This window comes from Micromonospora sp. NPDC003816 (assembly GCF_042874705.1).
Lineage (GTDB): Bacteria > Actinomycetota > Actinomycetes > Mycobacteriales > Micromonosporaceae > Micromonospora.
On record NZ_JBIANP010000002.1, the window covers coordinates 285,615 to 341,109 of the forward strand.

Genomic DNA, 55,495 nt, shown 5'->3' on the forward strand with positions numbered 1-55,495 from the left:
GGTGCAGGGTGTACGGCAGGTGCTCGGCGGCGACCCGGTCGAGGTGCCCCTCCACCGCGGCCAGCGCGGACACCGGGATCTCGGTCGGCCCGAGCAGGGTGACGTGGGCCGGGACCGTGTTCGGGTCGCCGGAGGCCAGTCGGCGCCGGGTCAGCTCGCCGCCCCACGGCTCGGGGATGTCGACGGCGATGCCGATCTGGACGATGTCGTCGGTCGACGGGACACCGCTGCCCTGATCCACGCTCCGCGTCACCTCTCCGGCCACCGACTGCTCGCCCTCGCGCGGGCGACTACTCGCCGCGTACCGGCGGGAAGAAACCCACCCGCTCGTACGCGGTGCGCAGCGTGGGCGCCGCCACCGCCCGGGCCTTCTCCGCACCGCCCGCGAGGAGCTTGTCGAGCTGGGCCGGGTCGTCGAGGTACGCGCGGGTGCGCTGCTGGATCGGCGTGACGAACTCCCGCACCACCTCGCCGAGGTCCTTCTTGAGGTCGCCGTAGCCCTTGCCGGCGTACGCGGCGACCAGGTCGTCGATGCCGCGCCCGCTCAACGCGGAGAAGATGGTGAGCAGGTTGGAGACGCCCGGCTTGGTCTCGGCGTCGAAGACGATGTCCCGACCGGTATCGGTGACCGCCGAGCGGATCTTCTTGGCCGAGCGGGCCGGGTCCTCCAGCAGGTCCACGATGCCGCCCGGGGAGGACGACGACTTCGACATCTTGGCCGTCGGGTCCTGCAGGTCGGTGATCTTGGCGGTCTCCTTCACGATGTGCGGCGCGGGCACCGTGAAGGTCTTGCCGAACAGCGAGTTGAACCGCTGCGCCAGGTCCCGGGAGAGCTCCAGGTGCTGCCGCTGGTCCTCGCCGACCGGCACGGCGTGGGCCTGGTAGAGCAGGATGTCCGCGGCCTGCAGGATCGGGTACGTGAACAGCCCGACGCTGGCGCGCTCGTTGCCCTGCTTCTGCGACTTGTCCTTGAACTGGGTCATCCGGCTCGCCTCGCCGAAACCGGTGATGCAGCCCAGCACCCAGGCAAGCTGCGCGTGCTCGGGCACCTGCGACTGCACGAACAGGGTGCAGCGTTCCGGGTCCAGCCCGACGGCGAGCAGCTGCGCGGCGGCCGTCCGCGACCGCTGGAGCAACACCTTCGGTTCGTGTCCCGCCGTGATCGCGTGCTGGTCGACCACGCAGTAGAAGGCGTCGTGCGACTCCTGCAACGCCACCCAGTGCCGGACCGCGCCCAGGTAGTTGCCGAGGTGGAACGAGTCGGCCGTCGGCTGGATGCCGGAGAAGACGCGCGGGCGGGCGGGAACGTCGGACATGCCGCCGATTCTGTCAGCAACACCCGGCGTCCGTCATGACGGGCCGGCAGGTCGCGCCCGCTCGGCGACGCCGCCCGGATCGCGACGCTGTTCGGGCAGGCGGGCGACGGTGACCGCGAGCCGGGCCACCCGGCGTCCCTCCAGGGTGAGCACCCGCAGCAGCCAGCCGCCGGACGCGGCGGGATCGTCGCCCGCCCCGGGCACCGGGATCTCGTCGCCCGCTGCGGGCAACCGACCCAGCGCCGCCATCACGAAGCCGCCCACCGTCTCGTAGGGCCCGTGCGGCAGGTGCACGCCGGTGCGCTCGGCGAAGTCGGTCAGGTTGAGCCGTCCGTCGACCACCGTGGGCAGCCCGGCGAGAGCCGGTTCGGGCGAGTCGGCGTACTCGTCGTGGATCTCGCCGACCAGCTCCTCGACCAGGTCCTCACAGGTGACGATGCCGGCGGTGCCGCCGTACTCGTCGATCACCACGGCCAGGTGGTGCCCCTCCCGCCGCATCTCGGTCAACGCGGCGAGCACCCGCTTGCTGGCCGGAAGGCGCTTGATCTCCCGGGCCAGCTCGCCGACGGTGGTGCCCGGGTCGCGGTCCGGACGCAGCAGCACGTCGCGCAGGTGCACCACACCGACCACGTCGTCGTGGGTGCCGTCGACCACCGGATAGCGGGTGTGCGTACCGGCGCGGACCAGGGGTGCGGCCTCGGCGACGGTCAGCGCCGCGGAGAGGAACACCACCTCGGTGCGGGGCATCATCACCTCGCGGACCAGGCTGGCACCGGCCACCAGCACCTCGTCGATGATGCGACGACCGACCGGGTCGAGCACGGTGTTCGCGGCGACCAGGTCGCGCAGCTCGGCCTCGCTGATGCGTTCCCGACCGGCGGCCGACCCGGCGCCGAGCAGGTCGGTGACGAGTCGCAGGGTGCCGTCGGCGGCCCGCACCACCACCCGGGCGACGGCTCTGGCCACCGGCCCGGGCTGGCGGCGGGACCGCTGTGCGCCCCGTCGCCTGGGTCCGCGCCGACGCGCTGCCCGCATGACAGTGATGGTAGTCAGCGGAAGGCGGCACGGTGGTGTTCGACTCTGTTCAGAAATGGTCGGTCGTGGTGGAGTTGTAGGGTGACCACCACAGGTCCAGGTAGGAGGAGAACGACGTGAAACTGCTCGTCACCGGCGGCGCCGGCTTCATCGGGAGCGTGGTGACCCGGATGCTGCTCGACGCCGGGCACGACGTGGTGGTCCTGGACGACCTGTGCACCGGCCACCGGGAGGCGCTCGCGCCCGACGCCACCCACGTCGAGGCCGGCATCCACGACGCGGCCCGGGTGCTCACCCCGCAGGCGGGATTCGACGGCGTGCTGCACTTCGCCGCCCTGATCGCCGCCGGCGAGTCGATGACCGCCCCGGAGAAGTACTGGCACACCAACACCGTCGGGTCACTGGCGCTGATCGACGCCGTCCGTGCCGCGGGCGTACCCCGGATGGTCTTCTCCTCCACCGCCGCCGTCTACGGCAACCCGACCGAGTTGCCCATCCCGGAGACCGCCGTCAAGGCCCCGACCAACACGTACGGCGCGACCAAGCTCGCCGTCGACATGGCGCTCACCTCCGAGGCGACCGGGCACGGCCTGGCCGCCGTCTCGCTGCGCTACTTCAACGTCGCCGGGGCGTACCTCGACGGCGACACCACCCTCGGCGAGCGGCACGACCCGGAGACCCACCTCATTCCCATCGCGCTGGAGGTGGCCGCCGACCGGCGGGAGAAGCTGCAACTCTTCGGCGACGACTACCCCACCGCCGACGGCACCTGCGTCCGCGACTACATCCACGTCGCCGACCTGGCCCGCGCCCACCTGCTCGCCCTCGACGCGGCGACCCCGGGACGACACCGCATCTACAACCTCGGCAACGGCAACGGGTTCACCAACCGGCAGGTCGTCGAGGTGGTCCGCGAGGTCACCGGCCACCCCGTGCCGGTGGAGGTGGCACCGCGCCGCGAGGGCGACCCGGCCGAACTGGTCGCCTCCTCCGCGCTGGCCCGCGCCGAGCTGGGCTGGGAGCCGCGCAAGCCCACCCTGCACGACATGGTCTCCGACGCCTGGACCTTCTACCGCGCGCACGTGTCGGGTCGGCCGTGACCGACGTCGCCGCCCGCGCCGAGGCCGGCTTCCGGCAGGCGTACGCCGCACCACCCGCCGGCCGCTGGGCGGCTCCCGGCCGGGTCAACCTGATCGGCGAGCACACCGACTACAACGACGGCTTCGTGCTGCCGTTCGCGCTACCGCTGCGCACCGTCGTCGCCGCAGCGCCCCGGCCCACCGAGGACTGGACGGTCTGGTCCGAACTGACCGGCGAGACGGTCGACTTCGACGCCGACGAGGTGGCCGCCCCCGGCCGGGTCACCGGCTGGGCCGCGTACGTGGCCGGGGTGGTGTGGGCGCTGCGCGAAGCCGGCCACCCGGTGCCCGGCGCCCGGTTGGCCGTCGCCTCCGACGTGCCGCTCGGCGCCGGCCTGTCCTCCTCGGCCGCACTGGAGGCCGCCGTGCTCACCGCGCTGGTCGATCTCGGCGGGCTGGACCTGCCCGCCACGCTCCAGCCGAGGTTGGCGCAGCGCGCCGAGAACCACTACGTCGGCGCGCCCACCGGCATCATGGACCAGTCGGCCGCGATCCGCTGCCGGGCCGGGCACGCCCTCTTCCTCGACTGCCGCACCGAGCAGGTGGACCATGTCCCGTTCGACCTGGACCACGACGGCCTGGCGATCCTGGTGATCGACAGCCGTGCCCCGCACCGGCACGCCGACGGCGAGTACGCGTCCCGCCGCGCGACCTGCGAGAAGGCCGCGCACCTGCTCGGTGTGCCGGCCCTGCGGGACGTACCCGCCGACGCCCTCGACGACGCGCTGGCCCGACTGCCCGACGACGAGACCCGCCGCCGGACCCGGCACGTCGTCACCGAGAACCAGCGGGTACGCGACAGCGTCGCCCTGCTACGCGCCGGGGAGATCCGGCGCATCGGTCCGCTGCTCACCGCCTCGCACGCCTCCATGCGCGACGACTTCGCCATCACCGTCGCGGAGGTCGACACCGCCGTCGACACGGCGCTCGCCGCCGGTGCGCTCGGCGCGCGGATGACCGGCGGCGGTTTCGGCGGCTGCGTCCTGGCCCTGGTCGAGGCGGACCGGGCCGATGCGGTGGGCGTCGCCGTCGCGGCGGCCTACGCCGCCCGTGGCTACGCCACCCCCACCCGGTTCACCGCGCTCCCGGCCGCAGGCGCGACCCGCCTCGCCTGACCCATACCGACGAGATGTCCTCGGTTCTCGCACGCCCGGGGTGTCCTCACCCACCGCCTGTCGAGCTGATGGCGTGGACGGATCAGCTCGCCCGCCACCGCACACACCGCCTACTCGCGTCCCACTCTCGCCGCACATACCGCCCATGATCACGCTCGATCCCGGATGGAGTGGCCTCGTGGCGGCACCGAGACCACTCGATCCAGGATCGAGCAGGATCTGGCAACTCGTCGCCGCGCCCGGGGTCATCGGGTGAGGCGACGAGGGTAACCAGGGTGGCGAGAGCGGGCAGGGGGGCGCCGTGGGGAACGGGTATCTGCCCGGCCGCCCCGTGTGCTCAGGCGGTCTCGACGATCATGGCGGCGCCGACGGTGCGGTTGGTGGTCTCGTCGATGATGACGAAACCACCGGTCGTACGGTTGCGGCGGTACTCGTCGGCCAGCAACGGGACGGTGGTCCGCAACCGCACCCGGCCGATCTCGTTGAGCCGCAACTCGGTCGCCGTCTCGTCGCGGTGCAGCGAGTTGATGTCGAGGCGGTAGTGCAGGCCACGCACGATCGCCCGGGCCGACCGGGTGGTGTGCTTGATGGCGTACTTGCCGCCGACCTGCAACGGCCGGCTCTCGTCCATCCAGCAGACCATCGCCTCGATGTCCTGCGCCACCGCCGGGGCGTTGTTCGGGCGGCAGATCATGTCGCCCCGCGAGATGTCGATCTCGTCGGTCAGCCGTACCGTCACCGACATCGGCGGGAACGCCTCCCCGACCGGCCCGTCGGCCGTCTCCACCGACGCGATCCGGCTGGTGAAGCCGGACGGCAGCACCATCACCTCGTCACCCGGCTTGAGCACCCCCGAGGCGACCTGACCGGCGTAGCCGCGATAGTCGGTGACCACCCTCGACTGCGGCCGGATCACGTACTGCACCGGGAACCGGACGTCGACCAGGTTCCGGTCGCTGGCGATGTGCACCCGCTCCAGGTGGTGCAGCAGCGCCGGGCCTTCGTACCAGGGCATGCTCTCCGAACGGGTGACGATGTTGTCGCCCTTGAGCGCGGAGATCGGCACCACGGTCAGGTCCGGCACGTCCAGCTTCGCCGCGAACGCGGTGAACTCGTCGGCGATCCGGTCGAAGACGTCCTGCGAGTAGTCCACCAGGTCCATCTTGTTGACGCAGAGCACCAGGTGCGGCACCCGCAGCAGCGAGCAGAGGAAGGCGTGCCGGCGGGACTGCTCGACCAGGCCCTTACGGGCGTCGACCAGGATCAGCGCCAGATCGGCCGTGGACGCCCCGGTGACCATGTTCCGGGTGTACTGGATGTGCCCGGGGGTGTCGGCGATGATGAACTTGCGACGGGGCGTGGCGAAGTACCGGTACGCCACGTCGATGGTGATGCCCTGCTCCCGCTCGGCGCGCAGGCCGTCGGTGAGCAGCGCCAGGTTCGTGTACTCGTCGCCCCGGGCCGCGCTGACCGCCTCCACCGCGGCCAACTGGTCGGTGAACAGCGACTTCGTGTCGTACAGCAGCCGGCCGATCAGGGTCGACTTGCCGTCGTCGACACTGCCGGCGGTGGCGAAGCGCAGCAGGTCCATCGGTCGGGCCTCCGACCCGACGGCCCGGCCCTCGGCGTCGCCCGGCGCGAGCGTCTCGGTCGTCATCAGAAGTAGCCCTCCCGCTTGCGGTCCTCCATCGCGGCCTCGCTGACCCGGTCGTCACCACGGGTCGCCCCGCGCTCGGTGATCCGGGTCGCCGCGACCTCCTCGATGACCTTGTCGACCGTGTCCGCGTCCGAGCTCACCGCCGCCGTGCAGGAGGCGTCGCCGACGGTGCGGTAGCGCACCTGGGCCTTGAACCGCTCCTCCCCCGCCCGCGCGGGCAGGAACTCGTTGACCGCGTAGAGCATCCCGTCGCGCTCGACCACCTCGCGCTCGTGCGCGTAGTAGATCGACGGCAGCTCGATCCGCTCCCGGGCGATGTAGTGCCACACGTCCAACTCGGTCCAGTTGGAGAGCGGGAACACCCGGATCGACTCACCCGGGTGGTGCCGGCCGTTGTAGAGCGACCACAGCTCCGGACGCTGGTTCTTCGGGTCCCACTGGCCGAACTCGTCGCGGAAGCTGAACACCCGCTCCTTGGCGCGGGCCTTCTCCTCGTCCCGCCGGGCCCCGCCGAAGAGCGCGTCGAACCGGTGCTTCTCCACCGCCTCGAGCAGCACCGGCGTCTGGATGCGGTTGCGCATCCCGTCCGCCGACTCCCGGACCAACCCGCTGGCCAGTGCCTCCGGCACGCTGGCCACGACGAGTTGCAGGTTCAGCTCGGCGACCCGCCGGTCCCGGTAGTCCAGCACCTCGGGAAAGTTGTGGCCGGTGTCGACGTGCATCACCGGAAAGGGGATCTGGGCCGGAGCGAACGCCTTCTGCGCCAGGCGCAGCATCACGATCGAGTCCTTGCCACCGGAGAACAGCAGGACCGGCCGCTCCATCTCGGCGACCACCTCGCGCATCACGAAGATGCTCTCCGCCTCCAACGCGTCGAGATGCGTCACCTGGTAGGCAGCGGTGGCGGTCATGACACCGGCTCGATTCGCTCGGTCATCCGATTTCCAGACCTTTCCGGTCGGGGATGTCAGAAAGTAGCGCCAGGCTACCCGCTATGCCGGTGCAACGCTGCAAGTAACCGGCTGGCGAGATCCGCACGGCACACCAGCAGGTCAGGCAGACGCGGGTCGGCCTCGTTGTATTTCAGCGCAGAACCGTCGATCCGGGAAGCGTGCAGTCCGGTGGCCGTCGCCACAGCCACCGGCGCCGCCGAGTCCCACTCGTACTGACCCCCGGCGTGAATGTAGGCGTCCACCTCGCCGGTCACCACTGCGGCGATCTTCGCACCGGCCGATCCCATCGGCACCAACTCCGCCCCGACCTCTTCGGCGAGGTCGGTCAGGAACACCGGCGGCCGACTTCGGCTGGCCGCCAGACGCAGCCGCCGGCCCTCGCCCCCGGCCGCCTCCGCCGGGTACGCCGGAGGGACGTCCGTGGCCAACACCTGCTGCTGTGCCGGCAATCCGACAGCACCCGCCACCAGACCGTGGGATGTCGACGCGTCCCGCGCCCAGAGCGCCACGTGCACCGCCCAGTCCGCGCGCCCCTCCTCGCTGAACTCACGGGTACCGTCCAGCGGGTCGATGATCCACACCCGCTCGGCGACCAGCCGGGAGATCGACGCCTCGTTCACCTCGGCCGTCCACGCCAGCCGGGAACCCTCGTCCTCCTCGGAGAGCACCGCGTCGTCCGGACGCCACCTCGCCAGCTCGGTCCGGATCAGGTCGTGCGAGACCTTGTCCCCCGCCGCCTTCAACGCACCGGCGTCGGCGAACCCCGTCTCCGCCCGCAGGCGCAGCAACGCCTGACCGGCACGGGCCGCCAACCACCGCGCGAACGCCCCGTCGGCCGTGGGTGGACTGCTCATACTCGCGCTCCCGTCGTCACAGCCGTACCTCAGGCACCGTGGTAGAGGTTCTGCGTCGGTTCGACGCCTCGGATGACCACGGATTCCACCACGTCCGCCGCCCTATCCACCAGGAACTCCAACTCCTTGCGCTCCACCGCGCCGAAATCCGACAGCACGTAGTCCGCCGGATCCTGCCGCCCCGGTGGCCGCCCGATCCCGAACCGCACCCGCACGTAGTCCTTCGTGCCCAGCGACTTCGACATCGAGCGCAGACCGTTGTGCCCGCCCTCGCCGCCACCGCACTTCACCCGCACCTGGCCGTACGCGATGTCCAGCTCGTCGTGCACGGCGATCACCTGCCCCGGCGGCACCTTGTGGAACTGCGCCAGACCGGCCACCGGCCCACCCGAAAGGTTCATGTACGTCAACGGCTTGACCAGCACCAACTTCGGGCCGCCCAGACCGAGGCGTCCCTCGGCGACCTCCGCCACCGCCCGCTTGTGCCGACCGAACCTGCTGCCCAGCCGACCCGCCAACAGGTCCGCGACCAGGAAACCGACGTTGTGCCGGTTGCCCGCGTACTCCCGGCCCGGGTTGCCCAGACCGACCACCAGCCAGGGCCCGGTCTCGTCCGTCACCGCCCGCCCCTTTCCTCGTCCCGGCGGACCGCCACCCGGCGGCCGTCCCCGATACGTCGACAGGCGCCCCCGGAGCACGGGGACGCCTGTCGCACAGCCTGCGGACCGATCAGGCCTCGGTCTTGGCCTCGGCGGTCTCCTCGCCGGCCGACTCGCCAGCCTCGGCGGTCTCGGCGGTCTCCTCGCCGGCCTCAGCCTCGGCCTCGGCCTCCGCCGCCTCGGCCTCGGGCAGCGTCGCCTCCAACTGCTCCGCGGTCGGTGCCGCGGTGACGGTGGCGACCGCCATCTCCGGGTCGGCGGCCAGCTCGACGCCCGACGGAAGCTGCACGTCGGCGGCGGTGACCTGGGAGCCGGCCTGCGCACCCTCGATCGACGCCTCCAGGTGATCCGGCACCTTGGTGGCGTCGGCGGTCACCGAGAGGGTGTCGTGGTCGTGCACGATCAGCGTGTCCCGCGCCGCCTCACCGGTCAGCTGCACCGGCACGTCCACGGTGACCTTCTCGCCCCGACGCACCAGCAGCAGGTCGACGTGCTCGAAGGTGTCCTTGATCGGGTCCCGCTGGATCGCCTTCGGCAGCGCCAGAGCCTGCGTGCCGTCGCTGATGTCGAGCGCCAGGAGCTGGTTGGCGCCACCGTTACGGATGGCCGCCGCGAACTCGCGGGCCGGGAGCGCGATGTGCTTGGGCTTCTCGCCATGGCCGTACAGCACGGCGGGCACCTTGCCGGCCCGGCGGGTACGGCGGGCACCACCCTTGCCGAACTCGGTGCGGGGCTCGGCGCTGATCTTTACCTCGGACACGGGGAAACTCCTGATGCTTCGCTACGGCAGCTTGTCGTCTGGCGGTGCTGGGCGGGGGGCTCGCAAGGGCTCATGCGTCACAACGACTGCCCGGAGCACCGCGTCGATCACGGTGCCTCCGTGCGGCGCTTCTCAGCGGCCCGCAGGGCACCCTCGCCGTGGCAACCGCACCAGTCTACCCGAGCGGATTCCCGAAGCTCCGGCAGTCCCCGCCGGAGCCGACCGGGCAGCTCACCGCCGCCGACCAGCCGATCATCGACGCCCCCGGACGGGCCGGTCCGGTCGACCGACCCGCCCGGACCGACGTCAGCTCAACCCGCCGAACAGGGTGGTCACCGAGCCGTCGTCGAACACCTCACGGATCGCCCGGGCCAACAGCGGCGCGATGGAGAGCACGGTGAGCTTGTCGAGCTGCTTCTCCGGCGGCAACGGCAGCGTGTTGGTCACCACGACCTCGCTGATCGGGCTGTTCTTCAGCCGCTCGGTCGCCGGGTCGGAGAGCAGCGCGTGGGTGGACGCCACGATCACGTCCGCCGCGCCGGACTCCTTGAGGATGTCCGCCGCCTTGCAGATCGTGCCGCCCGTGTCGATCATGTCGTCGACGATCAGGCAGACCCGACCCTCGACCTCACCGACCACCCGGTTCGCCACCACCTGGTTCGGCTTCATCGGGTCCCGCGTCTTGTGGATGAAGGCCAGCGGGCAGCCGCCCAACCGGTCGGTCCACCGCTCGGCCACCCGCACCCGACCCGAGTCCGGCGCGACCACGGTCATCGGCCGGCCCGCGTACTTGCGCTCCACGTACTCGGCCAGGATGTCCATCGCGAACAGGTGGTCCACCGGCCCGTCGAAGAAGCCCTGGATCTGCGCCGTGTGCAGGTCCACGGTGAGGATCCGGTTCGCCCCCGCCGTCTTCAACAGGTCGGCGATCAGCCGGGCCGAGATCGGCTCCCGCCCCCGGTGCTTCTTGTCCTGCCGCGCGTACGGATAGAACGGCAACACGACCGTGATCCGCTTCGCCGACCCGCGCTTCAACGCGTCGACCATGATCAGGGTCTCCATGACCCACGTGTTCACCCCGTGCGTGACGGACTGCACCACGAAGGCGTCCGACCCCCGCACCGAGTCCTTGAACCGTACGAAGATCTCGCCGTTGGCGAACTCGTACGCGTCGGCCGGCGTCGGCGCGACGCCGAGCACCTCACCGATCTCCCTGGCCAGCTCCGGAAACCCACGTCCGGAAAAGAGCATCAGGCTCTTGCGGTTTTCGGCGACGATGCTGCCCATGGGCCCGTCTGCTCCCGTATTGGTCGGTGGTACCCGGCCACGGTGGTGGTCGACCGGGGACTATTCGGTTGCAGTATCTCCCGCCCTCGGCGCACCGCCCACCGACTCGGCGGCGCCGTGGATTGCCTCACCTTCACTTGCGGCCGAGGTCACACCCGGAGCACCCTGCAAGGCCCGCTCGGCAGCCGCCGCCGACGTCGTACCCGACCGCCTGCGGGTCACCCAGTCCTCGACGTTGCGTTGTGGCGCCCGCGTCACACCCAACGCACCCGGCGGCACGTCCTTGCTGATCGCACTGCCCGCCGCCACGTACGCGCCGGCGCCCACCTCGACCGGGGCGATCAGGCTGGTGTCGCAGCCGACGAAGGCGGCCTCGCCCACCACCGTGCGGTGCTTGTTCACCCCGTCGTAGTTCACGAAGATCGTCGCCGCGCCGATGTTGGCCCGCGCCCCGATCGTCGCGTCACCCACGTACGACAGGTGCGGCACCTTGGCGCCCGGCCCCACCTCGGAGTTCTTCACCTCGACGAACGTGCCCACCTTCGACTTCTCGGCCAGCCGCGCCGCCGGTCGCAGGTACGCGTACGGCCCCACACTCGCGCCCGCTCCCACCTCGGCACCGACCGCGTGGCTGCGCAGCACCGTCGCGCCCGGCCCGACCACCGTGTCGATCAGCGTCACGTCCGGTCCGACCACCGCGCCCGCGCCGACCACCGAACCGCCGCGCAACTGGGTGTTCTGGTCCACGACCGCGTCCCGGTCCAGGGCCACCGTCACGTCGATCCACGTCGTCTCCGGGTCCAGCAGACTCACCCCGGTACGCATCCAACGCTCGTTGACCCGGTCCCGCAGCAGCCGCCGCAGCGCCGCCAACTCCACCCGGTCGTTGCAGCCGAGCGTCTCGGCGTGGTCGACGGCCAGGTGCACGCCGACCGGCTCACCGGCCGACACGAGCAGCCGGAAGACGTCGGTGAGGTACTCCTCACCCTGGTCGTTGTCGGTGGAGAGCTTGCCGAGCACGTCCCGCAGCCGGCCCGCGTCGAAGGCGTAGATGCCGGCGTTGATCTCCCGGACGGCGAGCTGTGCCGCAGTGGCGTCGCGCTGCTCGACGATCTGCTCCAACCGGCCGTCGGCGTCGCGCACGATCCGGCCCAGGCCGGTGGGATCCGGCACCTCGGCAGCCAGCACCGTCGCCGCCGCCCGCTCGCTCTCGTGCGCCGCGACCAGCCCGGCCACCGTCTCCGGCCGCAGCAGCGGCACGTCGCCGTTGAGCACCACCACCGTGCCGGACGCCTCCGGTGCGGCCTCCAGCGCGATCCTGACCGCGTGCCCGGTGCCGAGCTGCTCGGCCTGCAACACCGGTACGGCGTCCGGCGCGGCCTCGGCCAGATGCGCCCGGACCTGGTCCGCGCCGTGCCCGACCACCACCATCGTCCGCTCCGCCGACAGCGGCTGCGCCGCGTTCAGCACGTGCCCGAGCAGCGTCCGGCCGAGCAGCGGGTGCAACACCTTGGGCAACGCGGACTTCATCCGCTTGCCCTCCCCGGCGGCAAGGACGACGACGGTACGGGGGTAGGGCTCGGACACGAGGTGGCTCCCGTCGGGACGCGGACAGTCTCGCGGCCATGCTAACCAGGCTTCAGCCACAGATCAGGTGAAGCTCCCGGGAGAGGACTCGAACCCCTACAATCAGGACCAAAACCTGACGTCCTGCCATTAGACGACCCGGGACGGTCTAAAACGGACAAACTAGCGGCTTGCCGTACCCCTACACTTTAGCGTCCCGCGTCGCCGACGCCATCGCTCACACCCTTCATGATCCCCTCGATCTTCCAATACCACCGACGGGACCGGGGCGATTCGACACTCGGACAGCCCCGATAGGTCGGTCCGGTGTTGAGCCGTACCGAGAGGCCGGCCGACCGCAGCACGACCGCCTCGGCACGCAACTCGTCCTTGGCACGGGAACGTCGGACGCCAGAATCGGTCATGGGGTGCAGGCTAGGGCGGGGGTGTGACACTCCGGGCATCGGTAGGCATCGCTGCCAGATGTGATCTTCCGACGGCTTAAGTTACGGTGACGTAGGCGTAGTTTGCTGTCTCATCGTTCCCTGCGAGGTGCCATGTCCAGCGCTGTTCTCGACTCCCACCCGACCGGGCCGAAGCCCCTCACCGAGGGCACCCAGTCGCGCGGCATCCTGGTCGCGCTCTGGGCGTTCGTGGTGATTCCGTTCGCCGCACTGGTCGCCGCCGTACCGGTCGCCTGGGGCGGCTGGCTGAGCTGGGTCGACGTGGGTGTCGCGGCATTCTGGTACGTGCTTGCCGGCCTGGGCATCACGGTCGGCTACCACCGCTACTTCACCCACGGGTCGTTCAAGGCGAAGCGGTGGCTGCGGATCGCGCTGGCCGTCTCCGGTTCGCTCGCCGTGCAGGGCGACATCATCCAGTGGGTCGCCGACCACCGGCGTCACCACGCCTTCTCCGACCTGGAGGGGGACCCGCACTCGCCGTGGCGGTTCGGGACGACGCTGCGTGGACTGACCAAGGGCCTGTTCCACGCGCACGTCGGCTGGCTGTTCGGCCGTGAGCTGTCCAACCGGGAGCGCTTCGCGCCGGACCTGTTGGCCGACCGGGACATCCGCCGGACGAGCGCGCTCTTTCCCCTGTTGGCGGCCGCCTCGGTGCTGGGTCCGGCGCTGATGGGCGGGCTACTGACGTGGAGCTGGCAGGGGGCGCTGACCGCGCTGTTCTGGGCGGGCCTGGTCCGCATCTCCCTGCTGCACCACGTCACCTGGTCGATCAACTCGGTGTGCCACGTCTACGGTGAGCGACCGTTCATGATGCGGCAGGGTGACCGGGCGGCCAACTTCTGGCCGCTGGCGTTGGTGTCGTTCGGGGAGAGCTGGCACAACCTGCACCACGCCGATCCGACGAGTGCCCGGCACGGGGTGCTGCGCGGCCAGATCGACATCTCGGCCCGGGTGATCTGGCTGTTCGAGAAGGCGGGAGCCGCCTGGGACGTCCGCTGGCCGAAGCCGGAGCGGCTCGCGTCGAAGCTCGTGAAACCGGCGGAACCCGGGCCGGCCTGACGGCGACGGGCGACCGACCGACAAGTTACCTGGCAGTATGTTCGGGTGACCGGGCAGAGCGCGAGCAGGATCCCACGACAGGCGTCACGGAGCGCCGGCGAGGTGACGAGGTGGCCGAGGTGACGAGCGACGAGAGCGGCAAGCGTCGTCGGCGCGCGGTGCCCGCCACGTCGACGAAGGCGCCGTCCCGGGTACGCATGTCGGCGGCGCAGCGCCGTGAGCAGTTGATCTCGATCGGTCGGCAGATCTTCGCCGAGCGCGGTTTCGACGCCACCTCCATCGAGGAGGTGGCGTCCCGCGCCAAGGTCTCCAAGCCGGTGGTCTACGAGCACTTCGGCGGCAAGGAGGGGCTCTACGCGGTGGTGGTGGACCGGGAGGTCCGCGCACTGCTGGACCGGATCACCACCGCGTTGACCGCCGGTCATCCTCGGGAGTTGCTGGAGCAGGCGGCGTTGGCCCTGCTCGGGTACATCGAGGAGGAGACCAGCGGTTTCCGGGTACTGGTGCGGGAGTCGCCGGTGCTCTCCGCGACGGGCAACTTCAGCAGTGTGATGAACGACGTCGCGCACCAGGTGGAGCACATCCTGGGCGCGGAGTTCTCCAGCCGGGGGTACGACGCGAAGCTGGCCGAGCTGTACGCGCAGGCGCTGGTCGGGATGGTGGCGTTGACCGGCCGGTGGTGGCTGGAGGTGCGCAAGCCGCGCAAGGAGACGGTGGCGGCGCACCTGGTGAACCTGTCCTGGAACGGGTTGTCGCACCTGGAGGCGAAGCCGGGGCTGACCACGACGCGCATGCGCTGAGGGCTCCCGCCCGGGGCGACGCCCTGGTGGCGACGGGAATCAGCGGCGGCGGTGGGCCTCGGCGACCGGGTGGTAGCGGCGATTGCGTTCGTCCTCGGCGTGCTCGGGCGGACCGACCTTGTCGTACAGGCCGGTGCCGAGCAGGATCAGGCCGAAGAGCATCGAGACGACCACGGTCGACATCGAGAAGTTCAGGAAGTTGGCCTCGGTCTGGAGCACCGACATCATCAGGATGCTGGTGACCAGGAAGACGATCCCCGCGGTCAGGTTCATGTAGTGGCCGAGGTTGCCGCGCCGGGACGCGCCGACGATGAGCACGATCCCGAAGACGATGGAGACCAGCGAGAAGGCCAGGTTGGTGCGGAGCCCGAGAGCCCAGTTGCTGCCTCGGGCGAACAGCGGCTCGCCCCAGGTGAGTGCGGTGCCCCAGACGCCGAAGACCAGGATGTAGAGCCCGATCAGGCCGGAGAGCACCCGGTAGATCGGCCGCGCCGGGTGGTTGATCGGAAAGTGCGGCATCGGTCCTCCACCGACAGGGGAACAATCAGGACAATTGTCCCCCACTGAGAAGCTGACCAAGGGCAGAACCTGCGGAGAATCAGTCTCGGGCGGACCGGGCCCCGACAGGTTTTCGCCGGAGCCCGACCCGCGCAGGGATCAAGCCTGACCGCCCGGAGCGGGTCGGGCTCCGGCGAAAACCCACCACCGCAACCCCGGCGAGAACCACCACCGCAACCGAAAAGATCAGAGCACCAGCCGAGCCTTCTGCCACGCCTCGTGCTCGTCCTCGCTACCGACCTTGCCGTACATGCCGGCCATCAGCAGCGCCAGGCCGAGAACCATCAGCACGACGACACTGGCCACGCTCATGTTGAAGATGTTGGCCTCGGTGCGGATGAAGGCGAGCCCGCCGAGGCTGACCACCATGATCACGTAGGCGGTCCACTGATTGATCAGCACGTCCAGGTTGCGACCGATCACGGTGCCGAACAGGACCAGACCGCCGACCACCAGGCAGAAGATCGAAAATCCGAGGTTGGTGCCCTGCCCCAGGACCCGGGTGTCGCTCAGGCCGAAGGCGGGCTCACCGGTGCTGCTGACGAGTCCGAGCACACCGAAGACCACCAGGTACAGACCGGTCAGCCCGCCGATCGCCCGGTAGATCGGCCGCGCGGGGTGGTTGACGGGAGTGTGCGCCATGTCTGTGTCTCCAACGCCGTTGGGTGAGGGTCGACGGCGATTCTCCCGTACCCGGCCGTGTGACGCCGCACACGGGGTACCCGGAGGTCGCAGGTCGGGCGGACGGGCCGGCGGTCAGCCGGCGGGGATCTCGTCGGCCAGGGCGAGCCAGGCTTCCTCGACCTGCTCCCGCTCCGCGCGGACCTGACCCAGTTGGGCGTCCAGCTCGGCCACCTTGGAGTAGTCGGTGGCGTTGGCGGCGAGCTGGTCGAGCAGTGCCGCCTCCTTCTGCTCCAGCTTGCCGACCTGCCGTTCGAGGCGGGTCAGCTCCTTGCGCGCCTGCCGGGCCTCGGCGGCGCTCATTCCCCCGCCGCCGCCGGTGGGCGCGGCAGCCGGGGGCGTGACGCTGCGCCCCGCGCCCGGCCGGCCGGCGGTACGCGCCAGGTACTCCTCGACGCCGCCGGGCAGGTGCACCAGTCGGCCGTCGCCGAACATGCCGTACGCGGTGTCGGCGACCCGCTCGATGAGGTAGCGGTCGTGGCTGGCCACCACGATGGTGCCGGGCCAGGAGTCGAGCAGGTCCTCCAGCGCGGCCAGGGTGTCGGTGTCGAGGTCGTTGGTGGGTTCGTCGAACAGCAGCACGTTCGGTTCCCCGGCGAGCAGGCGCAGCATCTGGAGGCGCCGCCGCTCCCCGCCGGAGAGGTCACCGACCGGGGTCCAGAGCCGCCGGTCGTCGAAGCCGAACACCTCGGCGAGCTGCGCGGCGGAGATCTCCCGGTCGCCGAGGCGTACCCGTCGGGCGACCTCCTCGACGGCTTCCAGGACCCGGAGTTCGCTGGGGAGTTCGGCCAACTCCTGGGAGAGGAAGGCGGGTCGTACCGTGGAGCCGGTGACCAGTCGCCCGCCGTCGGGGCGGGTGATGCCGGCGAGCATCCGCAGCAGGGTGGTCTTGCCCGCACCGTTGGCACCGAGGATCGCGACGCGGTCGCCGGGGCCGACCTGCCAGGTGGCGTCCTCCAGGATGGTCTTGGGACCAGCGTGCAGGCGGACGCCCTCCAGGTCGTACACCTGCTTGCCGAGCCGGGCGGTGGCCAGCCGTTGCAACGACATCGTGTCGCGCGCCGGCGGCACGTCGGCGATGAGGGCGTTGGCGGCGTCGATGCGGAACTTCGGCTTGGAGGTCCGGGCCGGCGGGCCCCGGCGCAGCCAGGCGATCTCCTTGCGGAGCAGGTTCTGCCGCCGGGCCTCGGTGGCGGCGGCGATGCGTTCGCGTTCGGCCCGGGCGAGGATCCAGGCGGCGTAACCGCCCTCGTAGGCCCGGACCGCCTGGTCGGCGACCTCCCAGGTCTGGGTGCAGACCGCGTCGAGGAACCAGCGGTCGTGGGTGACCACGACCAGGGCGCCCTTGCGGCCGAGCAGGTGGTGGGCCAGCCAGTCGACGCCGCCGACGTCGAGGTGGTTGGTGGGCTCGTCGAGGATCAGCAGGTCGGCGTCGCGGACCAGCAGCGCGGCCAGCGCCACGCGGCGGCGCTCACCACCGGACATCGGCCCGACCGTGGCGTCGAGGCCCAGGTGCGGCATGCCGAGCCCGTCGAGGATGGCGCGGACGCCCGCGTCGCCGGCCCACTCGTGTTCGGCGCCCATGCTCTCGGCGAGCCACTCGGTGCCCAGGACGACGTCCCGGACGGTGGCCTCGGGACTGAGGGTGAGGTTCTGCGGCAGCCAGGAGACGCGCAGGTCACGGCGGTGGGTGACCCGTCCGTCGTCGGGTTCCTCGGTCCGGGTGAGCAGCCGTAGCAGCGTCGACTTACCGGCGCCGTTGAGCCCGACCACACCGATCCGGTCGGCGTCGTCCAGACCGAGCGAGACGTCGGTGAGCAGCGGCCCGGCGGCGCCGTAGCCCTTGGACACCCGGTCCAGGTTGACGATGTTGGCCACGAACCCACCTTCCATGATCAAGGCGTCCCGGTGCCGGCGGGCACCTGGGGACGCCTGGCCTTCCAGGGTACGCGGAACACCGCCACCCCTCGGCGCCCGCCCGACCGGGCCCGCCACCCCTCCGGCCCACCCTGCCCCGGTAGCACCGACCCACCGACGCTCACCTTGCTCCCCACGCGCCCATGACCAGGGTGACGTCCCCCGGGGCGGAGCCGACACCTGCTGGAGCTGGCTCTTCCACGGCAACGCCCGGCCCGTCCGCCCCGGCGCGTTCCCGCCGCCTCCGTCGCCGTGTTCCCGCCGCGTTCCCGCCGGTTTCCGCCGCCCCCTCGCCGCGTTCCCGCCGTGCTCTCCCGTTCGACGATCCGGCAGGACCTCTGCTGGGCTGCCTTTCGAGCTGATCCGCCGATGCTCTCGCCACCTCGGCGCCACCCGAACCACCCGAACCCGAGACCGTACGCCCGGTTCAGCGCGAACATGTCAGCAAGGAACTGCCCCCAGCGTGACAAGCGCAGAGCAGCAGTCTCCCGAGCATGATCCGTTCCCGCCATCAGCTCGGAGGGCGGTGCTCCGGCCACGGCCCCGCCGCCTGACACCACGCGTGAACCGTCCCCGCCATCAGCTCGACAGGGAACGTACACCAGGCCGCCTCGCTCGGCGCCCCTGCTGGGCGCCACAGCCGGCCACCTGACACCACGCGCGATCCGTCCTCGCCGTCAGCTCGACAGGGACCGCGCACGACCACGACCTCACGCCTGACGCGAACCGTCCCCGCCGTCAGCGCGACAGGACCGCACCGTGAACACGGCCCCGCGCCTGACGCGGCTCGAGGTCAGGGGCCAGCCCGGTGCGGTGGTGTCAGTTGACGCGGGCGCCGTGGACCGGGCCGTGGGCGACGCGGGCCTCGCGGCACACGCCGGCGGCCTCCAGTTCGGCGGCGATACGTTCGGCGTCGGCGGCGCCGGCGGTGAGGAAGACGCACGTCGGGCCGGAACCGGAGACGATGCCGGCGAGCGCGCCGGCCGCCTCGCCGGCCTTGAGGGTGTCGGCGAGGGCGGGACGCATGGCCAGTGCGGCGTCCTGCAGGTCGTTGCCGAGGGTGGGGGCGAGCACCCGGGGGTCGCGTTGGCGCAGCGCGCCGAGCAGTCTGTCGGTGCTGCCGAGCGGTTCACCGGCGGTGCCGGCGTCGCGGAGCCGGTCGAGTTCCCGGTACGCCTGTGGGGTGGAGAGGCCACTGTCGGCGATGGCGACGACCCAGTGCCAGGAGGTGGGCCGGGCCAGCACGGGGCTGACCGCTTCGCCCCGGCCGGTGCCGAGCGCGGTGCCGCCGTGGATGAGGAAGGGGACGTCCGAGCCGAGGTCGGCGGCGATGCCGGCCAGTTCGTCGCGGGACAGGCCGGTGCCCCAGAGGGCGTCGCAGGCGACCAGTGCGGCGGCGGCGTCGGCACTGCCACCGGCGAGACCACCGGCGAGCGGGATCTGCTTGCGCAGGTGCAGCCGGGCGTGCGGCATCACACCGCTGTAGCCGGCGAGGGCGTGGGCGGCCCGGATGACCAGGTTGGAGTCGTCGAGGGCGAGTTCTCCGGTGCCCTCGCCCTCCATGGTGAGGGTGAGGGTGTCGCCCCGCCTCGCGGTCAGCTCGTCATAGATCGAGATCGCGTGGTAGATGGTGTTCAACTCGTGGTAGCCGTCGCGTCGCAGCGGGCCGACGCCCAGGTGCAGGTTGATCTTGGCGGGCACCCGTACGCGGACCGGTCCGCCGGCACCACGCCGTTCCTCACCCTCCGGTCGCCATGCCTCGGTCACCGGACGGTGTCCCGTGGACGCATCCGGGTGTCGAACGGCTTCTCCACGATCAGCTCCTCGGCGGTGTCGGCGACCGGTACCGGCGTCCGCGTCAGCCTACTGCGCGGCCGACGGGTGGTTCGGGGCCGACGCGGCAATGGCGGCGAACTGCTCGACGGTGAGTGACTCGCCACGTGCACCGGGGTCGACTCCGGCGGCGGTGAGCGCCGCGGCGGCCCGGTCGGCACCGCCCGCCCAGCCGGCGAGGGCGGCGCGCAGGGTCTTGCGGCGCTGGGCGAAGGCGGCGTCCACCACGGCGAAGACCGCAGCCCGGGGTACGTCGGCGCGGGGTGGTTCGCGGCGGGTGAAGGCGACCAGGCCGGAGTCGACGTTGGGCACCGGCCAGAACACGTTCGGGGGCACCTTGCCGGCGGCCCGGGAACGGGAGTACCAGGCGAGCTTGACCGAGGGCACGCCGTACACCTTGGAGCCGGGACCGGCGACGAGCCGGTCGGCGACCTCCTTCTGCACCATCACCAGGCCGTGCCGGAGGCTGGGCAGTTCGGCGAGCAGGTGCAGCACCACCGGAACGGCGACGTTGTAGGGCAGGTTCGCGACCAGCGCGGTGGGCGCCGGGTCGGCCAGGTCGGCGGCGCTGATCCGGAGCGCGTCGGCGTGGTGCACGGTGAGCCGGGTGGCCTCCGGGCCGGCGTGCCGGGCGGCGGTGTCCGGCAGCGCGCCGGCCAGCGTCGAGTCGATCTCGACGGCGTGCACGTGGGCGGCGGCGCGGAGCAGGCCGATGGTGAGCGAACCGAGGCCGGGGCCGACCTCCAGGGCCACGTCGTCCGGGGCCAGCCCGGCGGTGGTGACGATCCGGCGGACGGTGTTCGGGTCGTGGACGAAGTTCTGACCGAACTTCTTGGTGGGGGCGACGCCGAGCCGGGTGGCGAGTTCCCGGATCTCCGCCGGGCCGAGCAGGTCTGCGGCCACGGTCAGGACCACGGCCCGAAGGCGCGTTCGCCGGTGGCGGAGATGGCGGCGCAGAGGTCGTCCAGGTCGGCGCCGGTGTGGGTGGCCAGCGCCCGGACGGTCAGCGGGATCAGGTACGACGCGTTGGGGCGGCCCCGGTGCGGCATCGGGGTCAGGTACGGCGCGTCGGTCTCCACCAGGATCTGGTCGAGCGGGGTGAGCGCGGCTGCCTCCCGTAGTGCCCCGGCGCTGCCGAAGGTGACGGTGCCGGCGAAGCTGAGCAGGTAGCCCCGGCGGACGCACTCGGCCGCGAACTCGGCGTCGCCGGAGAAGCAGTGCAGCACCACGGTCTCCGGTGCGCCCTCGTCGTCGAGGATGCGCAGCACGTCGGCGTGCGCGTCACGGTCGTGGATGACCAGCGTCTTGGCGTACCGCTTGGCGATGGCGATGTGGGCCCGGAAGCTCTCCTCCTGCGCGGCCCGGCCCTCGTCGCCGGTGCGGTAGAAGTCCATGCCCGTCTCGCCGATGCCGCGTACCCGGTCCTCGGCGGCCAGCGTCTCGATCTCGCGCAGCGAGGCGTCGAGGTCGTGGCACCGGGGCGCCTCGTTGGGGTGCAGCGCCACGGTCGCGACCACCGCCGGGTACGTGCCGGCCACCTCGGCGCCCCAGCGGGAGGACTCGACGTCGACGCCGACCTGCACCAGCCGGTCCACGCCGACGGCGGCGGCGACCTCGATCGCGGCGGCGACCGGGTCGGCGGCGCTGCTGCCCTGCGGGACGCCGACCTCGTTCACCGTGATGTCCAGGTGGGTGTGGCTGTCCAGCACCGGCCGGGGCAGCGGCTCCGGCGCGGGTGGGAACTCGCCGGCGCGGCGGGACGCGCGCTGGCGGCGGGACTCGGTGGGCTCGCTCATCAGTCGACAGCATCACACACCGCCCGAGTCCACCCGCCCGCCACCCGTGGTTCACCTCGGCTACGCCGGAGACCCCTACCGTCGCTCCGGTGAGTATCGGGCCGCGAACGGACGACGACACGGCGCGGCAGCGGACCGGACTGCGGGTGACGTACGGCGGCGCGGTGTACGCGGCCGACGAGATCGCCCGAGGTGCGGCGTACGAGGTGTTCAGCGCCGACGAGGTGACCGGTTTCGAGTGGGCGCCCCGGCCGGGTTCGGCGCTGCCGTGGCGGCGGTTCGTGCACGCCAGCGAGGTGACGGCGGTGCACGGTGCGGCTGCGCCGAGCGAGGAGCCAGAGGCGCCGCTGCTGGTACCGCTGCACCGCGAGCACGGCTGGTCGCAGGTGCACCGGCTCAGCCAGCAGCCCGACGCGGCGGACGATCCGCTGGTCACGGCGGTACGCGCCTCGGCGGTGGTGCGTCGGGGCACCCGGATGGTGAAGGTCCTCTCGGCCCGGCAGCTCGCCGGGTTCGTGCGGGGCTGGTTGCCGCACGGCTTCTGCTTCCGGGAACACGACGTGGCGCATCTGCGGACGCCGGCGGCGACGTCGGTGCTGCGGGCCGACGGCGGGGGCAGCCAGGACGGCGTGGACGTGACGTACGCGGTGCGGTGGCGGGCCGCCGACCCGACCGACTACGACGTGCCGGCCGGCGCGGCGTACCGGGGGCTGGCGGCGTTGGGGTCGCGCGACCGGGTGGGGCCGGCGGTGCTGGGCACCGGGTTCACGCCGAGCAGTCATCACCTGATCCCGGAGTTCGTCACCCGCGACTTCGCCGACCTGCCGATGCCGGCCAACGCCACCCTGCTGGCGTACCCGGCGCAGGGGCCGGAGGTGGTGCTCTACGCGTACCAGGCGGAGCAGCGCGGCTGGTTGCGGATGGCCGGGCCGCAGTGGCGGCACCTGCTGGCCGCCGTGCCGGGGTTGTCCCCGGACCAGGAGTACGTGCCGACCGGCGAGGCTCCCCGGTCGACGCGGCTGGTCGGCGCGTACGGCGGCGGGGAGTACGAGGCGGTGGCGGATCTGCCCGGCGGGTTCCGGGTGCTGGCGTTGACGCGGGCCGCCCGCTACCCGGTCGACGGGGTGAGCCGTCGGGTGCGGGTCGCCACCTGGCGCGGGGTGCCGTGTCTGGTGTTGCGGGAGGAGTCGGGGTGGCTGCGGTTGCGGCTGCGACGCCCGAATCCGGACGCGGTGCTGGCGACCGGGGCGCAGTGTCACGAACGGGGTGTCTACGAGACCTGGGCGCCGGGTGTCGAGGTGACCGACGACCGGGTGGTGGACCACCCGTACGTCCTCTGACGCTGGGGCGGCTCGGGCATATCGGCAGGTCACGCGGGAATGCGTGAGCGACCGCGTTGTCTGAATCGTAGGAGTGGACATGCCCTTCATCACTGTCGGGACGGAGAACTCCGCGCCCATCGACCTGTACTACGAGGACCACGGCTCGGGTCAGCCGATCGTGCTGATCCACGGGTTCCCGTTCAACGGGGCGACCTGGGAGAAGCAGATCGATCCCCTGCTCTCAGCCGGGTACCGGGTGATCACGTACGACCGACGGGGTTTCGGCAACTCGGCGCAGCCGGCCTTCGGGTACGACTACGACACCCTGGCCGCCGACCTCGACGTGCTGATGACCGAGCTGGACCTGCGCAACACGATCCTGGTCGGGCACTCGATGGGCACCGGTGAGGTGACCCGTTACCTGGGTGCGTACGGCTCGGACCGGGTGGACCGGGCGGTGCTGCTGGCGCCGCTGGCGCCGTACCTGCGGCAGGCTCCGGACAACCCGGAGGGGGTCGAGGCGAGCCTCTTCGAGGGGTTCAAGAAGGCCATCACCGAGGACCGGTTCGCGTACCTCACCGATTTCTGCAACACGTTCTTCAACTACGACGAGAACCGGGGCAAGCTGGTCAGCGAGGATGCGTACCGGGCGCACTGGGAGATCGGCGCGCGGGCCTCGGCCAAGGCCACGCACGACTGCGTGGACGCCTGGGGCACGGACTTCCGGGCCGACGTGTCGCGGATCGACGTGCCGATGCTGCTCGTGCAGGGCGACAAGGACATGGTCCTGCCGTACCCGAAGACCGGTCAGCGGTTGCAGCCGTTGCTCTCGGACAGCCGGCTGGTGACCCTCAAGGGTGCCCCGCACGGCATTCCGTGGACCAACGCCGACCAGGTCAACGACGCGATCATGGAGTTCATCGGGTCGCCGTCGATGGTCCGGGCCTGACCCGGTCACCGGTGCGGGCGTAGGCCCCCGCCGGGCGACGCGCGGCGGGCGCGATCCCGGTGTCGGGGTCGCGCCCGCCGCACGTGTCGTCACCGCTCGTCGACGTTGCGACGACCTCCGTGTCTGGCCCGGGTCAGCTCTCCAGCCGGGCCAGTTCCTCGTCGACGATCGACGGGTCGAGCTTGCGGAACACCGGCTTGGGCGCGGCGAGCGGCCGGCCGACCGCGAGCGGCACCGACTCCCAGCGCGCGCCCTGCGTGTAGTCCCCGGTCAGCACCGGGTACCCGGGCCCGCCGTCGAGGTCGTCGACCTCCTCGATGACCGGCATCGGCGCGTGCACGCCGGTGCCGCCGAGCAGCTCGTGCACCTTCTGGGCGGAGTGCGGCAGGAACGGGGTGAGCAGGGTGTTGGCGTCGCTGACCACCTGGAGGGCGACGTGCAGGACGGTGCCCATCCGGGGCTTGTCCGCCTCGTCCTTGAGCTTCCACGGCGCCTGGTCGGAGAGGTACCTGTTGGCCTCCGCGACCACCTTCATCGCCTCGCCGATGGCCTGCTTCTGCCGGTGCCGGCCGATCAGGTCGCCGACCGTGGCGAAGCCGGTCCGGGCCACCGCGAGCAGCGCCTCGTCGGCCTCGGTGAGGCCGTCCGGGCCGATCGGTGGGATGGCGCCGAAGTTCTTCGCCGCCATCGACACGCACCGGTTGACCAGGTTGCCCCAGCCGGCGACCAGCTCGTCGTTGTTGCGGCGCAGGAACTCGGCCCAGGTGAAGTCGGTGTCGTTGTTCTCCGGGCCGGCCACGGCGATGAAGTAGCGCAGCGCGTCGGCGTCGTAGCGCTCCAGGAAGTCCCGGACGTAGATGACCACCCGCCGGGAGGAGGAGAACTTGCGTCCCTCCATGGTGAGGAACTCGCTGGACACCACCTCGGTGGGCAGGTTGAGCCGTCCGAGCTGGCCCGGCTTGCCGCCCTTGTCGCCCTCGCCGGAGTAGCCGGCCAGCAGCGCGGGCCAGATCACCGAGTGGAAGACGATGTTGTCCTTGCCCATGAAGTAGTACGACCGGGTGTCGTCGTCCGTCTCGCCGTCGGCGTCCGGCTGGTGCCAGTACCGGCGCCACGCCTCCGGGTCGCCGGAGCGGCGGGCCCACTCGACGGAGGCGGAGAGGTAACCGATCACCGCGTCGAACCAGACGTAGATGCGCTTGTCGGTGCGGTCGCGCCAGCCGTCGAGCGGGATCGGTACGCCCCACTCCAGGTCCCGGGTGATGGCCCGGGGCTGGAGGTCGTCCAGCAGGTTGCGGGAGAACCGCAGCACGTTGGGCCGCCAGCCGTCCCGGCTGTCCAGCCACTGCCGCAGCACGTCGGCGAGGGCGGGCAGGTCGAGGAAGAAGTGCTCGGTTTCGACGAACTTCGGCGTCTCGCCGTTGATCTTCGACTTGGGGTCGATCAGGTCGATCGGGTCGAGCTGGTTGCCACAGTTGTCGCACTGGTCGCCGCGCGCGCTGTCGTAGCCGCAGATCGGGCAGGTGCCCTCGATGTAGCGGTCGGGCAGGGTCCGGCCGGTCGACGGTGAGATGGCGCCCATGGTGGTCTTCGGCACGATGTAGCCGTTGCGGTACATCCCCTCGAACAACTCCTGCACCACGGCGTAGTGGTTCCGCGTGGTGGTGCGGGTGAACAGGTCGTAGGAGAGACCCAGGCCGTGCAGGTCCTCCACGATCACCCGGTTGTACCGGTCGGCCAGCTCACGGGGCTTGAGGCCCTCGGCGTCGGCCTGCACCTGGATGGGGGTGCCGTGCTCGTCGGTGCCCGAGACCATGAGCACGTCGTGGCCGGCCATCCGCATGTACCGGGCGAAGACGTCGGAGGGAACGCCGAAACCGGAGACGTGGCCGATGTGGCGCGGGCCGTTGGCGTACGGCCAGGCGACCGCCGCGAGAACGTGACTCATGCCCAGCAAGCGTAGTGACCCACCTGGGGCGGCTGCGAACCAATAGGCCCGCCCGCTCGACAATCCGGCGATTCCGGACCCTCGGCTGGTCCGATTTGTCGCCGACACGCTGCCTGAGCTGCGTGTCCGAGCATCCCCACCGGTGTCCAATGAAGCGCGTGACTGGCAGCCGCGCCGCCCGCGACCACGAGGACGGCCTTCCCACCGAGACCTGGCCGGATCCGGCCGCGTCGGCGCGTACCCATGCCGTGGCGCCGCACCCCCGGACGGTGACGCCCGACGGGGCGAACCCGGCCGGTGGCGCCCTCGGTGAACCGGCGGCGCCGGAGCAGGGTGTCGAGGTGGAGCCGACCACCGGCGCCCCGGTCGGCACACTGCCGCACCGGGTGCCGGTGCGTTCGGCGCGGCATCTCGGCGCGGATCCGTTCGCCGACCCCTCCGACGTCGACGAGGAGGACACGTTCTGGGCGCCGATCGAACAGGTGCACTGGGACGGCACGCCGGTGCGGCAGGATCCGCCCGGCGAGCGCGGGCTGTTTCGTCGGCTCCGGCAGGTACGCCACCGGGAGCGGAGCAGTCATCCGCCCGACCCGCTGCCGGGACTGGCCGCGTTGGTCGGCCTGAGCCTCGTGGCGGCGTTCTTCGCCTGGGTCAGCGCGGGCCCGATCCTGCTCGCTGCCGGGCAGGGCACCTCGGGCACCGCAGTGGTGACCGGGTGCACCGGTGACGGGTTGACCCAGCGCTGCCGGGGGATCTTCACCGCCGCCGACGGCGGGTTCCGCACCCACGGCGTACGGGTCAGCGGGGTCCCGGAGCAGCGGACGATCGCCGGGACGGCGCTACCCGCCCGGGTGACCGGTCCGGACGCCGCCGTCGCGTACGCCGATCACGGTGTCGGTGCGCACCTGCGCTGGCTGCTCGGCCTGCTGGGGGTGCTCGGCTGCGGTGCCGGGATCGCCCGCTGGACCGGCGCGACGCGACTGCCCGATCCACGGGGCCGTCGTTGGGCGGTCACCGTCGCCTTCGCCGGCCCGCTGGCGATCACGCTCGGCTTCCTCGCCGCCGCCTGGTGAGATGTAAGGAAGGGACCCTTCCTATACACGAGGCGTTAGTAGGGGGCCCTTCCTTACACCTGGTGCACGACGGCGTACACGTCACGGCGACGCAGCCCGAAGGCCGTCGCCACCTCGGTGACAGCGTCCCGGCGACTCTGGCCGGCGGCTTCCCGCTCGGCGACCGCGGTGCGCAGGGCGTCGTCGTCGGGTCGGGTGGGTGGCGTGGCCGGCGCCCCGGCCACCACGAGGGTGATCTCACCGCGCGGATCGCCGTCGGCGGCCCACCGGGCCAGGTCCCCCAGCGGGCGGCGGAGCACCTCCTCGTACGTCTTGGTCAGCTCCCGGCAGAGCGCGGCGGGCCGGTCGGCGCCGAACGCGTCGGCGAGGTCGGTCAGCGCGGCGGTGATCCGGTGCGGGGATTCGAACAGGACCAGGGTGCGCTCCTCCGCCGCCAGCGCCCGCAGCCGGGCCCGGCGGGCACCGGGGGTACGCGGCAGGAAGCCCTCGAAGCAGAACCGGTCGCAGGGCAGCCCGGACAGCGCCAGCGCGGTGGTGACGGCGCTCGGTCCGGGGGCGCAGGTGACCGGGACGCCGGCGTCCAGGGCGGCGCGGACCAGCCGGTAGCCGGGGTCGGACACGCTGGGCATGCCGCCGTCGGTGACCAGCGCGACGAGGTGTCCGGCGGTGAGCACGTCGACCAGTTCGGGGGTGCGGCGCTCCTCGTTGCCCTCGAAGTAGGAGACGATCCGGCCGGGGATCGTCACGTCCAGGTCGCGGGCGAGTCGGATCAGTCGCCGGGTGTCCTCGGCGGCGACCACGTCGGCGGTGCCGAGCACGTCTCGCAGTCGGGTGGAGGCGTCGGCGGGGTTGCCGAGCGGCGCGCCGAGGAGGACCAGGCGACCAGTTTCGGACATTTCACCCACGAGTAGGCACTCCTTCATCGACGGTCGTACCGGATTCGGAGACGATGTACGCCAGCGACCCCCTCCGCAGCCTACGATCGCCGGGTGACGAGTGCGTCGACAGCACAGAGCGCGAACGCGGACCAGCCGGGACCGGAGCAGGCGGCCACCTCGACCGGTGACACGGGCGGTGGCACGACCGGCGACGCGGGCGGCGGTGGCGTACCGGCGGCGATCCGCCGTCGGCTGGCCACCGTCGAGGCCCGCGTGGACCGGAGATCGTGGTGGGCCACCGCCGTGGTGGTGGCGATCGCGGCGGTGCTGCGCTTCGCCAACCTCAGCCACCCGACCGGCAAGATCTTCGACGAGACCTACTACGCCCGGGACGCCTGGGGGCTGATCGACAAGGGCGTCGAGTGGAACTACAAGGACGGTGGACCGTCGTACGTGGTCCATCCGCCGCTGGGCAAGTGGTTGATCGGTCTCGGCGAGTGGGCCTTCGGCTACGCCGACGCCGAACACGGCATCTCGGTGCCCGGCGCGCTGATGACCACCTCGCCGGAGTTCGGCTGGCGCTTCTCGGCGGCGCTGTTCGGCACCCTGTCGGTGCTGATGCTGATCCGCATCGGCCGCCGGATGTTCCACTCCACCGTGCTCGGTTGCGCCGCCGGCCTGCTGCTCGCGTTCGACGGCTTCCACCTGGTGCTGTCCCGCACCGCCCTGCTCGACCTCTTCCTGCTCTTCTTCGTGCTGGCCGCCTTCGGCGCACTGGTGCTGGACCGGGACGCGCAGCGTCGGCGCTGGGCCCAGGCGCTGGAGGCGGGGCTGGATCCGACGGCCCGGGGCCGGGCGGGCCGCCCGCCCGGCGGCTGGCGGAACTGGCCCTGGTGGCGGCTCGCCGCCGGGGTCCTGCTCGGCTGCGCCTTCGCGGTCAAGTGGAGCGCGTTGTTCTTCGTGCCCGCGTTCGCACTGCTGATGCTCCTCTGGGACGTCGGTGTCCGCCGCGCGGCGGGGGTGCCCCGGCCGTGGCGGGCCACCATGCTCGACGGGGTGCCGTGGATGGCGCTCGCCGGCCTGCTGATGGCGGTCACCTACGTGGCGTCCTGGTCGGGTTGGCTGCGCAGCCAGGAGGGCTACTACCGGCTCGCCGAGCGCTACCCGGACGCCGGGCTCAGCGACACACCGGTGATCGGGGCGCTGTGGAACCTGATCCAGTACCACCAGGCCGCGCTCGGCTTCCACGGCCAACTCGACGACCCGCACAAATACCAGTCGTGGCCCTGGCAGTGGCTGCTGCTGGGCCGACCGGTCGCCTTCCACTGGACCAACGACAGCCCCTGCGGCGCGGCGAGCTGTGCCGAGGAGATCCTCCTGCTCGGCACCCCGCTGCTCTGGTGGTCGTTCCTGCCCGCGCTGGTGGCGCTGGTCTGGCTCGGCCTGGCCCGCCGGGACTGGCGCGCCGGCACGATCCTGCTCAGCGTGGCCGCCGGCCTGTTGCCGTGGTTCTGGTTCGCTCTGGACGGGCGGACGATGTTCTCGTTCTACGCCGCGCCCGCGCTGCCGTTCCTCGTGCTGGCGGTGGTCTACGTGCTCGGGGCGATAGCGTCGCCGGCCGGGCCGAGCGGCACCCGACCGGTCCTCGACGACGAGGCCACCCGGGACCGCCGCCTGGTGGGTGGGGTGATCGTGGGGGCGTACATGGTGCTCGTCGTCCTCTGTTTCGCGTACTTCTATCCGATCTTCGTCGGTCAGTCGCTGCCGTACGCGGAGTGGTCCGCACGGATGTGGCTGGACGGTCGCTGGATCTGACACCGACGGCGAAGGGCCCGCACGCTGTGGCGTGCGGGCCCTGTCACGTCGGTCCGGGCACTCAGTCCGGACAATAGGACGCGCCCCGATCGCCTGCCACGGGGGAAGCGGGCGATTGGGGCGCGCCTCTGCAGCTTAACCACCCATGACCAGCGGCACAACGGGGCAGCTCGGGTCAGATTTCCGACCGGGGCCTGTCCCGACAAGGATCTCCACCGAACCGCACCCTCGGCTGGAGGCGGAGAACCGCCACGCCCAACCGGAAACCAGCTCACATTTTGCCTGGCCAGCGGCGTACCCGTCCCGTCGACAGGGTGGCCACGATCACGTCGGCGGCGGGCTCGCCGGGTCCCTCGGGCGGCGGGGCAGCCAGCCGAGGAACCGGTCCTGCAACGAGGTCGGTCCGGGCGCGTGCAGGTCCTCGACCGCGGCGGCCAGGCACGCGCCCAGATAGACACTGAGCATCGGCCGATCCGTCCCGTACTCGGTCAGCAACCGGGCACGTTTCGGCGCACAGGGCCAGTCCGCGCCGCAGGTGCCGCAGGTCCAGTCGGGAGTCGCCGGAGCATGTTCGGCCAGCCGCTCCACACCACCGGTCCCGGCCACCGCACTCCCCGAGCGATCCGCCACACCTGTCATCGCGCTCCTTCCGCCTCCACACAGGACCACGGGTGGGCACCCGCCGCCGCGCCACGAGCGCCGTGCGCTTCGTACAGCGCCCGGGATCGACACGGTGTTACGTCATTGAGGTACGTTGACCAACCATGACCACCGCGACCCACCGTACGCGTCGCATTGACGCAGAGCACTCGCCGCCGGTCGACGGTACCGGGACGGGCCGCCGAACGCACCACCCGGTGATCGCGCGTGCGTGACCTGTTGCCTCCCGAGGTGGCGGTGGCGGTGGCCCGGGAGCAGGACTGGTCCGGGCAACTCCACGCCGAGGAGGCGGCCGGTCTCGGGGAACGCGTGGTGGACAGCCGGCGCCGTGACTTCACCGCGGGCCGGGTCTGCGCCCGCCGGGCCATGGCGGAGCTGGGCCTGCCGCAGGTCGCGGTGCTCGCCGCCGAGAACCGCGCGCCGGTCTGGCCGACGGGCACGGTCGGCAGCATCACCCACACCCGGGGCTACTGCGCGGCGGCGGTCGCGCGCCGCAGCGAGGTGCGCGGGGTCGGCATGGACGCCGAGCAGCACAAGGAACTGAGCCCGGGCGTACGCCGGTTGATCTGCCTGCCCGAGGAGGAGGACCGGTACGCTCGGCTGCCCTCCGGCGTCTCCTGGCCGACAGTGGCGTTCAGCGCCAAGGAGACGGTCTACAAGGTGTGGCACCCGATCGTCGGCACCTGGCTGGACTTCCACGACGCGGTGGTGGAGCTCGACCCCGACGCGGGGACCTTCACCGCACGGATCGCACCGGCCCGGATCGACGCCGCCCCGGTCGACCGTCCGCCCACCCTGGTGACCGGCCGGTACGCGGTCGACGCGAACCTGGTCCGCACCGCCGCCGTACTCCTGCCGGAGTGAGGCGTCCACGCCCGCCGTCGCCCGTACGCGCCTGAGCGTCACCGCCCCTGACCGGGCCGTACGGCCCCTGGCCCTCCTCCGCTCGGACCCCTACCGGTGGCCGCTCGGTGTTGCCCGCCCGAGGTAGCGTCAGGCGGTTCGCGTTAGACGTCAGGTGCCCGAGGAGTACGGTGAGCGACCCCCAGCCCCCATCCGGGCCGCAGGACCCCTACCAGCCGCCGCAGCCGCCCAGTGATCCGTGGGCACCCCTGCCGCCGGTCGGGCAGCCGGCCGACGCGCAGCCCGACGGCACGTGGGCCGCCCCACCCGACGAGCCCGACAGTGCCTGGGCCACCCCGCAGCCGCCGCCCGCACCGCCGGTCTCCGGCGCACCCCAGCCTCCGGTCTCCGGTTCTCCCCAGTACCCGTCCGCCGGCTCGCCCCAGCAGCCGGTCTCCGGGTCGCCGCACTACCCGGCCTCGGGTGCCCCCCAGCCGCCCAGCTCGGGATCGCCGTACGCGCCGCACCAGGCAGCCGCTGGCGGGTACCCGCAGCACGACCCGTACCAGGCCGGTGCCGGGTACCCGCAGGCCGGTGCCGCGTACCCGTCGCACGACCCCTACCAGGCGCCCGGCGCCTACCAGCAGCCCGGACCGTACGCGTCGGGTGGCTACCAGCAGGGCGGCTATCCGCCTGGCGGCACCGGCTATCCGCCGGCTGCGCCCGGGTACCCGCTGGGCGCGCCACAGCCCAGCGGTGGTTCCGGCAGCAAGACCGCGCTGATCGTGGTGGCCGTGGTCGCCGCGTTGGCGCTGCTCTGCTGTGGCGGCGGCGTCATCGCGCTGCTGAACGGCACGGATGACGACCGGGAGACCGGCGCGCGGCCCATACCGTCGGCCGCCTCGCCGGCACCGGAACCGTCGCCGAGCGCCGCGCCGACCGAGGCCGCGCCCCCGCCGCCGCCTCCGCCCACCAACTCGCCGCCCAGCGGCGAGACGTACAACCTGAGCATCGGCACCACCCTGGTGGTGAACGACAACGACGGCACCGTCGAGATCACCGTGACCCGGGTGCGGACCGTGAACGAGGGCTGCCGGTCGTTCGCCCCCGAGCCACGGAAGGGCCGCTACCTGATCGCCGACGTGACGGCGACGGTGACCAAGGGCACGGCCTCCATCAACCCGATCTACTTCGAGTGGGTGGCGGCCGACGGGACCACGGTCAACGGCCTGGCCGGGATCCTGGCCGGCTGCGGTGAGACCATCGGCTCCGGCAACAACCTGCCGGCCGGCACCAAGCGGGTCGGCACGGTCGTCTTCGACGTCGCCGACACCAACGGCGTGGTGGAGTACAAGCCGTTGTTCCGCTCCGCCGGTTCCTGGCGGCCGTAGCGCACGCGAGGTCGTCTGCCGGCGGTACGTCGGGCGGGCCGTGCGGGACAGCCGGCTCGCCCGACGACCGGAGTGATCGTCCTGAGTGGACGTCGCTACACTCCGCCCGGTGATCAACAAGAGATGGTCGTCAGCCGCCCTGTTGGGGCTGCTGGCGGCGACCACGCTGGCCGGCCCCGCGCCGGCCCGAGCCGACGACGACCAGGCAGAACCCGTCGCCGAGCCGCCTCGCGTCCAGTTGGTGCTGGACGTGAGCGGCTCGATGCGGGCCACCGACATCGACGGACGCAGCCGCATCTCGGTGGCGCAACAGGCGTTCGGCGAGGTGGTGGACGCCCTGCCCGACGAGACCCAGCTCGGCATCCGGGTGCTCGGGGCCACCTACAAGGGCCAGGACAAGCAGCAGGGCTGCCGGGACACCCAGCAGATCGTGCCGGTCGGTCCGGTGGACCGGACGAAGGCCAAGGCCGCCGTGGCGACACTGCGTCCGACCGGATTCACCCCGGTCGGGCTCGCCCTGCGGGAGGCCGCGAAGGACCTCGGCACCGGCACCACCGCCCGGCGGATCGTGCTGATCACCGACGGCGAGGACACCTGCGCACCGCCGGACCCCTGCCAGGTGGCCCGGGAACTCGCCGCCCAGGGCACCACGCTGGTGGTGGACACCCTCGGCCTGGCACCCGACGAGAAGGTCCGCAAGCAACTGCTCTGCATCGCCGCCGCCACGGGTGGCACGTACACGGCCGCGACAAGCGCCGACGACCTCACGGACCGGCTCAAGCAACTCGTCGACCGGGCCCGAGACACGTACGCCACCACGCCGGCCAAGGTCGACGGAACCGACGTCTGCGAGGGTGCGCCGCTGCTCTCCCCCGGCGTCTACACCGACCGGGAGACCTTCTCCGAGCACCGCTGGTACCGGGTGCCGGTCCGGACGGGACAGGAACTGCGCGCCTCGGTCAGCATCGCGCTCGACCGGCCGATCAATCCCGACCACGGCGTACTGCTGCGGGCCACCGCGGCGGACGGCCGGGAACTGGTCCGGGGCGTGGACGCCGGCAGCGGACGTACCGACGTCGTCTCGGCCGGTCTGCGCTGGTCGGCCACGGAGGACGGCGACGACGCCGAGCGCGACGAGGACGCCACCCCCGCGCCGACGGCCAGCGCCACCCCGGCGGTGACCACCGTCTGTCTGGTGGTCAGCAACATGTTCTCGCCCCGGTCGGGCACCGCGAAGGACCCCGGCATGCCGGTCGAACTGACCGTCGACGTGGTCGCCGCCTCCCCCGCTCCGGACGGGCCGGACCTGGGGCGCGGCTGGGTGCTGCTGCTCCTGCTGACCCTGGCCGGTCTGCTCACCGGGCTCGTCACCGGCCTGCTCACCCGCTGGTGGGTCGCCACCTGGAGGGAGAACTGATGCGTACCCGATCGGCAACCGTGGCCGCGCTGCTGGCCGCCGGCATCGTCCTGGCCCCGGGCGCGGCGCTGGCCGCACCCACCCCCACTCCCTCGCCCGGTGCCGCCACCGTGACCAAGGCCGGCACCACGTTCCTCAGCGCCACCCCTATCGCGGCGGGTCAACCGGTGCGGGTGGGCGCCTCCACCGGCGAGTACCTCTACTGGTCGTTCCCGGCGGCGGCGGGCGAGACCCACGAGATCACCGCGACGGTCTCCCTCGCCGAGCAGCGCACCGGCACGTCGACGTGGACCGTGGAGGTCTTCGACGGCCTGCGCCGCCGCCAGGCGTGTACGGCCGGCGCGCAGACCCCGACCGCCGACTCCTCGGTGGGTACCGTGGCCCTCGGTTGCACCCTGCGACGTGTCCGGCCCTGGGCGGAGCCGTGGTCCGCCGATCCGCTGCCCGGCACGTACTACGTGCGCCTGTCCGTGGTCGACGTGCCCGAGCCCGACCTGGGTCGTCCGATCGACGTGGACCTGCTGATCTCCGCCAGCGGGGACGCCGGCAGCGCCCCGGAGGACGGTCGGCTGGAAGCCCCGCTGGTGGCGCCGACCAACGCCGGTGCCGTGCTGAGCACGGAGCCGACGGTCGCACCGGTCGACGAGGACGACGACGGCTGGAACATCGACCTCACCGGGTGGCTCCCCGAGGCCGGTTCCCGCTGGATCTGGACCACCGCCGGTGGCGTCCTCGCCGCAGTGGCCGGCGTGGTCGGTTTCGCCCTGACCCGCCGCCCGTCCGCCCGGCGGGTCCGCGCGTGACCCCACCCGTCCGGTGACCCCGCCGGCAGGTCGCGCCCGGGCGTGACCTGCCGGCGGTTCCGATCAGCAGGCCTGGGGCGCACCGGAGTAGTGGACACCGGCGCGGCCGATCACCGTCAGGTCGGTCAACGCGGTGTTCGCCGACCGCCGAATGTAGCAGGAGTACCGGTGCTGATTGATCACTTCGAGGTGGATGTGTGCGCCGGAGTCGCCGTTGACCTGGTAGCAGCTGGAGTAGCGGAACCGGCCGGTCTCGCCCAGCTTGGTCCACGGCCCGACAGTCGCGCCGACCACGATGCCGGCCGGCTTGTTGGCGACGTGCATGACGTCGGCGCGGGCGATGACCGCACCGAGCCGGTCGTCCCGGGCCTCCAGCCCGATGCGGTACCCGCCGTCGGCCAGGTTCCCGGTAGCGCAACCGGCCCGCACGGTGACCACGCGGACCGAGATCGGATGACCGGCGGCGCTCTTCGTGCCGAACGGCGAGACCACGGTCGCGCCGGGGTTGCGGTAGATGTCGACCGACCAGTCGTTGAGATATCCCCAGTTCGAGAAGACCCGGTGGTGGCTCGCCGGCCCGGAGAGCCCGAAGCGGTCCCAGGTGGACGCACCCTGGATAGGCGGATAGACGCTGACCGCGTCGGCCACGGCGTGCGCCTGGCCGGCACCGGCCGGGACGAGTGCCGCGCCGACGACGAGCAGACCGACGACGGCCTGACGGACCACGCTGCTGATCTTCACTGGGCCTCCTGATCCGGGCAGCCGGGTTCGCCCGACTGCCGCCGCACCGACGCACTCGTGGCGCGTCGACGTCCACAACGGAAGCGATCAATATAGATCAGTGTCGTCGGGTGGGCCACGGTCGCCGTCGAAGGCCCGTGCCAGGAAGAGGCCCTAGTCCAGGGCGAAGGTGGCCGACGCGCGCCCGGGGCCGTCCGACACGGCTTCCAGGTGCAGCAGCCCGTCGCGGTGCCGGACGTACTGGCCGGGGAAGTTCACCGCCTCCAGCGACACCTTCGCCGCGTCGGCGAGCCCGGCCCGGCGGGTGAACGTGGCGTCCTGCCGGAACAGGGTGGAGCCGTCGCTGCGCTCCACCCAGAGCTGGTGGTTACGGTGCCGCAGGTAGTAGCCGGGATAGTTGGTCGACTCCAACGAGATCGCCGACGGGTCGGACAGACCGGCGACGATCCGGAACTGCGAGTCGGCCAGGACGGCGACGTTCGGCTCCAACCGCACCCGGAACTCCCAGTGCCGGATGTAGCGGTCCGGCAGGTCGTGCGCGCGCAACCGCACCGGGCTGAGGCCGTCCGGCACGGGTACGCCGAAGTTCGGCGTACCGTCGGCGTTCCAGTAGACCCGCTGGAGCCGGGTACGCCGGTTCGGGTCGGTCAGCGGGTCGTAGCCGTTGCCGAGGTACCGCTCGTAGTTGCGGGAGTGGTAGACGATCACGTCGCTGCCGTCCTCGGCCACGGTGAACGAGTTGTGCCCCGGACCCCACTGACCCGTCCGGGCGTCGCTGGCCAGCACCGGCGTGGACCGCTTGCTCCACGACGCCGGATTGAGCAGGTCACTGGTGGCCGAGGCGGTGAGCAGCCCGACCGCGTAACTGGCGTCGGTGGCGCTGGCCGAATACGTCATGAACACCCGCCCGTTGCGGATCAGCACCGCCGGCCCCTCGTTGACCCGGTACCCCCGGGTCTCCCAGGCGTGCGTGGGGGTGGCGATCAGGGCCGGGGTGCCCGCGTACGTCCACGGGTTGGTGGCACGGGCCAGGTAGATGTTCGAGTTGCTACCGGCGTACTCGGCCCAGGCCAGATAGCGGACTCCGTTGTGGACGAACGTGGTGGCGTCGAGCGAGAAGCCGCTGCGGGCCGGTTGGAGCTGTCCACGTTCCACCCACGGCCCGTCCAACGGGTTCGCCGCACTGCTCTCCAGCACGTACGGCCGGATGGCCCAGATGTCGTCGGTACGCCCGGCGGCGAAGTAGACGTACCACTTGCCGCCGATGAAGTGGATCTCGGGAGCCCAGATGTGGGCGCCCATCTCGCCGCTGGCGTGCTTGCGCCAGATCACCCGCTCGGCGGCGGTGGCCAGTCCCTGGAGCGTGGTGGCACGGCGCAGCACGATCCGGTCGTACTCCGGGACGGTGGCGGTGAAGTAGTAGTACCCGTCGGTGTGCCGGTAGACGTGCGGGTCGGCACGCTGCTCGGCCAGTGGATTGGTGAAGGTGACCGGGGCGGCCTGCGCCGGCACCGCCCCCACCGCCACCACGGCGCCTCCCGCCAACACCAGGACCGCCGCCATCGCCACGACCCTGCGGACACTGCGCCGCACCATAGCCCCGCCCTTCCACCACGACAGGAACACCGCCACCGCATTGATAGCGCTAACAATCACCACCGTCAAGAGAACGTCATCTATACGAAACCCCACCGCAGCACCCACCCACCCACCCCCTCCCCCGCCACCTCACCCCGCACTAAGCGTTGATCAAGAAGTTTGCGCCGACGACGGCACCCCGGAGCGACCAAAACCTCTTGATCAACGCGGCGGCGGGAACTTGAGGTCAACGCGGAAGCGCTGGTCTTCGCTCGCCGCGCGCACCCGGAGTACCCGAAACGGCCTGAACCGGTCAGTCGAGGCAGAACTCGTTGCCCTCGACGTCCTGCATCACGAGGCAGGACTCGTTGAAGCCGTCGGATTCCAGCAGCCGGACCCGGGCGCCGCCGAGCGCGACCAGCCGCGCGCCCTCGGCTTCGAGCGCGGCCACGCGTTCCGCGCCGACGAGCCCGGTGGCGGCCCGCACGTCGAGGTGCAGCCGGTTCTTGACCACCTTGCCCTCGGGTACCCGCTGGAAGAACAGTCTCGGACCCGCGCCGGTCGGGTCGACGCAGGCGAACGCCGCGCCCTGCCGCTCGGGCGGCAACGCGCGAGTGAACTCCGCCCAGTCAGCGAAGCCCTCCGGTGGCGGCGGCACCACGTATCCCAGCACCTCGCACCAGAAACGGGCGACACGCTCGGGTTCTGCACAGTCGAAGGTCACCTGGACCTGCTTCACGGATGCCATCGACCCACCATAGGGGTAGTTCCTCAGGCCGGGGGCCCGCCCTGCAGCAGGCGCGCGATCCGCTCGTACTCGGCGGCCATCTCGGGGGTGGCCAGGAAGTCGTCGAGGTCGGCGGAGACCTGGTGGTCGACCTCCTCGACGGAGCGGAGCGCCAGCTCGTAGAGCTCGTCGCGCTGCCCGGTCTCCAGGTACGTCGTCCAGTGTTCGAGCGCGATCAGGGCGATGAGCAGGTCCGGGTCCATGTCGCCGTCGGTGAGGGCGCCCTCCTCGATCCGCGTGATCAGCGCACGTGACGTGGCGGCGTCGGCCGTCCCGACGGTCTTCCGGGCGAGCGCGAACGCCGCTGCGGCGTCCTCGTCCAGTTCCCCGTCGGCGGCGACGTCGACCAGTCCCTCGTCGCGTACGAGGCGGGCCACCGTCTCGACGCCGAACACCCGGAGTTCGTCCTCTCCGGCCGTGTCCACGAGCCGACGGATCGCTGTTTCGAGCTGGTCGTATCGCACCACGGCAGTCTAGGGAACAGGTGAGACTTGACCCTGTCACGGTGTCAAGGTCTTCACTGGTGGTCGGAGGTGGTTCCCATCGACTCGACCGACCAGCCCACGCCCGACGCACGAGTGGTCGACGCGTTGTCCGCCGACGACCCGTCGAGGCGGCTCAACGCGGCCCTGGCCCTCGGTACGCACCCGCATCCCGGTGCCGTGGACGTACTCGTGGCGCGCGGCGGGGTCGAACCGGACTTCTTCGTGCGCGACATGCTCACCTGGGCGCTGACCCGGCTGCCGTCGGAGGTCACGGTGCCGAGGCTGCTGGCGGAGCTCGACTCCACCCATGCCCAGGCCCGCAGTCAGGCGCTGCACAGCCTGTCGAAGATCAGGGACCGGAGCGTCTGGCCGGCGATCACGACCGCGTTGCTGCGCGACGCCGACGACACGGTGGCGCGGACCGCCTGGCGAACGGCCGTCGTGCTCGTACCCGACGCGGAGCGGTCGGCACTGGCCACGGAGCTGGCCACGCAGTTCGGTCGCGGTGACCGGGAGGTCCAGCTCAGTCTGAGCCAGGCCCTCGTCGAGCTGGCCGACGTGGTCGAGCCGGTCCTGGCGGCGGCGGCCACCCACCGGGACCCGGCGGTACGGGCGCACGCGCGCGCCACCGAACGCCTGCTGCTCGACCCGGAGGCCGGATTCGACCTCGCCGTGCACGAGGCGAGAAGGGTCGCGGTGCTCGGCCCGGACCGGGAGGAGACACCCGGTGCTGATCGGTGAGGTGGCACGACGGTCGGGGGTGAGCGCCCGGATGCTCCGGCACTATGACGCGCTCGGGCTGGTCCGTCCCACCGGTCGCACCGTGGGCGGCTTCCGGGAGTACACCCCGGAGAACGTCCGGCGGATCTTCCACGTGGAGGGGCTGCGCTCGCTGGGGCTGTCGCTGCGGGAGATCGGTCGTACCCTCGACGACCCCGCCTTCACCCCGGCGGCGCTGGTCGGCGACCTCATCCGGCGGACCGAGGAGCGGCTGCACCGGGAGCGTGAGCTGCTCGACCGGCTCCGCACGGTCGATGCCGCCGGGCCCGCCGACTGGCCGGAGGTGGCGCGTCTGATCGAACTGCTGCACGGTCTCGGATCGGGCAGTGCCGCGCGCCGCCAGCAGGCGGTCCTCGTCGAGCACGAGTCGGCCCCCACCGAGTTGCTGGCCGAGGCGGTGCTCGGCGAGTCCGATCCGCACGTCGCCGGGGCGCTGCGGTGGGCTCTCGCGCGGGCGGCCGGTGCCGGTGTGGCCCGGGTGGCGTCCGGCCTGACCTCGGGTGACGCCGAGGTGCGGCGGCGCGCGGTCCGGGCGCTCGCCGAGTTGCCGGGCGACGAGGCGAGCGCCGCCCTCGTCGACGCGCTCGCCGACGCCGAGCCGGCGGTGCGCGGACCGGCCGCGCTCGCGCTCGGCGCCCGGGGCGACACCCGGGCGGTGCCGACGCTTGTCGGTCTCGTGGTCGAGGGTCCCAACGACGTCGAGGCGGCCGAACTGCTGGGCACCCTCGCCGAGGACGCGACGTGGGCGGAACGGATCATGACTGCGCTGGCCGACGAACTCGCCGATCCGGGCGCGGACTCGGCGGCGCGGATGCGGCTGACCCAGGCCCTCGCCGAGATGCCGGGGACCCTCGCGGCGGACACGCTGCGCTGTTTGACCCGCGACGACGACCGGCCGGTGGCGCTCGTCGCCTCGGCCCTGCTCGCCGTCCTCGACGGGCGCGACGGCGACGCCCGGAGCGCCGCGACCTGACGCCGGGTCAGGCCGGGACGTGCCCGTTCAGGTACGCGTTGATCTGGTCGATCTCCAACTGGTTGAAGATCTCGGGTTGGTCGGCGGCCTGGTTCGAGTTGATGATCCGCTTGAACAGGTTGTAGTGGGCCATCGACCGCAGCCCGATCACGCGGTTGGGGGTGACCAGGTAGCCGGTGCCGCCGGTGCTCCAGATGAGGTACATGAGTCCGTCCTTGGTGAGAATCGCGGGTGGCTGGCCGGGTGCCCCGGCGTAGGGAGCGCCGGTGAGGATCGACTCGGGGTCCACGCGGTGCCCGTTCGGATGGAAGATCTCCAGGTGCAGGTGCGGCCCGGTGGAGCGGCCCGTCGACCCGACGTTGCCGAGGTGCTGCCCGGCCGCGAGCTGCGTGCCGACCCGCACCACGGGTACGTCCCGCAGGTGACCGTAGACGCTGCGCCACCCGTCGGCGTGGGTGACCGTGGCGTGGTGACCGAGCCCGGCGGCGCTGTAGGTGACGCCGGTGACGGTGCCGGCCGCGATCGACCGGACCGGATAGCCGAGGATGCCGCCGTAGCTGTAGTCGGTGCCGTTGTGCTGCCGCCGCTCGCCGGTGATCGGGTCGACCCGTACGCCGAACGACGAGGTGATCGGGACCCACTTGTCGAACGGTCGGTTCCAGCGGGGCGTCGCCCCGTACGCCGCCTCGGCGAGCCACGCCTCCGGGATCACGCCGACGGCGAGGGTGGCGGTGATCAGGCCCAGCAGGCGCCGGCGATCGATCAGGTGACCTTCGTCCACAACTGCTCCAGCCGGTAGCCGGGACACGTCGGCCGACACCGTCGAAGCCATAACGACGATCTTCGATCGAACGGGGTTTGGAGTCTAGGTCACCACGGTGCCGGGACGCCACCCCTCAGGCGGTCGCACCGCCGTCGATCGCGATCGACGCACCGGTGATGTGCCGGCCGCCGTCACCCACCAGGTGACTGACGGTCGCGGCCACGTCGGCCGGCGACGCGTACCGCCCGAGGGCGATCTGCGTCCGCTGCGCGTCCGCACCGTCGCTGTCGGCCGGATTCATGTCGGTGTCGGTCGAGCCGGGCAGGATCAGGTTGACGGTGATGCCACGCGGGCCGAGTTCGCGGGCCAGGGCCCGGGTCAGCCCGTTCACCGCGCTCTTGGTCATCGCGTACGCGCTGACTCCGGGCGCGGGGACACGACTGGCGAAGCTGCTGCCGATGTTGACGATCCGCCCACCATCGCCCATGTGCCGCACCGCCGCCTGGGTGGCCAGGTACACCCCGCGTACGTTCACCGCGACCGCCCGGTCCAGCGCGTCGAAGCTGACCGACTCGATCGGCCCACCCGCGAACACCCCCGCGTTGTTGACCAGGATGTCCAGCCGCCCCAACTCGGCCACCGTCCGGTCCACCGCGTCGATCACCGCCGTCGGATCGGCGCTGTCCGCACTGAGCGACAAGCCGGTTCGCCCGTACGCCTCGATGTCGGCCAGGACGGACTTCGCGTTGTCCCCCGCCGTGCGGTAGGTGAACGCGACGTCGATCCCGTCCTCGGCGAGGCGGCGCGCGACGGCGGCGCCGATGCCCCGGCTCCCGCCCGTGACCAGGGCGACCCTGCCGGCAGTTCTGACCGTCATCCCGCAATCCTGACAGTTCACTCAGGATTGCGATCATCCGGGTCGCCTGTGACGACTGGCCTTCCCGGGCTCCTCGTCCGGCGAGCCGCCGGGCACCCCGCACCGTAAGAAATCCGAAATAGACTGACAGCGCCGGTGGAGTTTCCGCCGACATAGGCTCCGGCGATGACGCGCAAACCCCTGACCTGGCTCCTCGCCGTCCTGCTGGGCGCAGGCGCGGCATTCGGTCTCTACTGGTTCCAACCATGGAAGCTGTTCACCAACCAGGTGGTCGCCGAGACACTGCCGGAGGTCGGCGCACCCGCGCCCGAGGGTTCGCCGCCAGCGGTCGGGTCCCCCTCCGCCCAGGCGTCACCTTCCGCCGCCGACGTCTCCGTCGCGCCGAGTCCGAGGAACAGGCTGCTGGCCAGCGGAGAGTTCGTCACCCACGAACACGAGACCACCGGCACCGCCCGACTGATCCGGCTCGCGGACGGCAGTCACCGGCTGGCACTCCAGGACCTGTCCACCTCCAACGGCCCCGACCTGCGAGTCTGGCTCACCGACCAGCCGGTGATCGCCGGCCGGGACGGCTGGCACGTCTTCGACGACGGGCGATGGCTCGAACTCGACCGGCTCAAGGGAAACCGGGGCGACCAGGTGTACGACATCCCCGCCGACGCGAATCTCGACGACTTCCGCAGCGTCTCGATCTGGTGCAAGCGGTTCTCGGTGTCCTTCGGCGCGGCCGAACTCCGCAAACCGTCCTGATCTGCTCCGCGCCCGGTGCTCCGACGCCGGCCGCAGGTCGTTCGAGCGAACGGGTCGACACCTGTCGGTGTGTAGGCAGACGGCATGTCGGGTACCTCGCGCCTGACACCCCTTACCCCTGCGCAGGAGGACTCCATGACCGTCGTACTCGCCGTTGTCTGCAGCGACGGGGTGGTGATCGGCGCGGACTCCCAGATCACCGAGAGCGACCGTGGTCTGAGCTTCCCCGCCCAGAAGCTTCATCCGCTGGGCTCCTCCGCCGCCTGGGGCGGCAGTGGCGCGCGGGGCGTACTCAACGACCTGCGTCCCCTCCTGGAGGAATCGGCCACCGCCATCCTCGAAGCCCCCGACATCGGCGACGAGTTGCAGGAGCGCGTCCTGCCCATCTTCAAGAAGCACTACAAGAACTACATCCCGGACGTGCCCGGCGAGCCCAACGGCGGCGGGGTGTCGGCGTACCTGCTCGCGGTCGGCTTCAGCCAGGGCGGGCCGTGGATCGTGGAGATCAACCCAAACGGGCTCATCGGCCGCTACGAGGACGTGGGCTTCCACGCCATCGGCTCCGGCGCCCCCATGGCCCAGCAGGCCGGCGCGCTGCTGTCCCACTTCCGGATGACCACGCGCACCGTCGAGTACGGCGTGGTGGGCGTGGTACGGGTGCTGGAGGCGCTGGAGCGGACCTCGCCGTCGGTCGGCGGGCCGTTCAGCGTCGCGTGCATCCGTGAGGAGGGCGCGCACCACCTCGACGAGAAGGAGATCGCCAAGGCGCTGAAGGACGCCCAGCGCTGGCGCGAACTCGAACAGAAGGCGCTCGACGGGCTGTTCGACTGACACCGGGACCTCGTTCGTGATGACTCAGCGCAGCGCGGCGGCCACGGTGGCGATGCCCTCCTCGATGGCCGAGGCGGAGTTGGCCGCGTAGCCGAGGACCAGGCCGGGCGGGTACGGCCGGCGGCAGTGCCAGGACAACGGCTGCACCTTCACCCCACGGGCGAGAGTCGCCGCCGCCAACTCGGTGTCCACCACGTTGCCGTCCAGGGTGGCGGTCAGGTGCAGCCCGGCCGCTGCTCCGTGCACGGTCGCCCTGGGCAGGTGACGTGCCAGGGCGGCGATCATCGCGTCCCGGCGGCGTACGTGCCGGCGGCGCAGCAGCCGCAGTTGCCGTTCCAGCGCCCCTGAGGTGATCAGCTCGGCGAGGACCAGTTGCGGCAGAATCGCGTTGCCCAGGTCGGCGTTGCGTTTGGCGGCCACCACGGGGTCCCGGTACCGGTGGGGCACCAGCAGCCAACCGATCCGCAGCGCCGGGGCGAGCAGCTTCGACACGCTGCCGGCGTAGCAGACCCGCTCCGGCAGGGTGGCCCGCAGCGCGGGCACCGGCGGGCGGTCGTAGCGGTGCTCGGCGTCGTAGTCGTCCTCGATGACCAGACCGCCGCTGAGGGCCCAGTCGGCGAGCCGGCGGCGCCGCTCGCCGTCGAGCACCACGCCGGTCGGGAACTGGTGCGCGGGGGTGAGCATCACCGCGGGTGCCCCGCTGGCGGCCAGTTCGTCCACCCGCAGTCCGGCGGCGTCGACCGGGATCGGCACCGTGTCGAGCCGCCAGTTGTCGAGATGTTGCCGGACGCCGAGGGAACCGGGGTCTTCCACGCCGACGGTGGTGATGCCGTCGTCCGGCAGCACCTGGGCGAGCAGGCCGAGCGCCTGCGACACCCCGGTGGTGACGATCACCTCGGCCGGGTCGACGCTGATCCCCCGGTTGAGGGCCAGCCACCCGGCGACGGCGCGGCGCAGCGTCGGCGTCCCGCACGGGTCGCCGTAGCCGAGGTCCGATGCGGCCAGCCGCCCCAGCACCACCTTCTCGGCCCGCAGCCAGGCCGCGCGGGGAAACGCCGCCAGATCGGGTACGCCGGGTGTCAGGTCGATCCGCGCCGGGGCGGCGCGTACCGCGTCGAAGGCGTCCGGGCCGGGTACCTGCGGGAACAGGACGGTGTCGTCCGACGATCGGACACCGGGTGTCCCCGAGGTCCGCGCCCCGCACCCCGTCCCGGCGCCCGGCGGCGCCGCGACTCCGGTGGCGACCACCACGGTCCCGGCACGGCCCCGGCCGGCGAGGTGCCCGTCCTCCACCAGGCGCTGGTACGCCTCGACCACCACCCCCCGCGACACCCCGAGATCAGCGGCGAGTACCCGGGTGGCGGGCAGCCTGGCACCGACCGGTACCACCCCGTCGCCGATCGCCCGGCGTAGCCGGTGGGCAAGCCAGGCCGCCCGCCCACCCGCCGGAGCCTGCCCGATGTCGAGATGCAGGAAGTCCGACCCGGCGTTGACCGGGGGCCCCGCCACCACCGGAGGCGTGACCGTCCTTTCGGTTATGGACCGGTCGGGTGGGGCGGTTTTGGCACTGTCCATCGGACCATTCTGGCGACAGGGTTGCCGGTGTGCCATCACCGGACCAGGGAGCAACCTCGTGACCATCGCGTTCCTGTTGACCACGCTCGTCGTGGTCGTCACCCCGGGCGCCGGGGTGCTGTTCACACTCTCCGCCGGGTTGACCGGTGGGCGCCGGGCCGCCCTGGTCGCCGCGCTGGGCGGCACCCTGGGCACCGTCCCGCACCTGGTGGCGGCCGTGACCGGGCTCGCCGCGCTGCTGCACTCCAGCGCGCTCGCCTTCGACCTGGTCAAGTACCTGGGCGTGGGCTACCTGCTCTGGCTCGCCTTCGCCACGCTGCGGGACCGGGGTGCGATCACCGTGGACGACACCTCCCCCACCCGTCCGGCGGGCAAGGTCATCGTCTCGGCGGTGCTGATGAACCTGCTCAATCCGAAGTTGACGATCTTCTTTGTGGCGTTCCTGCCGCAGTTCGTCCACCCGGAGACGCCGGGAGCCCTCGGCCGGATGCTCGGGCTCGGCGCGGTGTTCACCGCCACCACGCTGGTGGTCTTCGTCGGGTATGGCCTGGGAGCCGCCGCCGTACGCCGACGCGTGCTCGACCGCCCCCGGGTGGCCGACTGGTTGCGCCGGTGCTTCGCCGGGTCGTTCCTGGCGCTGGGCCTGCTGCTGGCCCGCGCCGAGGCGTGAGGAGTCGAGGGTGTACTTCCAGCACTCTCCCGAGGTCCGGGCCGAGCATCCGCCACTGGTCGCCGGCGTGCTGTACGCCGAGGGCGTCGCCGGTGAGCCGCGAGCCGAACTGCCGCTGGCCGACCTGCTGGCGCAGGCCCGGCAGCGGCTCGCCGCCGGCAGCGAAGCGGGTCTTGCGGAGATCCAGGCGTGGCGTCGGGCATTCGCCCGGATGGGGCTGGCGCCGACCAGGTACCGCTGTGCGTCGGAGTCCCTGCTGCGGCGGCTGCGTACCACCGGTGACCTGCCCCGGGTGCACCCGCTCGTCGACCTCGGCAACGCCGTCTCGGCCGCGTACGCGATCCCGGTCGGAATCCTCGACGTCGATCGCGTCGGCGGTGGCATCGAGGTTCGGCACGCCCGGGGCGACGAGCGCTACCTGACCTTGGGCGGGGCCGAGGAGCGGCCCGACCCCGGTGAGGTGATCTTCGCCGACCCGCACGGACGGGCCCACGCCCGACGCTGGACCAACAGACAGAGCGGCTGGTCGGCGGTGCGCGAGGAGACCTCCACCGTGCTGGTCGTCGTCGAGGCGATGCACGACTCGGCCGCCACGGACGTACCGCGTCTGCTGGGCACACTCGCCGCCGAACTGGACCGGGCGTGGAAAGTGCCCGCGAGGACGGCCCTGCTGACCTCGACCGCCCCGGATTTCCGGTGCGTGACGTGACGCAGCGGGCGGGCGTGGTCGGCCTGATCAGGCGGTCTCGCCCACAGTGGCCGACCAGGTGTGGCAGCAGCGCTCCGGCGGAGACCATCTGCCGGAGGATCACAAGACCATCCGATATCACCCACCGCTGCCACCCCGCCGACCGCCGACCATCCGGTCACCGTGTTTGCCACCGTCCCGCCCGCCACCCGGCTCGTACTGTCTCGCGAGAGTCCGGGCGTTGCGGGCGGGACGTCTGCCGCTGTGGTCGGGTGCGGTCAGCAGCAGGTGCCGGTGGTGGCGGGCTGCTTGTCGGTGGCGGGGGTGTCGCAGGCGCTCGCGGTGGTCTTCTCCAGGTGGTCGGAGTCGGCCTTGACGGTGTAGACCTCCCAGGGTTCGTCGCCGGGGCCACGCACCCAGACCTTGTCCTGGAGGGCGTAGCAGCATTCGGTGCTGTTCTCCTCCAGGGTGATCAGGCCGGATTCGGTGAGGCGCCGGGTGGCGGCGTTGACCTCTTCGGTGGTGGAGACCTCGACGCCCAGGTGGTCCAGCACGGTCGGCTGGCCGGGCTCGCCCGCCAGGAGCACGAGCTTCAACGGCGGGTTCTGGACGGCGAAGTTGGCGTAGCCGGGGCGGCGCTTGGCCGGTTCGACACCGAACAGCTTCGCGTAGAAGGCCACGGAGCCTTCGAGGTCGGACACGCGCAGGGCAAGTTGAACGCGGGACATGGGCTGTCTCCTCTCGGCAGGGCAACGATCACCGCGACCCGTCCTGCCTAGATGATTTTCGAATCAGCCCCCACGTTGCCTCTTGTTTTGAAATCTGTCAACCTAGACGCATGTCGAAACAAGCCGTGCCGGTGGTCGACCTGAACGCGGTGGCCTGCTGCGCCCCGATCGCGGCCCGTCCGATGGACGACGACCAGGCGGCGGTGGTCGCCCCGATGTTCAAGGCCCTGGGCGACCCGGTCCGACTCCGGCTGATGTCGATGATCGCCTCGGTGCCGGAGATCTGCGTCTGTGACCTGACCCCGGCGTTCGACCTGTCCGGACCCACCATCTCCCACCATCTGCGGGTGCTGCGGGACGCTGGCCTGGTGGACTCCGAGCGGCGGGGCACCTGGGTCTGGTACCGGGTCCGCCCGGAAGCCTTCCGCCAGCTCGGCGCACTGCTGGACATCCCCACGGCCCCCCGGGTCACCGGGTGAGCCTCGCGCTGACCCGGCGGGCAAGCGCAGAGTTCACCGGCACGGCCCTGCTGGTCACCGCCGTCGTCGGCTCCGGGATCGCCGCCACCCGGCTCTCCCCGACGGATGTGGGCCTCCAGCTCCTGGAGAACGCGGTCGCCACCGCCCTCGCTCTGGGCGCGTTGATCCTGATGTTCGGCCCCGTGTCGGGCGCGCACTTCAATCCGGTCGTCTCGGCCGTCGACTGGTGGCTCGGCCGCCGGTCCGGGACCGGTCTGACTCTCCGGGGCCTGGCCGCCTACGTCTGCGCGCAGGTCACCGGGGCCGTCGCCGGGGCGGTTCTGGCCGCCCTCATGTTCGGGCTCCCGCCGGTCACCTGGTCCCACACCGACCGCACCGGCGGAAATCTGTGGCTGGCCGAGGTGGTCGCCACCGCCGGGTTGGTCCTCCTGGTCTTCGCCCTCGCCCGTTCCGGCCGCACCACCGTGGCCCCGGCCGCCGTCGGCGCCTACATCGGATCGGCCTACTGGTTCACCTCCTCGACCTCCTTCGCCAACCCTGCGGTCACCATCGGCCGGGCCTTCACCGACACCTTCGCGGGCATCGCCCCCGCCTCCGTGCCCGGCTTCGTCGCCGCCCAGCTCGTCGGCGGCCTGGTGGCCGTCGCCGCCCTCGCCGCCTGGTACCCCCACGCCGCCGACGCGGTGGTCGTGCCCCACCCCACCCGAGAAAGCGCAGCTCGATGACCGACAAGCCCAGCGTCCTGTTCGTCTGCGTCCACAACGCCGGCCGCTCCCAGATGGCCGCCGCCTGGCTCCGCCACCTCGCCGGGGACACCGTCGAGGTCCGCTCCGCCGGCAGCGCGCCCACCGACCAGATCAATCCCACCGCCGTCGAAGCAATGCGGGAAGTCGGCATCGACATCACCGACCAGACCCCGACCCGACTCACCTGGGACACCGCCGAAACCAGCGACGTCATCGTCACCATGGGCTGCGGCGATGCCTGCCCCGTCTTCCCCGGCAAACGCTACGAAGACTGGAAACTCACCGACCCCGCCGGCCAACCCCTCGACGTCGTCCGCCACGTCCGCGACGACATCAAGACCCACGTCACCGAACTGCTCGCCAGCATCCAGCCGGAGAACTGACACCCCACCCGCACCTCCCGGTCTCCCTGAGGGTGCCCGGGATCGGACTCGGCTTTCGGGTCATCGACCGGCACCCGCGGACACCGCCACAGCGGCTCTTGGGTGACCCGTCCGTGGCCCCTGAGGACTCGTCCGGGGCCACGAGCCTGCGGCTGACGCCCCGGCTGTCTCCGTTCCTGCTCCATGGCTGCGCCGTGCGTGCCGGGGCGTGACCGGCCGCCCGGCCGCACGCGCGTCCGGCGTGGTACGGCGGCGGGCCGCAGGGCGCCGCAACATGGTCAGCACGGCGCTTCGGAAGGGTGCGGGGAACCGCTCGGGGTCGGCGCTTCCGGGCTGAGTTGTGCCGAATCTGTGCCAAATGATCAATGGCCAGCGTTTCCGCTGGCCATTGGTGTTGCTGGTGGAGCTGAGGGGATTTGAACCCCTGACCCCCTCGATGCGAACGAGGTGCGCTACCAGTCTGCGCCACAGCCCCTCCGCCGTTTTACCGGCTTCGGTCCCACCCGGCTTTCACCAGGCGGGCCGGCGACAAGGCTAACAGGTCGACCGCCTTCGCCGCGAACCGCCCCGCCCGCTCGACGCCCCAAGATCGCCACACCCCGGACACCTGGCTCCTCGGCCCCCACGAGGCAGCAGAATCCCCGATATTGCCGCCTTCACCCACCGCCGAGGCAGCAACAACCGTGAAACTGCTGCCTGGCGACCAGCCTCCACCCTGCACGGGGTGGCGAGCCCTCGGACAGGAGGTCAGGCGCTGTGCGAGCCGCGGCCGGCCTCGTAGGGACGACCGCGCAGGCCACCGGCGCGGCGGTAGGAGACCGAGCCGCCGCTGGCGACCTGCGGCAGGTCGGCGGGGCGATCCAGGCCCATGGCGGAACGCCGGACGGACTCCCGCTGGGCGGCCAGGCGACGCTGTGCCTCCCGGCGAGCGGCGGCGCGGCGTGCCTGTTCGCGGCGCACCTCGGCCTGCCGGGCGGCCAGCCAGGCGGCCTCGCGGGCCCGGGCACGCCGTCGACGGCGGTCGGCGAGGGCGCGGGCGCGCAGGTGGACGACGTACACGATGAGCAGGGTGCCGGTGACCGCGAAGCTGATCCAGAAGCCGGGGCCGACCACCAGAACGCCGACCAGTTCGACGGCGTTGAGCAGCACCAGGGCGGCGAGGACCCGACGGCGGCGGTAGACGGCGGGGGTGTGCGGGCGTCGGCGGTCGGCGCGGCGGCGTGGACGGCTTCCGGCCGGTGTGACGGAGCGCAGCCGACTCGGACGGCCGGACCGACGCGACGCGGGAGCGCTGTCGGCGGCGCCGGAACCGGTCGACGCCGGATCGCCCGCAGCCGCACTGCCGGAACGGGCCGATGCGGAGCCGCGCGGGGAGTCACCGGTGCGAGGTGCGGGTGGGCCGGAGACCGGGGCGGCGAGCTGGCCCGAGCTGGGGTTCTCGCTGAGGGTGACGACGAGGGCGCGCGACGGGTTGACCGGTCGGCGGCCGGGGACAGTGCGGCGTCGTCGGCGGCGCTGGAGCACCCGCGCCGTCGACTGCGCCCGCTCCGCCACCAACCGCTCGGCGGCGTCGTACCGGCGAACCAGCGCCGGAGCGAGAGCGAGCAGACCGGCGGCGGCGAGGACGGCGAGGAGCACCGAGGTCGGCACCCTCACCCCTCCCGTCACCAAGATTCGGAGCAACCGCCGACCGGCCGCAGGATCTTTCACCGATCGGCGTCGGCGACGTGAATCATGCGGAGCGGGCAGCGCCTGCCGCAGCTTGCAGTTACCTGAGGTTACGGGTCAGGCTGGCCGGAACCACCGCGCCGCGCCGATTCCGCACGTGGGACGGCTCACGGCGTACGGGCGCGCAGCCGGTGCCAACGGGCCAGCAGCCCGCCCTCGGCGGCGATCTCCTCGCTCGTCATCGCGTACCCGATGTGGTCCCGCCACGCACCGTCGATGTGCATGTAGCGCGCGTGGTACGCCTCCTCGCGGAAGCCGAGCTTCTCCACCACGCGACGCGACGGCCCGTTCTCCGGCCGGATGTTGACCTCCACCCGGTGCAGTCCACCCGGGCCGAAGGCGTGGTCGACGGCGAGCGCCATCGCGGTCGGGATCACGCCCTGACCGGCGACCCGACGGTCCACCCAGTACCCGACGTAGCCGGAGCAGAACGCCCGACGCACGATGCTGCCGATGTTGATGTGCCCGACCAGACGTTCCAGGCCGTCGGCATAGAGGCAGACCGCGAACGGCATGCCCTCGCCGGTACGCGCCGACCGCCGCTGGTCGCGGTACACCCAGCGGAAGGTGGCCGGCGAGTTCAGTTCGGTCCAGCCACCGGCCGGCGTGGACTCCCACGGGGCCAGCCACTCCCGGTTGGCGCAGCGCACCTCGGACCAGGCCGCCGCGTCGGAGCGTCGGTACGGTCGCAGCAGCACCGGACCGTCGGAGAGCACCACCGGCCAGCCGGGAGCCCGTCGGAACCGCACCACTCCTCCACTCCCGAGCGTCACCCGGATTCACCGTCGACGGTCGAGCAGCAGCACGTCCACGGTGGAGCCGGCAGCGGCGGCGGTGACCCGCTCACCGAGAACGAGAAGTCCGTTCGCCTCCGCCAGACCGGAGAGGGTGAACGGACCGCCGTTGAGCGGTTGGACAGTGTAACCCCCACCCCGTCGCTCGGCGACGTGCGCGGGCCGGAACTCGCGCAGACCCACCGGCGAGGAGACCGTCTCCAGCAGGTGCGCCCGCACGCTGGGGCGGAACACCGGTTCGGCGCCGGCCAGCAGGTTGATCGCGGGACGGGCCAGCACCTCGAAACCGATCATCGCCGCACCGGGGTCGCCGGGCAGACACACCACCGGCACCTCCTCGGCGCCGACGGTGCCGAAGCCGAGCGCGGTGCCCGGATAGAGCGCCACGTCGGTGAAGGTGACCGGTCCGGCGCGGCTGCCCTCCCGCCGGGACAGGATGCGGCGGACCATGTCGCCGGGGCCGGTGCCGGTGCCGCCGGTGGTGATGATCAGGTCGGCCCGCAGGGTCTGGTCCTCCAGCAGGCCGCGCAGCCCCTCCGGGTCGTCGTCGCAGATGCCCACCCGGTACGCCAGGGCACCCGCCTCCGCCGCCGCCGCGGTCAACGCGTGCGAGTTGGCGTCCACCACCTGGCCGGGCTGGCTGCCCCGGCCGACGTCCACCAGTTCGTCGCCGGTGGCCACGATCACCACCCGGGGGCTGGGGCGGACCACCACGTGCCCGATGCCGGTGGCGGCGAGGACCGCGACCAGCGCCGGTGAGACGTACGTGCCGGCGCGGGCGAGCATCGTGCCGGCGGCCACCTCCTCACCGGCCCGGCGTACGCCGTAGCCCCGCTTCGGGGCGCGGAAGATCTCCACCGCGGCCATGCCCTGGTCGGTCCACTCGACCGGGACGACCACGTCGGCGGCGACCGGGAGTGGCGCTCCGGCGGCCACCGAGAAGCACGAGCCGGGGGTGAGCCGGACCGGCCGCCAACTGGCCGCGCCGAGGTCACCGACCACGTTGAGGCGTATCGTGCGACCACCCGGACGGCCGGACTGGGCCGGGACGTATCCCACGCCCCGGGTCCCGCCGGCGATGTCCTCCCAGCGCGCGGCGTACCCGTCCACGGCCGCCTGGTCGAAGGCCGGGAACGAGTGCGGAGCGACGACGTCCTCGGCGAGGACGTTGCCGTGCGCCTGGGTGAGGTCGAGGTCGAGCGGAGGCAGCGCACGTAACCTGCGCAGCACACTGCCCAGGTAGTCGGCGAGCGGCGTCAACCCGTTTTCGGCCGCCTCGGCGTCGGCCGTCGCGGTCATGTATTCGGACCGCCCGACGCGTCGGAGTTGACGAACTCGGTCAGCCACTTGCGGAACTCGCTGCCCAGGTCCTCGCGTTCGGCGGCGATCTGGACGACGGTCTGCAGGTAGCCCAGCGGCATACCGGTGTCGTAGCGGGTGCCGCGGTAGACGATCGCGTGCACGGGAGTGCCCTCGGTCCGCAGCAGCTCCATGGCGTCGGTGAGTTGGATCTCGCCGCCGCTGCCGGGCTCGGTACGCCGGATCGCGTCGAAGATCCTGCCCGGCAGGACGTACCTGCCGAGCACGGCCAGGTTGCTCGGGGCGTCCTCCGGCTTGGGCTTCTCCACCATGCCGGTGACCCGGACGACCTCGCCGATGTCGGTCAGCTCGGACTCGGCGGGCTCGACCGAGGCGATGCCGTAGCGCGTGGTCTCCGCCGGGTCGACCTCGAAGAAGGCGAGCACCACGCCACCGGTACGGGACTGCAGCTCCAACATGGCCGGCAGCAGCGGCTCGGAGAGGTTGACGAACTCGTCGCCGAGCATCACCGCGAAGGGCTCGTCGCCGACGTGCGACTCGGCGTACCCGACGGCGTGGCCGAGGCCGAGCTGCTCGGGCTGCCGGCAGGTGTAGATGGCGGCCAGTTCCTCGGTGCGCTTGACGGCGGCCAGCAGCTCGGGCTTCTCCGCGAGCCGCTCCTCCAGGTCGGGGCGGCGATCGAAGTGATCGACCATCGATGTCTTGCCGCGCCCGGTGATCAGGAGCACGTCGCCGATACCTGCCTGGGCGGCCTCCTCGACGATGTACTGCAACACGGGGCGGTCGACGACCGGTAGCAGCTCCTTGGGTACCGCCTTGGTCGCCGGCAGGAACCGGGTGGCCAGGCCGGCGGCCGGGATGACGGCCTTGACGGCACGGGGACGACCGGTGGCGGCGGTCGCTGAGGGGTTCGCTGAGTGCTCCGACATGTCGCGAGACTATCGGCCGGGGCCGTGACGCGGCGGGTGAGGACCGGAAGACGCGCCGCCCGCCGGGGCAGTTCTGCCGGTCCCGGCGGAACCGGCCCCGGCCGGTTCGTCGCCGGTGGTCGGTTCGCCCGGATCGCCCTCGGGTCCGGCCCGGGGCAGACCGTCCCGCGGGCTACGGGTCGCCACCAGCACCGGTAGCTCCCGGGTGGCGGACGCCTCGCGGGCGGGAGCCAGCCGCCAGGTGTCCCGGCCACCCGACTTCGCGGCGTACAGCGCCTCGTCGGCCGCCTGGAGCACCTGCGGTCCGGTGTCGGCGTGGTCCGGAAAGACGGCGATCCCGATCGATACCGTCACCGGGACGTGGTCCGGCACCCCGGCGTGCCCCGCCACGGAGACCGGGCTGTCCCGGACGGCCGTGGCGAGCCGCTCGGCGACGATGGTCGCGCCCCGGGCGTCGGTCTCCGGCAGCAGCACCACGAACTCCTCCCCGCCCTGCCGGAAGGCGAGGTCCACCTCGCGGATCTCGCCCCGTACGCGTCGGGCGAACTCGGCCAGCACGGTGTCCCCGGCCGGGTGCCCGTACGTGTCGTTGATCCGCTTGAACCGGTCCAGGTCCAGCACGAGGACGCTGACCGTCCGACCGAACCGGCTGGCCCGTTCCACCTCGCGACGCACCGACTCGCGCAGGTAGCGGTAGTTCCACAGCCCGGTCAGCGGGTCGGTGAGCGAGAGCCGCTGCGCCTCCTCGTGGACGCGGACGTTCTCCACCGCCACCGCCGCGTGCCCGGCGAAGGTGCGCAGCGTCGCCAGGTCGTCGTCGTCGAACTCGGCTCCGCCCGGTCGGTCGTAGAGGGCGAGCACGCCGAGCACTGTCTCCGGCGCGTCCGGCCGGGTTCCGGCGGTCGCGGCGTCGCACCCCGGGCCGGGTTCGGCGCGCACGGTCGCCTCGGGCGTGGTGAACGGCACCGCGACGTACGTCCGGCAGGGCGGTTCGCCGTCGGTGTCGGCCGGGCCCACCCGTCCCCGGCAGGGTCGGCCGGTCGCCGCGACCTCGCCCAGCAGACCGCTGCCCACCGGCACCGACCCGGTGCCGGGCCAGTACCCGTCGAGCCCCTCGGAGCACTGGGCGACCAGCACGCCGCCGGGCTCGGTGAGCAGCACCGCACCGGCCCGGGCGCCGGTCGCGGCGAGCGCGCTGCGCAGGATCACCCGCAGGATCCGTTGCAGGTCGTGCGTACTGGCCAGGGTGTCGCCCAGCACCGCGAGGTGCCCGCGTAGCTGGTCGCGGCTGCTGGCCAACGCCGCCAGATAGCCACCGGTCTCCTGGGCCATCCGGTTGAACGCGGCGGCGAGGCGGCCGACCTCGTCGTCACTGCGTACCGGCACCCGGGCGGTCAGGTCACCGGCTGCCACCCGGTCCACCGCACCGGCCAGTTCCACCAGCGGGCGGGTGGTCACCCGCGCCAGTCGCCAGGCGGCGGCCACCCCCAGCAGGGCGGCGAGCAGCACCACGCCGACCAGCACGGCGTGCAGCCCGGGTGGCTGGTCGCTGGGCACCGAGAGCACCAGGTGCAGCGGCTGGCCGGTGGTCGGGCCGGCCCGGCGCAGGTACCGGCCGTCCGGCGTGCCGGTCACCCGCTCACCGCGCAGCGACGCGGCGGCGGCGACCACCTCGTCCCGGCCGTTCGCCGACTCCGTGGTGTGCGCGACGTGCGGCACGCCGCCGCCGTCGAGCAGGGTCACCGCGACGCCGGTCACCGCCGCGAGACGCGCCACGAACCGGGGGTCGACCGGCTGGGCGGCGGAGACGGTGCCGAGCGCCGTTCCGGTCGGGTCGCGCAGTTCCACCCGGACGGCGAGCGCACCGACCGGCCCGGCGGAGACCGCGCCGAGACCGATCACGGGCGGCTCCGCTGGGCCGCAGTCCCGCCAGGGCGCCGGTGGGGCGTCCGGGGTGGCGAAGCTGACCCGGCCGGTCACGTCGGTGACCAGCACCGCCGAGGCCAGGCCCCGGCTGACCACCTGGCTGGCGGCACCCGGCCGGTCGGCGGTGAGGGCGACCGCGTCCGCGGCGGCACGGAGTTGCTGGCAGAGCGCGTCGATCGAGGTGCGCACGGCGGTGGCGGCCACCGCGAGCCGCTCGGTGGCGCGGCTGCGGTCCATGGTCGCCACGGTGGAGGCGACGAAGACGGCACCGAGCAGGACCGGGCCGAACGCCACGGCCAGGAACGACGCGGTCAACCGCCCCCGTAGCGTCAACGCCTCACCTTCCCCCCGGAAGTTGCGCGACCGTCGCCTGCGATGCTGACACAGAGCAACGGCGGGAAAGGCGTTGCGTGAGG

At 72.1% G+C, this 55,495-nt stretch carries 54 protein-coding genes and 2 tRNA genes (1 of these 56 running past the window's edge); 21 read left to right on the top strand and 35 right to left on the bottom strand.

What is annotated here, in order from left to right; all coding sequences use genetic code 11:
• The 3 genes in view from ACFYTT_RS07530 to ACFYTT_RS07540 are tightly spaced (at most 49 nt apart) and all read right to left on the bottom strand, a layout consistent with a single transcriptional unit that may run on beyond the window.
• Positions 1–241, bottom strand: partial view of a 2'-5' RNA ligase family protein gene (locus ACFYTT_RS07530; RefSeq protein ID WP_236145582.1) — the 5' portion only. Its footprint begins 305 nt before the window's first position; 241 of the gene's 546 nt are visible here — the first part of the coding sequence; its start codon is at positions 239–241; its stop codon lies beyond the left edge, outside the window.
• Positions 242–290: 49 nt separating this feature from the next.
• Entirely contained in the window at positions 291–1,316 is a 1,026-nt protein-coding gene (gene trpS / locus ACFYTT_RS07535; protein ID WP_387258057.1) for a tryptophan--tRNA ligase, read from the bottom strand.
• Between the two features lie 33 nt (positions 1,317–1,349).
• Entirely contained in the window at positions 1,350–2,351 is a 1,002-nt protein-coding gene (locus tag ACFYTT_RS07540) for a hemolysin family protein (RefSeq protein WP_176092526.1), read from the bottom strand.
• Positions 2,352–2,467: 116 nt separating this feature from the next.
• Here ACFYTT_RS07540 and galE point away from each other — a divergent pair, with 116 nt between their 5' ends.
• Positions 2,468–3,451 carry a UDP-glucose 4-epimerase GalE gene (gene galE / locus ACFYTT_RS07545; protein ID WP_387258058.1) on the top strand — a complete coding sequence of 328 codons (984 nt, stop codon included), beginning with the start codon at positions 2,468–2,470 and terminating at the stop codon, positions 3,449–3,451.
• Positions 3,448–4,605, top strand: a complete 1,158-nt coding sequence (gene galK / locus ACFYTT_RS07550; RefSeq protein WP_387258059.1) for a galactokinase — start codon at positions 3,448–3,450, stop codon at positions 4,603–4,605. Before galE ends, galK begins: the two co-directional genes overlap by 4 nt.
• Positions 4,606–4,942: 337 nt before the next feature.
• Here the strand turns inward: galK and ACFYTT_RS07555 are convergent, their stop codons facing one another.
• From ACFYTT_RS07555 to ACFYTT_RS07595, 9 genes are all read right to left on the bottom strand, one after another.
• Positions 4,943–6,262 carry a sulfate adenylyltransferase subunit 1 gene (locus tag ACFYTT_RS07555; protein WP_131051668.1) on the bottom strand — a complete coding sequence of 440 codons (1,320 nt, stop codon included), beginning with the start codon at positions 6,260–6,262 and terminating at the stop codon, positions 4,943–4,945.
• Positions 6,262–7,173 carry a sulfate adenylyltransferase subunit CysD gene (gene cysD / locus ACFYTT_RS07560; protein WP_131051669.1) on the bottom strand — a complete coding sequence of 304 codons (912 nt, stop codon included), beginning with the start codon at positions 7,171–7,173 and terminating at the stop codon, positions 6,262–6,264. Before cysD ends, ACFYTT_RS07555 begins: the two co-directional genes overlap by 1 nt.
• A 74-nt stretch (positions 7,174–7,247) precedes the next feature.
• A complete protein-coding gene (locus ACFYTT_RS07565) occupies positions 7,248–8,069 on the bottom strand; it encodes an inositol monophosphatase family protein (protein WP_387258060.1) in 822 nt (273 codons plus the stop codon).
• Between the two features lie 29 nt (positions 8,070–8,098).
• On the bottom strand, positions 8,099–8,689 hold the full coding sequence (gene pth, locus ACFYTT_RS07570) for an aminoacyl-tRNA hydrolase (RefSeq protein ID WP_131051671.1): 591 nt from the start codon (positions 8,687–8,689) through the stop codon (positions 8,099–8,101).
• A 109-nt stretch (positions 8,690–8,798) separates the two neighbouring features.
• A complete protein-coding gene (locus tag ACFYTT_RS07575) occupies positions 8,799–9,488 on the bottom strand; it encodes a 50S ribosomal protein L25/general stress protein Ctc (protein ID WP_387258061.1) in 690 nt (229 codons plus the stop codon).
• Between the two features lie 306 nt (positions 9,489–9,794).
• Complete coding sequence (locus ACFYTT_RS07580) at positions 9,795–10,775, bottom strand: ribose-phosphate diphosphokinase (RefSeq protein ID WP_131051673.1); 981 nt, start codon at positions 10,773–10,775, stop codon at positions 9,795–9,797.
• A 60-nt stretch (positions 10,776–10,835) separates the two neighbouring features.
• Positions 10,836–12,362 (bottom strand): bifunctional UDP-N-acetylglucosamine diphosphorylase/glucosamine-1-phosphate N-acetyltransferase GlmU, encoded by a 1,527-nt coding sequence (glmU, locus tag ACFYTT_RS07585; RefSeq protein WP_387258062.1) that lies wholly within the window; start codon positions 12,360–12,362, stop codon positions 10,836–10,838.
• A gap of 73 nt (positions 12,363–12,435) precedes the next feature.
• Positions 12,436–12,506 (bottom strand) — tRNA-Gln (locus tag ACFYTT_RS07590).
• 44 nt (positions 12,507–12,550) lie between these two features.
• A complete protein-coding gene (locus ACFYTT_RS07595; protein ID WP_387258063.1) occupies positions 12,551–12,766 on the bottom strand; it encodes a hypothetical protein in 216 nt (71 codons plus the stop codon).
• Positions 12,767–12,898: 132 nt separating this feature from the next.
• Here ACFYTT_RS07595 and ACFYTT_RS07600 point away from each other — a divergent pair, with 132 nt between their 5' ends.
• On the top strand, positions 12,899–13,864 hold the full coding sequence (locus tag ACFYTT_RS07600; protein WP_131051676.1) for an acyl-CoA desaturase: 966 nt from the start codon (positions 12,899–12,901) through the stop codon (positions 13,862–13,864).
• A 158-nt stretch (positions 13,865–14,022) separates the two neighbouring features.
• Positions 14,023–14,664, top strand: coding sequence for a TetR/AcrR family transcriptional regulator (locus tag ACFYTT_RS07605; RefSeq protein WP_254877027.1), 642 nt, complete (start codon positions 14,023–14,025; stop codon positions 14,662–14,664).
• Positions 14,665–14,703: 39 nt separating this feature from the next.
• Here the strand turns inward: ACFYTT_RS07605 and ACFYTT_RS07610 are convergent, their stop codons facing one another.
• From ACFYTT_RS07610 to ACFYTT_RS07635, 6 genes are all read right to left on the bottom strand, one after another.
• Complete coding sequence (locus ACFYTT_RS07610) at positions 14,704–15,183, bottom strand: DUF4383 domain-containing protein (protein WP_176092521.1); 480 nt, start codon at positions 15,181–15,183, stop codon at positions 14,704–14,706.
• Positions 15,184–15,408: 225 nt separating this feature from the next.
• Positions 15,409–15,864: a DUF4383 domain-containing protein gene (locus tag ACFYTT_RS07615; protein WP_176092520.1), complete on the bottom strand. Its 456-nt coding sequence runs from the start codon at positions 15,862–15,864 to the stop codon at positions 15,409–15,411.
• A 114-nt stretch (positions 15,865–15,978) separates the two neighbouring features.
• Positions 15,979–17,781: an ABC-F family ATP-binding cassette domain-containing protein gene (locus ACFYTT_RS07620; RefSeq protein ID WP_176092519.1), complete on the bottom strand. Its 1,803-nt coding sequence runs from the start codon at positions 17,779–17,781 to the stop codon at positions 15,979–15,981.
• Positions 17,782–18,639: 858 nt separating this feature from the next.
• A complete protein-coding gene (locus tag ACFYTT_RS07625) occupies positions 18,640–19,587 on the bottom strand; it encodes a 4-(cytidine 5'-diphospho)-2-C-methyl-D-erythritol kinase (protein WP_387258064.1) in 948 nt (315 codons plus the stop codon).
• Between the two features lie 96 nt (positions 19,588–19,683).
• Positions 19,684–20,556 carry a 16S rRNA (adenine(1518)-N(6)/adenine(1519)-N(6))-dimethyltransferase RsmA gene (rsmA, locus tag ACFYTT_RS07630; protein WP_387258646.1) on the bottom strand — a complete coding sequence of 291 codons (873 nt, stop codon included), beginning with the start codon at positions 20,554–20,556 and terminating at the stop codon, positions 19,684–19,686.
• Positions 20,557–20,558: 2 nt separating this feature from the next.
• Positions 20,559–21,449 (bottom strand): TatD family hydrolase, encoded by an 891-nt coding sequence (locus ACFYTT_RS07635; RefSeq protein WP_387258065.1) that lies wholly within the window; start codon positions 21,447–21,449, stop codon positions 20,559–20,561.
• A gap of 95 nt (positions 21,450–21,544) precedes the next feature.
• Between ACFYTT_RS07635 and ACFYTT_RS07640 the strand changes: the two genes are divergently transcribed.
• Positions 21,545–22,789, top strand: coding sequence for a hypothetical protein (locus ACFYTT_RS07640; RefSeq protein WP_387258647.1), 1,245 nt, complete (start codon positions 21,545–21,547; stop codon positions 22,787–22,789).
• Positions 22,790–22,868: 79 nt separating this feature from the next.
• A complete protein-coding gene (locus ACFYTT_RS07645) occupies positions 22,869–23,720 on the top strand; it encodes an alpha/beta fold hydrolase (RefSeq protein ID WP_131057149.1) in 852 nt (283 codons plus the stop codon).
• A 133-nt stretch (positions 23,721–23,853) separates the two neighbouring features.
• Here ACFYTT_RS07645 and metG read toward each other — a convergent pair whose 3' ends face one another.
• Entirely contained in the window at positions 23,854–25,668 is a 1,815-nt protein-coding gene (gene metG / locus ACFYTT_RS07650) for a methionine--tRNA ligase (protein WP_176092515.1), read from the bottom strand.
• Positions 25,669–25,826: 158 nt separating this feature from the next.
• On the opposite strand from metG, the gene ACFYTT_RS07655 reads away from it, so the two are divergent.
• On the top strand, positions 25,827–26,741 hold the full coding sequence (locus ACFYTT_RS07655) for a hypothetical protein (RefSeq protein ID WP_387258066.1): 915 nt from the start codon (positions 25,827–25,829) through the stop codon (positions 26,739–26,741).
• A gap of 53 nt (positions 26,742–26,794) precedes the next feature.
• Here ACFYTT_RS07655 and rsmI read toward each other — a convergent pair whose 3' ends face one another.
• Positions 26,795–27,664, bottom strand: coding sequence for a 16S rRNA (cytidine(1402)-2'-O)-methyltransferase (rsmI, locus tag ACFYTT_RS07660; RefSeq protein WP_387258067.1), 870 nt, complete (start codon positions 27,662–27,664; stop codon positions 26,795–26,797).
• Between the two features lie 66 nt (positions 27,665–27,730).
• Between rsmI and ACFYTT_RS07665 the strand changes: the two genes are divergently transcribed.
• A complete protein-coding gene (locus ACFYTT_RS07665) occupies positions 27,731–29,434 on the top strand; it encodes a dolichyl-phosphate-mannose--protein mannosyltransferase (RefSeq protein WP_387258068.1) in 1,704 nt (567 codons plus the stop codon).
• A gap of 324 nt (positions 29,435–29,758) precedes the next feature.
• Here ACFYTT_RS07665 and ACFYTT_RS07670 read toward each other — a convergent pair whose 3' ends face one another.
• Positions 29,759–30,073, bottom strand: a complete 315-nt coding sequence (locus tag ACFYTT_RS07670) for a hypothetical protein (RefSeq protein WP_254876710.1) — start codon at positions 30,071–30,073, stop codon at positions 29,759–29,761.
• 228 nt (positions 30,074–30,301) lie between these two features.
• Between ACFYTT_RS07670 and ACFYTT_RS07675 the strand changes: the two genes are divergently transcribed.
• From ACFYTT_RS07675 to ACFYTT_RS07690, 4 genes are all read left to right on the top strand, one after another.
• Complete coding sequence (locus ACFYTT_RS07675) at positions 30,302–30,958, top strand: 4'-phosphopantetheinyl transferase (protein WP_176092512.1); 657 nt, start codon at positions 30,302–30,304, stop codon at positions 30,956–30,958.
• A gap of 170 nt (positions 30,959–31,128) precedes the next feature.
• The gene (locus tag ACFYTT_RS07680) at positions 31,129–32,328 is read left to right on the top strand and encodes a hypothetical protein (protein ID WP_176092511.1); all 1,200 of its coding nucleotides are present in this window, start codon (positions 31,129–31,131) and stop codon (positions 32,326–32,328) included.
• 109 nt (positions 32,329–32,437) lie between these two features.
• Positions 32,438–33,745 carry a VWA domain-containing protein gene (locus tag ACFYTT_RS07685; RefSeq protein WP_131054976.1) on the top strand — a complete coding sequence of 436 codons (1,308 nt, stop codon included), beginning with the start codon at positions 32,438–32,440 and terminating at the stop codon, positions 33,743–33,745.
• Positions 33,745–34,548 (top strand): peptidase, encoded by an 804-nt coding sequence (locus ACFYTT_RS07690; RefSeq protein WP_131054977.1) that lies wholly within the window; start codon positions 33,745–33,747, stop codon positions 34,546–34,548. Before ACFYTT_RS07685 ends, ACFYTT_RS07690 begins: the two co-directional genes overlap by 1 nt.
• Positions 34,549–34,611: 63 nt before the next feature.
• Here the strand turns inward: ACFYTT_RS07690 and ACFYTT_RS07695 are convergent, their stop codons facing one another.
• From ACFYTT_RS07695 to ACFYTT_RS07710, 4 genes are all read right to left on the bottom strand, one after another.
• Positions 34,612–35,289 carry a hypothetical protein gene (locus ACFYTT_RS07695; protein ID WP_176092508.1) on the bottom strand — a complete coding sequence of 226 codons (678 nt, stop codon included), beginning with the start codon at positions 35,287–35,289 and terminating at the stop codon, positions 34,612–34,614.
• Positions 35,290–35,442: 153 nt separating this feature from the next.
• Positions 35,443–36,885 carry a family 43 glycosylhydrolase gene (locus ACFYTT_RS07700; RefSeq protein WP_387258069.1) on the bottom strand — a complete coding sequence of 481 codons (1,443 nt, stop codon included), beginning with the start codon at positions 36,883–36,885 and terminating at the stop codon, positions 35,443–35,445.
• A gap of 295 nt (positions 36,886–37,180) precedes the next feature.
• Complete coding sequence (locus ACFYTT_RS07705) at positions 37,181–37,615, bottom strand: VOC family protein (RefSeq protein ID WP_176092506.1); 435 nt, start codon at positions 37,613–37,615, stop codon at positions 37,181–37,183.
• Between the two features lie 23 nt (positions 37,616–37,638).
• A complete protein-coding gene (locus ACFYTT_RS07710) occupies positions 37,639–38,118 on the bottom strand; it encodes a hypothetical protein (protein ID WP_131054981.1) in 480 nt (159 codons plus the stop codon).
• 78 nt (positions 38,119–38,196) lie between these two features.
• Between ACFYTT_RS07710 and ACFYTT_RS07715 the strand changes: the two genes are divergently transcribed.
• Positions 38,197–38,880, top strand: coding sequence for a HEAT repeat domain-containing protein (locus ACFYTT_RS07715; RefSeq protein WP_387258649.1), 684 nt, complete (start codon positions 38,197–38,199; stop codon positions 38,878–38,880).
• Complete coding sequence (locus tag ACFYTT_RS07720) at positions 38,867–39,892, top strand: MerR family transcriptional regulator (RefSeq protein WP_387258070.1); 1,026 nt, start codon at positions 38,867–38,869, stop codon at positions 39,890–39,892. Before ACFYTT_RS07715 ends, ACFYTT_RS07720 begins: the two co-directional genes overlap by 14 nt.
• 7 nt (positions 39,893–39,899) lie before the next feature.
• Here ACFYTT_RS07720 and ACFYTT_RS07725 read toward each other — a convergent pair whose 3' ends face one another.
• Together ACFYTT_RS07725 and ACFYTT_RS07730 are read right to left on the bottom strand one after the other, a co-directional pair.
• Positions 39,900–40,673 (bottom strand): M23 family metallopeptidase, encoded by a 774-nt coding sequence (locus ACFYTT_RS07725; protein WP_387258071.1) that lies wholly within the window; start codon positions 40,671–40,673, stop codon positions 39,900–39,902.
• A 115-nt stretch (positions 40,674–40,788) separates the two neighbouring features.
• Positions 40,789–41,532, bottom strand: a complete 744-nt coding sequence (locus ACFYTT_RS07730) for an SDR family NAD(P)-dependent oxidoreductase (protein WP_131056446.1) — start codon at positions 41,530–41,532, stop codon at positions 40,789–40,791.
• 165 nt (positions 41,533–41,697) lie between these two features.
• On the opposite strand from ACFYTT_RS07730, the gene ACFYTT_RS07735 reads away from it, so the two are divergent.
• Together ACFYTT_RS07735 and ACFYTT_RS07740 are read left to right on the top strand one after the other, a co-directional pair.
• On the top strand, positions 41,698–42,282 hold the full coding sequence (locus tag ACFYTT_RS07735; protein ID WP_387258072.1) for a DM13 domain-containing protein: 585 nt from the start codon (positions 41,698–41,700) through the stop codon (positions 42,280–42,282).
• Between the two features lie 135 nt (positions 42,283–42,417).
• A complete protein-coding gene (locus tag ACFYTT_RS07740; RefSeq protein WP_131056442.1) occupies positions 42,418–43,113 on the top strand; it encodes a proteasome protein in 696 nt (231 codons plus the stop codon).
• Positions 43,114–43,137: 24 nt separating this feature from the next.
• On the opposite strand, the gene ACFYTT_RS07745 is transcribed toward ACFYTT_RS07740, so the two are convergent.
• Positions 43,138–44,688 (bottom strand): PLP-dependent aminotransferase family protein, encoded by a 1,551-nt coding sequence (locus ACFYTT_RS07745; protein ID WP_387258073.1) that lies wholly within the window; start codon positions 44,686–44,688, stop codon positions 43,138–43,140.
• Positions 44,689–44,746: 58 nt separating this feature from the next.
• Here ACFYTT_RS07745 and ACFYTT_RS07750 point away from each other — a divergent pair, with 58 nt between their 5' ends.
• Both ACFYTT_RS07750 and ACFYTT_RS07755 read left to right on the top strand, forming a co-directional pair.
• Positions 44,747–45,358: a LysE family translocator gene (locus ACFYTT_RS07750; protein ID WP_131056307.1), complete on the top strand. Its 612-nt coding sequence runs from the start codon at positions 44,747–44,749 to the stop codon at positions 45,356–45,358.
• Positions 45,359–45,368: 10 nt separating this feature from the next.
• Positions 45,369–46,067, top strand: coding sequence for a B3/4 domain-containing protein (locus ACFYTT_RS07755; RefSeq protein ID WP_387258074.1), 699 nt, complete (start codon positions 45,369–45,371; stop codon positions 46,065–46,067).
• A gap of 257 nt (positions 46,068–46,324) precedes the next feature.
• On the opposite strand, the gene ACFYTT_RS07760 is transcribed toward ACFYTT_RS07755, so the two are convergent.
• Positions 46,325–46,774 carry an ArsI/CadI family heavy metal resistance metalloenzyme gene (locus tag ACFYTT_RS07760; protein ID WP_176092499.1) on the bottom strand — a complete coding sequence of 150 codons (450 nt, stop codon included), beginning with the start codon at positions 46,772–46,774 and terminating at the stop codon, positions 46,325–46,327.
• A gap of 110 nt (positions 46,775–46,884) precedes the next feature.
• Here ACFYTT_RS07760 and ACFYTT_RS07765 point away from each other — a divergent pair, with 110 nt between their 5' ends.
• Genes ACFYTT_RS07765 through ACFYTT_RS07775 form a run of 3 tightly spaced genes read left to right on the top strand, consistent with a single transcriptional unit; the run spans position 46,885 to position 48,382 of the window.
• Entirely contained in the window at positions 46,885–47,253 is a 369-nt protein-coding gene (locus ACFYTT_RS07765) for a metalloregulator ArsR/SmtB family transcription factor (protein WP_131056301.1), read from the top strand.
• Entirely contained in the window at positions 47,250–47,978 is a 729-nt protein-coding gene (locus ACFYTT_RS07770) for an aquaporin (RefSeq protein WP_387258075.1), read from the top strand. Before ACFYTT_RS07765 ends, ACFYTT_RS07770 begins: the two co-directional genes overlap by 4 nt.
• Entirely contained in the window at positions 47,975–48,382 is a 408-nt protein-coding gene (locus tag ACFYTT_RS07775; protein ID WP_131056297.1) for an arsenate reductase ArsC, read from the top strand. The genes ACFYTT_RS07770 and ACFYTT_RS07775 overlap by 4 nt, the downstream gene beginning before the upstream one ends.
• A gap of 398 nt (positions 48,383–48,780) precedes the next feature.
• Here the strand turns inward: ACFYTT_RS07775 and ACFYTT_RS07780 are convergent.
• The 6 genes from ACFYTT_RS07780 to ACFYTT_RS07805 form a co-directional block, all read right to left on the bottom strand.
• Positions 48,781–48,857, bottom strand: a tRNA-Ala gene (locus ACFYTT_RS07780).
• 272 nt (positions 48,858–49,129) lie between these two features.
• Positions 49,130–50,038, bottom strand: a complete 909-nt coding sequence (locus tag ACFYTT_RS07785) for a hypothetical protein (RefSeq protein ID WP_176092497.1) — start codon at positions 50,036–50,038, stop codon at positions 49,130–49,132.
• A gap of 179 nt (positions 50,039–50,217) precedes the next feature.
• Positions 50,218–50,859, bottom strand: a complete 642-nt coding sequence (locus ACFYTT_RS07790) for a GNAT family N-acetyltransferase (protein WP_131052644.1) — start codon at positions 50,857–50,859, stop codon at positions 50,218–50,220.
• 30 nt (positions 50,860–50,889) lie between these two features.
• Positions 50,890–52,203 (bottom strand): gephyrin-like molybdotransferase Glp, encoded by a 1,314-nt coding sequence (gene glp, locus ACFYTT_RS07795; RefSeq protein ID WP_131052643.1) that lies wholly within the window; start codon positions 52,201–52,203, stop codon positions 50,890–50,892.
• Positions 52,200–53,153, bottom strand: a complete 954-nt coding sequence (locus ACFYTT_RS07800) for a UTP--glucose-1-phosphate uridylyltransferase (protein WP_131052642.1) — start codon at positions 53,151–53,153, stop codon at positions 52,200–52,202. The genes glp and ACFYTT_RS07800 overlap by 4 nt, the downstream gene beginning before the upstream one ends.
• 9 nt (positions 53,154–53,162) lie before the next feature.
• Complete coding sequence (locus ACFYTT_RS07805; RefSeq protein ID WP_387258076.1) at positions 53,163–55,412, bottom strand: diguanylate cyclase; 2,250 nt, start codon at positions 55,410–55,412, stop codon at positions 53,163–53,165.
• Positions 55,413–55,495: the final 83 nt, after the last annotated feature.

What these genes read in the sequence shown, in the direction of transcription:
- ACFYTT_RS07740 (WP_131056442.1), top strand. Translation starts at nt 42,418, where the DNA reads ATGACCGTCGTACTCGCCGTTGTCTGCAGCGACGGGGTGGTGATCGGC.
- ACFYTT_RS07540 (WP_176092526.1), bottom strand. Translation starts at nt 2,351, where the DNA reads ATGCGGGCAGCGCGTCGGCGCGGACCCAGGCGACGGGGCGCACAGCGG.
- ACFYTT_RS07600 (WP_131051676.1), top strand. Translation starts at nt 12,899, where the DNA reads ATGTCCAGCGCTGTTCTCGACTCCCACCCGACCGGGCCGAAGCCCCTC.
- ACFYTT_RS07555 (WP_131051668.1), bottom strand. Translation starts at nt 6,262, where the DNA reads ATGACGACCGAGACGCTCGCGCCGGGCGACGCCGAGGGCCGGGCCGTC.
- ACFYTT_RS07700 (WP_387258069.1), bottom strand. Translation starts at nt 36,885, where the DNA reads ATGGTGCGGCGCAGTGTCCGCAGGGTCGTGGCGATGGCGGCGGTCCTG.
- ACFYTT_RS07615 (WP_176092520.1), bottom strand. Translation starts at nt 15,864, where the DNA reads ATGGCGCACACTCCCGTCAACCACCCCGCGCGGCCGATCTACCGGGCG.
- ACFYTT_RS07670 (WP_254876710.1), bottom strand. Translation starts at nt 30,073, where the DNA reads ATGACAGGTGTGGCGGATCGCTCGGGGAGTGCGGTGGCCGGGACCGGT.
- rsmI (WP_387258067.1), bottom strand. Translation starts at nt 27,664, where the DNA reads ATGAAGGAGTGCCTACTCGTGGGTGAAATGTCCGAAACTGGTCGCCTG.
- ACFYTT_RS07730 (WP_131056446.1), bottom strand. Translation starts at nt 41,532, where the DNA reads ATGACGGTCAGAACTGCCGGCAGGGTCGCCCTGGTCACGGGCGGGAGC.
- ACFYTT_RS07690 (WP_131054977.1), top strand. Translation starts at nt 33,745, where the DNA reads ATGCGTACCCGATCGGCAACCGTGGCCGCGCTGCTGGCCGCCGGCATC.
- ACFYTT_RS07580 (WP_131051673.1), bottom strand. Translation starts at nt 10,775, where the DNA reads ATGGGCAGCATCGTCGCCGAAAACCGCAAGAGCCTGATGCTCTTTTCC.
- ACFYTT_RS07610 (WP_176092521.1), bottom strand. Translation starts at nt 15,183, where the DNA reads ATGCCGCACTTTCCGATCAACCACCCGGCGCGGCCGATCTACCGGGTG.
- ACFYTT_RS07765 (WP_131056301.1), top strand. Translation starts at nt 46,885, where the DNA reads ATGTCGAAACAAGCCGTGCCGGTGGTCGACCTGAACGCGGTGGCCTGC.
- glp (WP_131052643.1), bottom strand. Translation starts at nt 52,203, where the DNA reads ATGACCGCGACGGCCGACGCCGAGGCGGCCGAAAACGGGTTGACGCCG.
- metG (WP_176092515.1), bottom strand. Translation starts at nt 25,668, where the DNA reads ATGAGTCACGTTCTCGCGGCGGTCGCCTGGCCGTACGCCAACGGCCCG.
- ACFYTT_RS07800 (WP_131052642.1), bottom strand. Translation starts at nt 53,153, where the DNA reads ATGTCGGAGCACTCAGCGAACCCCTCAGCGACCGCCGCCACCGGTCGT.
- ACFYTT_RS07595 (WP_387258063.1), bottom strand. Translation starts at nt 12,766, where the DNA reads ATGACCGATTCTGGCGTCCGACGTTCCCGTGCCAAGGACGAGTTGCGT.
- ACFYTT_RS07635 (WP_387258065.1), bottom strand. Translation starts at nt 21,449, where the DNA reads ATGAGCGAGCCCACCGAGTCCCGCCGCCAGCGCGCGTCCCGCCGCGCC.
- ACFYTT_RS07745 (WP_387258073.1), bottom strand. Translation starts at nt 44,688, where the DNA reads ATGGACAGTGCCAAAACCGCCCCACCCGACCGGTCCATAACCGAAAGG.
- ACFYTT_RS07760 (WP_176092499.1), bottom strand. Translation starts at nt 46,774, where the DNA reads ATGTCCCGCGTTCAACTTGCCCTGCGCGTGTCCGACCTCGAAGGCTCC.
- ACFYTT_RS07565 (WP_387258060.1), bottom strand. Translation starts at nt 8,069, where the DNA reads ATGAGCAGTCCACCCACGGCCGACGGGGCGTTCGCGCGGTGGTTGGCG.
- cysD (WP_131051669.1), bottom strand. Translation starts at nt 7,173, where the DNA reads ATGACCGCCACCGCTGCCTACCAGGTGACGCATCTCGACGCGTTGGAG.
- ACFYTT_RS07735 (WP_387258072.1), top strand. Translation starts at nt 41,698, where the DNA reads ATGACGCGCAAACCCCTGACCTGGCTCCTCGCCGTCCTGCTGGGCGCA.
- ACFYTT_RS07645 (WP_131057149.1), top strand. Translation starts at nt 22,869, where the DNA reads ATGCCCTTCATCACTGTCGGGACGGAGAACTCCGCGCCCATCGACCTG.
- ACFYTT_RS07775 (WP_131056297.1), top strand. Translation starts at nt 47,975, where the DNA reads ATGACCGACAAGCCCAGCGTCCTGTTCGTCTGCGTCCACAACGCCGGC.
- trpS (WP_387258057.1), bottom strand. Translation starts at nt 1,316, where the DNA reads ATGTCCGACGTTCCCGCCCGCCCGCGCGTCTTCTCCGGCATCCAGCCG.
- ACFYTT_RS07705 (WP_176092506.1), bottom strand. Translation starts at nt 37,615, where the DNA reads ATGGCATCCGTGAAGCAGGTCCAGGTGACCTTCGACTGTGCAGAACCC.